The sequence below is a fragment of the Microcoleus sp. C2D2 genome (genome assembly GCF_036702495.1).
In the GTDB taxonomy this organism is placed as follows: Bacteria; Cyanobacteriota; Cyanobacteriia; order Cyanobacteriales; family Microcoleaceae; genus Microcoleus.
In genome coordinates, this window is record NZ_JAUBTO010000003.1 from 1 (window position 1) to 50,160 (window position 50,160).

Consider the following 50,160-nt stretch of genomic DNA (forward strand, 5'->3'; position numbering starts at 1 on the left):
ACAAAAAACTACATGGAAAATTAGTCGCATTTAACTGTAGCATATTTTGGGTTCAAGTTAAGATGCGTTTACCCTGCTACGGCGAACAGAACTTTGTCAGCTTGCTCGATCCACGCCTTCGCTGCTAAGGTCAGATGACCAACTAATTGAATTCCCGTCCCGACAACAGTTAAAGATCCCGTTTTCAAATGTAACTTCCTCCAAGCGATCGCAAAATGTGTTTCAGTTATGGTAGTAACGCAAATTGCTAGTTATATAATTAAAGCTGCTAAGAGGTAAGTTGTTACGCTCTTTTAGCTGTTATTGCAGCTCGGATAAAAGCAAAGCAAGCAAAACAACGTAGCATGATACAAATGACAACTTAGCGTTGCTCGCTCGGTCTTCCTGAAAAATCTGATCGACTGCTACTTCAAACGATCGCCAAAATACTGCCTCAATAACTCGCAACTTACCGTCGCCAGATTGGCTTGTAAATTTACCAACCCCATACTTTCCAACTTAAATACCTCCACTAAATCCAACTCCACAGGTGTGTTGCTTTTTACAACTCCCACGAATGCTCCCAGCAGCTCTGGCTCCTGTTATAGGTTCCAAAGTTGTTGTTTTAGGCGATCGCCATAAATTCCGGCCCTGATGGGAGAGTTGTGCAACACTTGCTCTAGAGTGAGATCCCCACGCCCGATATGATAAAGAGCTACCCGTACTAAATCGGTATTCCTGTTTACAAAACCCGTCAGTTGCACTGAAAATGTATAAAAATTTTTGCACAATTACTTAAAAGAGATGAGGTAAGGCGATCTAAAAATCCATCAGCCTTCATCTGCTGATATCAGCGGTGAAAAATTCCCAACTAGGAGAAGTTCACTCTAAAGTTGCGAAACTCCGATCGGCCTAACTGACCTATTCCTCTCAAAAACAGCCCTCGGTTTCAAAGCAATTCTCAGCAACAGCCACAGCGATCGCCATTCTCCGGGAGTTTCCTGCCGCTTCCACTGGCCCGGGCGACAGTACAGCATTTCGATCAAACAGCGGTGCTGGCTAATATTCAGGCGATCGAACGCAATTCGCACAGTGGGAAATTCCGCAAAACTGCACCCGGCTGCATCCCGAAAACTCGACTCCAACTGAGATTTATCGCTGACCAACTTAATCTTAGCCACAGGAATAAAACATTTCTCTTCCATAATTTCCAGAGTCGCGGAATCGCAATCAATCAAACCTTTGGCTAAACGACCCTCAGTGCCCAACTCAAGAACAGACGGCGCTAGAGAGACCCTCGCTTTGACTGCGGCCCTGGGAGGGAGCGCTTTTATTTTACCCTGCGATAAACTTGTCTGAACGGCATATTTTTGCAAAATCTCGGCTGCGGTAAAACTCTCTTTACTGCCTTTATTTTTCACCGGAAAACTTGGCCACTGTGTCAGAGCAACTTCAGCGCCACTTTCCGAAATTACAGTGGTTATACCCCAAAAACTTTGACCTCCAATATTCAGTTGTACAACCCTGCGTAAATTGAACCATTCGTAAATGTCCGGCTTAGGAATATCCACCAAAATCAGTAATGCAATCCCCAGCATCAGCAGGTTGTAAGCGCTCCAAATCCATCCCAAACTTATGCCTTTTAACAAATTTGCACTTTCTGATATCGCCTGTAAGCTGCCAACATTTTTAACTAAATGAATGTTTACAGTCTGCCACAAACTGAATGCTGTAGCTGCGAACAAGACAATCAAAGGCCATCCCAACTTCCAGTTAAAACGAAAGCGATCGCTCGCAATTCCTTTCGGCGTCACCTGAAACCTTTTCGCAAAGGGCTTCAGCATGGCACTCACCACCGTCACCGCTAAAGGTATACACTGAACAAATGAATAAACATCGGAAAGCAAGGCAGATCGCGATCTGCGGTTCAGCCAAGAAAACACCGTAACTTGCACCAAATAGTAAGGCAGGAAAAAGTATAGCAATTCCCGCGCACTTGCCCGCAAAGGAAGTATGCCGAGAAACGAATAAGCTAAAGGCATCAACAGAAACAAAACCCTGGTTAAACTGGTAAACCAGTGCAGCAATCCTTCGAGGTGACACAGCCTTTGTACTAATCTGAGCCCGCGAATCGTTAAAGGATTGGAATCAATAAAAAATGCCTGAAGCGTGCCTCGCGCCCAGCGCAACCTTTGAGTTAGATGAGCCTCTATATTTTCAGCCGCCAAACCAGCACTCAATTTTTCATCTAAATAAACTAAGCGATACCCGGTTGCTGACAGCCGAATTCCGGTAAAATAATCTTCGCAGATTGAATCTGTGACGAAGCCTCCCGCTGTTTCTAAAGCACTGCGCCTAACTACAAAAGATGTACCGCAACAAATCACGCTGTCGGCGCTGTCTTTGATGATTTCAATTTGCCGGTAAAATACTTCTTCTTCCGGCGCGAGTACATTTTCTAAACCTAAATTGCGGGCGATGGGGTCGTGGTTGTAAAAGCTTTGCGGTGTTTGAACGAGGGCGATTTCGGGATTTTGAAAAAATCCAACTGTTCTAGTTAAAAAGTTTTTAGTAGGAATAAAATCTGCATCGAAAACTACAATTAGTTCTCCATTAGTTAGGGCTGTGGCGTGATTGATGTTTCCAGCTTTGGCGTGAATATTATCGGGTCTGGTTATGTACTCGCATCCCAGTTCTTTTGCCAGCAATTTGATTTCAGGGCGCTTGGTATCGTCGAGCAAATATACTTTTTTGTTTGCATAATCTAAAGCTTGACAGCCGATGACTGTGCGCCGTAAAATAAAAGCGGCTTCGTTGTAAGTTGGGATAAAAATATCGACGGGCGGGGCAAAGTTTCCAGATTCAACTGCAACTGCCATGCGATCGGCTTCTCGACGCCGGTCTTTCACTCTCAGCATTAAATACAGTTGAATGCTGGTGGTGAACACCATTAACATTTCTAGAAAAAACAGCCCCAAACTAAAGATACCGTTGAGGGGGTCGCTTAAATTGAGAGTAGCGATCGCTCGCCACAAAACGTAGCGAATGGTTAAAGCCAGAACTATTGCAACTACCACAGCGCGCGATCGTTTCTGCGGTTGAGGCGAAATTTTAATGGCAGCTAAAGCAACTGAGACAAGCACGAGAGTCGGCACTAACAAATACATCTTTCTCGTAGCAGGCACTTGCAGCCACACAGGCGGGTTTTGCTGCCAAGAGTTGATTGTGGCAAAAATACCGCTGACTGTACCTTCACCTGCAAACCAGGCCCCGGCGATCGCACCTGCGAAAGCAACCGCCCCCAACACCACTAGCGTTGCCACCGGTACCCGCGAACTCCGCCAAAAGCGGCGTTTCAGCTCTTGAAGGTCAAATCTTGAAGTTGTCATAAAATGTGAAATTCCCGATCGTACCTGCAACAGTCACGGTTTCCTGCTGTCGGCTTTTTAATCCAGTTGAAAATTCCGACACACTCCACTTAACTATATTTACCTTTTTTAACATTTTGACAATTGTATGATAGTTCATCTTGCTTGCTGCTGCCAAACCGCTGAGCCTGTCCAATCCCGGCAAGGTATAGCAGATGTTGAAGGAAGAAGGAAGAATGCTTGAGTTATTGAGGAGAGAGGGAAGAAGCAATAGATTTATTTGATCGATCTTTGATTGATACGGAAACCACAGATCCAACTCCGATGCAACGCAGAGGCATTTCAAGATAGGAGAGCGAATGTATGCAATCTTCTCTAATATCCCAACTCATATTTGTGCAATTAAGAACGTCGTCACCGTCGGGCGCGGTTGGTATCGTTCAACAACAAATTATTGTGTCAAAAATCAAATAGGATTGCTAGATAAAACTATAGCAATCCATACAGATTAATAATTAGACGAATTTCACATCTAGCTAAAGGTAGATATATTTTATTTTAATTAAAAACTTTTACCGCGATCGCAGCACAAAAAGCGAGTCATCAAACAACTAATCAGAGATTTCTAATTGCGAGATTGCATAGCGGGCGACAGCCAAACTAACTCTCGCCTGTTCTATTTCCGACAATTGGGCCCAAGGTCTTCTAGCCGCCATGACCAATTGGGTTCCTTCCGAATCAACCTCTCGCATTGCATAAGCCAAAGGACGCGCCAACACCTGCAAATCTTCCTCAGCCCACTGAGGCAAAATATCTAACACGCACTCTACCATTTGGTCAGCTAAAGATTGATACTTAACAGTTGCGTTTTGAACGCTTTGAGCGATGCGGGCCAGAAAATCTTGAGGAACGCGAGCAAATTTCTCACGCAAAGACTTTTGCAGAGCAGTCGTCAGCCAAACTTGTTCTAATTGCGCGAATAGAACTTGCGACTTTTGGGCAATATCGCTGTCGCTGAAGGCATCAAAAAGTGCAAATTCCTCCTCTAGCGCAGTCAAATAAGATTCTGATTCAAGCTGTGCGGGATTCCAGGGATAAGCAACATCAGTCTGAACAATTGTGGCGAGAAGTTCCATCTGGGCCTGAGTTTGCGAGTCGCTAAAATATTGAGAATCAGGAGATTGGGTAGCCATGATGTAATACCTAAGTGGGAAAAAGAAAATACAGAACCGGGACGAAAGCAAAACGCCAGTTGCGAGTTGTGAATAACTCTTTTAATTTCAGACTTTCGACTCAACGCCCAGAACTTTGCTGTCTCGATCGCCGATTGCCTTCATTAGCTACACCCGCACCTTAATTCGTTCCGCAATCAGTCCCACTGTAGCCCGAAGTTTTTGGAACCTCAATAGTGAACTCAAAAATCTGACCTTGAGAACTGCCAAATTTTAGCTGAGTGCCCGATTGCAGCAGCAATTCTTGGTGGTGAACTCTCTGCCATCCCGACTGCCCCAAAACTAGAGTCCCATAACGAGAAAAATCGCGCAGGAAGTAGCTAGGTTCGCCCTCGGTATCTCCGATACTGTTGCGGCAGAAAATCTCGGCGTGTTTTTGAGAAACCCACTGTTCTCGAATCACTACGTCGTTTTGTTCCCAGCGTCCGACTCGAACTATACCAGCGCGAATCGGCCAAACCTGATTGGTCGATTCGGTGGATTTGACATTGGGTCGATCGCGCCCCCGCAAGTAAGCACAAGACGGCAAGCGTCCCAGCCAAGTAGAAGAATTTAAAGGCAATTCAGTTGTGAGGTCATCTACCAGTTCAGTCAGTTGACCGTCAAACTCAGGGTGCATATACAGCACCGGCAGCGTCCAAGCCGGTTGATTGAACCCGTAGAGCGTTAGTAGCTGCTGTCTGGCGACAGCGACGGCCCGATCGACCGACATCCGGCCGGCCAAAGCTTGAGCAAAACTTTGGATAAAACTCAGGGCCTCGCGATCTGCGATTGAGTCCCGCATCCCCAATACCGCGGGCACCCCGTGATGGATCAGTACCTCAGCCAAACTGCTGCGGGCGATCGCCTGTTGCTGACCGTTAGTTGAGTGCAACCTCTCCACCGCCGGCTGAGCTCCCCAGCAGGCATTAAACACCGCCAGAGTTACGCGGCACCGAACTAAAACCTGAGCCAGTTCAGTGCCATTAATCGCGGTGTCCGGCCCCAAAAACAGCAAGCCGCCGTCGGGGCCCGGTATCCCGTGGCCGGCGTAGAACAGAATGTTGTAAGATTGCGTTTCCAGTCGAGAAATTAGTTCCGCCGCAGTAGGTTCGATCAGAGTATCGACGCGAGTCGGAACGCTGATGTCAGAATATTTGCCGCTGTCGTCGGTTGGAAAAGCGCTTTCGAGAACGCGAGCTAGGGAGAGTGCTTCTTCTCCCAACTGCAAATGACCGTTATTGCTGCTGGAAAATTGAGAATTAGCACCGCGGCCGGGTTCTGCTTGTCCCAAAACTAGCAAAATGTTGAGCGACTCTGCAGGATGCAGAGGTGGCAAAGGTTCAACATTGCTGGTAGTGCGGCTGAACAGCAGTTGCTGCGGCGACAGAGAAATTGTCGGTTGACCGGCGTGAGGCTGCATAATTTCCCAAGGTAAAGCAATTAAATACGGTTCGCGCAAGTCTAGGCGCACTCGCAGGGGTAGATTTTGCCCGATCGCGATACCTTTACTTTCCTGGAGACTGCCCTGAATCGGCCCTTCAAACAGCCACTGCCAAAGATTCATCCCCATATGCTGCATCAGGCGACTGCTGTAGCTCGCCGGTGGCGGCGGATTCTGCTTCCCGCTGTCTCCCCACCCCCCTTGACGGAGGTGGAGCGGCACAGAGGGCGTCGGTGGAGGGAGGTCGAGCGAGTGAGGGCTTCGTTGTTCTGTTTCTGGCAGTATATTCTGGCTGTTTTCCGGCGAGACGAAACTGCCATCTGGATTTAGGGGCAATTCGTGAATTGTCCCGGAGGGCGAAAACATTTCCTGCCAAGCTTTCCATGATTGGGATAGGGTATGTGGCCACATACAGTCGTGGTGAACGTACCCGCTAGGATAGGGAGCTTGTAGAACCCAAGTGGCAAAATGGTTTGCCCCAGCGGTTCTCAGGCGAGCGATCGCTATACTGAGGCAAGGACTTTGAGGGCGCGCCATTCACAACTACCGACTCTGGATATAGGGTTGGATTGAGTTTATCTATTCGTAGTTTATCGGGTTTGGGGTGCGATCGAGTGCGAGAGATTGCTTTGTGAGTTTTTACTTTTACCTGTCGCCCAAAAACTTATCTAAATTCGGTACATCTACCCAAGTTCCCGTAGCATTCGACTCCTGGGTCAAATCCATCAACAACTGCGAGTAAACCCCTTCTCTGAGCGACGGTATCAACGATTTACCGCCATCTATCGCTTCTACCCACCTATCTACTACTCGAATAAACGGTGCAATCCTCCCGTCTGGATAAACTTGAGGAAACTCCAATCTTTGAGGAATTTTGATTTCAGCTAAAGGTTCTCCACCTTGGGAACCCCACAAGCGAAATCCGTGGACGTAATCTTGCTGGTTGTCACTTCCCAACACCAACGTACCCTTACTCCCGTATATTTCCACCCAGTGTCCCCGCCCTTGATAAGTAACAGAACTCAAACAAACTTGACAAGGCGTTCCCCCGGCTAATTCCAACATCAACGTGCAAGAATCATCGGCATCAACTAATTTTAAATTTCCCGAATCATTCGGATCTGGGCGCGCCGAAATTCCTGTTATCAATTGCCCAGAAAGCCTCTGCGGCGGGCCGAACAGCCAGCTAATATAATCAAAAACGTGAGAACCTGTCGCGCCCAAAACTCCGCCGCCTCGATCTTTTTGCGCGTACCAATTCCAAGGGCGAGTAGCATCAGCACGGCTCGACACCAGCCAATCAACCTTAATTAAACGCTTTTCTCCCACATATCCTGCTGCCAATAATTCTGCTAGCATTTGCCATGCGGGGATGAAGCGAAACTCAAAGTCCATTGTGGCAATTGCTCTGCCACCACCCTTTTTAAAATCGGTTTGAGATTCGTTGTTTGCCAAGCGGTAAAGTTCCCTGGCTTCATTTGCTGTCAGGGCTGTGGGTTTTTCTAATAATAAATGCTTGCCTGCTTCCAAGACGGTTTTTGCCATTTCAAAATGCAAAAATGGCGGCGTGGAAATGCTGGCGCCCGCTACTTCTGGGATGGCTACTATATCGGCGATCGAGTCGCAAGCGTAGGGAATATTGTGGCTAGAGGCGATCGCCTTTGCTTTGTCTAAATTCCGGTGGTAAACAGCCACAACCTCTGTCCGGTGATGTGCCTGGAATCCGGGAAGGTGTACTTTTTGACCGAAACCTGTACCGACTACTGCCACGCCAATTTTTGACATAATAATTTAATAATTGGGAATTGGGAATTGGGAATTGGGAATTGGGAATTGGGAATTGGGCATCGGGAATTGGGAATTGGGCATCGGGCATTGGGGATTGGTAGCAACTAACAAATAACTAATGACTTCAACATCGGTCTGACGCTCGATAATTAATCCGTGTATCCGTGTCCTAATCTGTGTCGTGCTTTCCTTCTTCCTTCTTCCCTCTTCCGACGGACATCGGACTGACATCCGTTACATCCGTTACATCCGTCGAGCGAATCCGTTGCCGAACTTCCTTCTTCCTTCTTCCTTCTTCCTTCTCCACCCATTCAATTACTTGTTTGCCCAAACAAACCCCGTCAAATAAGTCAATTTCTCTGATCCCTGTAGGGCTGGTGACGTTAACTTCCGTGAGATAACCGCCAATGATATCAATGCCAACAAAGTACAGTCCGTCCCGTTGCAGCACTGGTTCTAACTGAGTGCAAATTTGCAGTTCGCGATCGGTAATTTCTGTTTTTGCGACTCGGCCGCCGACGGCCATGTTGCCGCGAAATTCATTGCCAGTGGGAATACGGTTGATAGCACCGATGGGCTTGCCGTTCAACAGCACTATCCGCTTGTCTCCCTCTTTTGCTTCCGGCAGATAAGTCTGAACCATCACTGGAATTTGCCCTTGTTGAGTGCTAATTTCGACCAGGGAGTTGAGATTGCGATCGCCCGCTTCCAAAAACAAAATTCCCTCGCCAGCTTTACCGCCCAACGGTTTAAGAACTGCCGCTCCTTTTTTCTCAACAAATTGCCGAATTACCTGCTTGTTTTGAGAAACAATTGTCTCGGGGATGGCTCCCTCAAATTGCAAAGCATACATCTTTTCATTCGCCGCCCGCAATCCTTTGGGACTGTTAACTACCAAAGTTTTAGCCGGATCGATCCCGTCTAGAAGGTAAGTAGCGTAGAGGTAAGGAACGTTGACTGGGGGGTCTGTTCGCATAAATACCGCGTCCATTGCTTCCAGAGGCTGCAAAGTAGACTGTTCCACGTCGTACCAAGCCTCAGCAGCCTCCCAGAGTCCCTCTACCACTTTTACTGGGGTAAGCGCTACCCGACTGAGCATTGCCCAGGTTTTCCCGCCGATGACGCTTAATTCGTTGGCTTGAGTCGCCCAGACTTCGTGACCCAACTCTTGAGCTGCCTCCATCAGCGCTACGCTGGTATCGTGTCCTGGAATTAGTCGCGCGAGGGGATCGATGATGAATGCAAATTTCATTGTCAGTTAAAATTAAGAATTGGTCGCCGAAAAATTTGGGCTAACTGAAAATTTAACAGGGAATGCCTCATTTTGCTGCTAGCAGCGGATCTAGCAGGCCTTGAGTATCGAGTTGGTGGATGTCGTCGCAGCCGCCTATGTGTTGGTCGTTAATAAATATCTGGGGCAGGGTGCGACCTCCGTGGGCTCGATCGGTCATTTTATCTCGTGCTGCTTCATCTCCGTCGATCGCGTACTCTGTAAAATCCACCCCTTTTCGCTTCAGCAATGCTTTGGCACGAATGCAAAACGGGCAGGTTCTCCAAGTGTAAATTTCTACTTTAGGGGTCATCGGGCGCTCAAACAATAACAATATTTTTTTATTTTAATCTTAACCAATCTTATTTTTATTTTTATATAGTTGCAGCAAGCAAGCTGTAAAGTTATTATTTATACAATTTTCTTTATTTTTATTCCATAAGTAAAAATGCACCCACGCTTCAAGAAACGCAGCGATTTTCAAAACAAGCAGCAAATTGGGCCTGCCTACCGTTGCTGACGAACCTGCTTGTTTCGTTTTCTGCCGGAACAGATGATTCCTGCACCTGTCACCAGGAGTGCTACCACAGTACCCGGTTCTGGGATAGCTGTTGGTGGCCTCACGGGGGTGGGGGTGCTGTATATGTTTTGCCAGTCCTCTGGCGGCGCGACTTCGGGCGGTGGTACCGGGTCTGCTATTGGTGCTGGTGATTCAACTACCGGCACTACGGGTACTGGGTCTGCTATTGGTGCTGGTGCTGGTGATTCAACTACCGGCACTACGGGTACTGGGTCTGCTATTGGTGCTGGTGATGGTGATTCAACTACCGGCACTACGGGTACTGGGTCTGCTATTGGTGCTGGTGATGGTGATTCAACTATCGGCACTACGGGTACTGGGTCTGCTATTGGTGCTGGTGATGGTGATTCAACTATCGGCACTACCGGTACTGGGTTTTTTATGACTCGTGGTGGTTGGGTTGTTGATGATGATTGGCTGCTGCTCGAGCAGGCACGGGAAAAATTTCCTGACCCGCACGTGGATTGTGCTGAAGCCGGAGGGGCAGCAGCTAGATAGTAAAACGCTGTTGCCATTGTGGCAGAGAGTCCAATTGCTAGTTTTGCCAGTGGCGTAAACATAACTATTTAGTTAAACAGTGGTAAGATCTGAAAATAGAAATAGTCCTAGAGAGTAGCGCTGCACGACGGGCAAGGATTTTAGAGTTCTTACAATAAATGGATGTTGTCTCTCGCGGGCGCCTGTAAAAGATTGTGTAGTGCTCTCGGCGATCGCCCAAACACTTTCATAACATTATTCTTCTCTTTCGCCTTGACGTCGCGTACCGTGGTTTGCACCAGGTAGTGGTTTGCACCGAGTGAAGCCACATCTTTTTGCAATCTCTGAACCAACAGCTGTTACAGCCATTAACACAGAGTGTTTTTACCTTGACCGCCGCCTCCTGAAATTAATTCTTTAACCGGGCGAAAACTCGATCTACTGTATTTTACTTTGCAATGCACGATTTGACTACTATTTTATAGTCTCATAGTTCGACGATATCTGTCCTCAGTATATTTACGTGTATTCCCGAATGTCAACTACTTAAAAAAATACTTAAGTATTTACCGAGGGTAGAGTGCGTATTGAATGAGCTGAGCTAGTCTGTCGCGGAGAGTTTCCATCCCGAGACCTTTGGCCGCCGAAATAAATACGGCTTGAGGAAACTCTTCTCGGGCGAGGGCGAGAGTCTCTCCATCTACAGCATCGATTTTGTTAAAAGCGACAAGGGCTGGCCCGGGAGTTACGGGCATATCTGTCAAAATATTCATGACCGATCGAATTTGGCTCTGCCACGCAGGATGGGAGAGATCGACAAGGTGCAGCAAAGCATCGGCGTCAGTGACTTCTTCGAGGGTAGCTCGAAAAGCGTCGATCAAGGCGGGGGGCAGTTCGCGAATAAAGCCCACTGTATCTGTGAGGACGATCGACACCGGGGAGCCCGTGACGGAGCTAGGAATGGTCAACCGTCGGGTTGTGGGGTCGAGGGTGGCAAATAACTGGTCGGCGGCATAGACCTCGGAATTCGTGAGCAGGTTGAGCAGAGTCGATTTACCGGCGTTGGTGTAGCCGACGATCGCCACTGAGGGTACATCGTGATGGTGCCGGTTCTGCCGCAGCCGGAAGCGGTGGGCCAGGAGTTGATTTACTTCTTGCTGCAATCGAGAAATGCGTTTGGCGATCGTGCGCCGTTCGGTTTCTAGTTTGGTTTCCCCGGGACCTCTGGTACCGATGCCGCCACCCTGTCTCGACATTGCCTGACCGCGACCTCTGAGCCGGGGCAGGGCGTACTCTAGCTGAGCGAGTTCGACTTGCAATTTACCCTCGCTCGATCGAGCTCTTTGGGCAAAGATGTCGAGAATTACCTCTGTTCGATCGACTACGCGGATACCTATCTGAGTTTCCAAGTTCCGTATTTGTGCGGGAGCCAGGTCGCGATCGAATACCACGAGGTTAGCGCTAACCGTCTGAGCTGCGAGGGAAATTTCCTGAACTTTGCCTTCCCCGACGACTGTCTGCGGATGGGGGCGCGATCGTTTTTGGCGCACTGTTTGCAGTACCTGACCCCCGGCGCTTTCAACCAGCCGCGTGATTTCTGCGAGCCCGTCCTCAAACTCCAACTGAGTCATGTGCTGAGTCATTACACCTACCAACAGCACTTTGTCTTGGTCTGCATCGACCTGCTTAGCGACAAACTCTGCTTCAAACTCTGCTTCGAGTCCTTCCACCAAATCCAGAAAGTCTTGGTCGGCGAGTTCGTCCAAATTCAGCGGTTCTGATATTTTCCAGGGAAAGTGTGGAGTTTGAATTAGTGACTTTTGAATTGAAGGCTCTTCTATTTCATCAGTTGCATCTGGTTCTAACTGAGCGCTCAAAACAGAGAACTCAAAATTTGGCCGATCTCCCTGGGGTATCAAGTGAGCGAGATAAGTTTCTTGGATGTAACCAGTCGCACCGCCGCCGCGACGCTGAAATCCTCCGCCGCTCAGTGTCAGCCAAACGAGGGCGTCGAGGCGCTGAATTGCCATTGCTGTGAGGGCTGCTTCGCTAGGGGTTTCTGGCTTCAGGTGGGTGGCGATGCAGCGGATGCCGCTGAGGCGACCTCCCCCGTAGCGGGGCAATTCTAAGGGCGCAATCTGCGTTTGGCGCGGTGTACCCACGCCGACGCGAATTACTTGTCCGCGGCGGTTGATGTAGGTGCAGATTGGTTTGTCTATTTCCGTGCTGATGGCGGCAACGCGCTGGGCGAATTCTGCAGTGGTGATGCGATCGCCCGGTAGTCGCTGGTGGTAAAGCTTTTCGAGTTGCTTGAGCTGGCTGGACTTTAAACCTTGAAGATTGCCGTAGATGGTTTCGATAACTGTTTCTCCCGATCGATCTGTTTATCTCCTATTTTAATTAACTCAATGGCGATCGTGTTCGGGTTTTAAGTTGAAATTTACTAAATTTTGTTGCCTCTAGCAGAGCGCGGATTCAGTCTTGTCGAGTCACCAGCGCCGTTGTTTGTCGCGAGGCTGCGATCGAGCCTTTCACAGCGGCCCTCTCAAGTTGCACTTGTATTTAGTATTTACAGATACAGGCGAGCGCTGAAAAAATCTCCCTCAACAAAACTTAACACTTTATTTTTGGTTTCATAATCCTCCTTTAGACTTGTGTTTATTTTGAGCCTACAGGCAGATAGCAAAGCAGAAATTACGCCGCTACCATGAGAAGCGAAACATTGTTAAGGAATGTAAAAACATGGAAACTCGTCCTACTAACTTGCCCCCTACTACTAATGCTTACAACGGCAAAGATCGGAATGCCTTTCTGTTCGGCTTCAACCCGCAAGCAGAACTTTGGAACGGTCGCTTAGCGATGATCGGTTTCTTAGCTTATTTGCTTTGGGACGCTGCTGGATATAGTGTTCTGCGCGACATCCTTCACTTTCTGCCTAACTACATTGCTCAGTAATGACCAGCAGTCTTTCCTGTCTGGCAGCGTGAGTAAATGCCGCCTCTGGCCGACAGGCTAAAAGTTACAAATGGCAGGGAGTCTGGTTGTGTCAATTTGTACCTTTCCTTTCTTTTGAATGGCATTAAAAGAATTATTGCTGTGATTTCACGATTTCGGGTGGGGGCGCTCCGCTGGCGCGGTGAATATTGAGAGCAAAACAGATATTTATTGCGTAAAGCCGATCGCCCCTGCTGTATTTTGGGCAAGAAATCTCATCGAGCATTTCTGATACTTTATGAAAAATAGGAGCATCCACGATGATTAACTCAAATTTACTGGCAGTAGTAGAATCGACTCTGACTGACACAGCCTCAGGAAATTGGCAAAAGCCTCTGGTGATGTTTGTTTGTAATATCTTAGCGTTGCTAGTTATCAGTCGCAGAATTTGGTATCCCCACGTCGGGCCGAAAATGCCTTTGCCCTTCCCCTCTCTGTTCAACAATGTTAGCGTACCGGCATTTCTGGCTTGCATGAGCGCTGGTCATTTGCTGGGAGTATTGGCGATTTTGACCCTCCACATCGACAAGTATTTTTAGGAGCAATTGCGTCGCTTCTGTGGCGACTTATTCCTACAATAGGTAGGTTAGAGCTTAGATATTGCACCATTTTCAATTAGTCTTTTATGAACAGGCAAGATGCCTGTTCCACAAGAAAATTTATCTTTTGTGGAACGGGCATCTTGCCTGTTCTTGAGAATGGTGCAAAAGGTAGGTTAAAAGGCAGACAAAAAATGGCAGGGGTAAGTGAAAAGCACTCACCCCTAATTTTAAATATCTCGAGAAGTGGATGAATAACTGCATCTAAACGAGCAATCGAGAAGCTGGTAAAACAAGCAATCTCACTCACAGATTGTCCTTGCTGAATGAGGCTTTCTAGTCCTCGGAGATAAGCATCCCCTACTTGCTCATAGGTTGTTTGAGAAAACACGAACGCTGCATTGACGTTAATACGATCGCAAATTACTTGTGCAATCACCGGCAGCATGATTTGATTGGCTGGGATTCTGAGCATAAAATTACGCCCGCCGACCGAACGCCTAAGGATTTGAGCTTCAGCGATCGCACTTTGGGCCTGCAATAGCGACTGAGGATGGAGATCGACTTGAACCTAACCATATCGACCGCGAGTCTGAGAATAGGTTTGTTTCAGCAAGTCGGCTGCTAATTGTAGGTCTCGTCTGATTAAATAATCGTATTTAGGTCGAGCGGCTCGCTCGATCTTTTGGTGGGCTAGTGTACAGAAGTCGATCGCGTATTCCTTCGCTTCAATTGCAGCTTGCAAGCTTTGAAAGTTTGACAGCACCCCTCATAGTCCAGGGTCATCAAAGTCCTGCAACTTACTGTTGGTAATCTGAGATCTTGCACCATTGTCAATAATCCTTTTTTGAACAGGCAAGATGCCTGTGAAGCGAGAAAATCTACTCTTTGTGGAACAGGCATCTTGCCTGTTCAGCGAGAATAGTGCAAGATGTGAGTAATCCAACTTCGCTCAAAATTATCCAGCCCAACCGATTGTCCCAGTCGCCGCAGCGCCACAAATTCCTATCATTTTAGGGTTAGGGAATGGGATATAGCCATTTGCGAAATAATAGTGTTAAGCGCGGCATGACTAAATAGGTGAGCAGGATAACAGTCAGACCTGTGACCATCAGAGATGTGAGCAAGGCAGGAAGCCCTGATAGTAGCGGTACCACCAAACGATTGAGAATAGAAATGGTAAAAAACACTCCCAACCATGTAACTAACGCCATTTTGTAGCGAGGGGGTGGAGCCTTCATCGATTTATTGGGCAGCGTAAACCAGGTTTCCAATCCGGTCAGGGTTTGAATATCTTCGGGCCTTTCAATCAATGGCTGCAATCGCTCAATCCACTCTCGCCGAACATCAGATTCTAGCCATGTCTTGAGATTGTCGTAGCAATCGAACTTGAGAATGACCACGTACTCAGGATGGGCGTGATGCTGGGGTCGAATAGTGCTGACACCCAGATGTCCCTTGAATTTTCGTGCATCTGCAGCGATGCCATGAAACCATGCTTCGTAACCTTGGTCGCGCCCCGGTTTCACTACATGAGAGATCACAGCGGTGACTAGATAGTTTTCTTCACTGCTATTGCTCGCCAACGGTTCTTCCAACATAGAATTTAGAGAATTAAGTGAGAGAAAAGTTTTATTCAGAACAACCGCCCTAGAGACACCAAATTGCTGGCCAATTTTCGGCAGCACGTCTTGAAACAGAAGGGAGATTAACGAATGCGATCGAGAAGGTTGGGCATGAAATGAAATGACTAGCGAGCTCCAGCACCTTGTAAGGCAGCTTGGGCATGGGCGAGATCCTGCGTTCGAGTCTCCTCTCCACCCATGAGATTATCGGCATGGATGACTTCAAGATCAGTGATGCCCATGAAAGCAAAAATGAGTCGCAGATAGGGTTCTTGCAGATCATTAGGCAGAGTAAGGCGTATCTTTTAATTAGCCTGAAATTGTGACCTAGTTCGGCCCAGACAAAGACTTGCAATCATTGACAAGAGCTATCAAAAACACCCTCTACGTGACTTACAACGAAGTAGTTGCCACCGCTACGTTTCACGTAAAATTGATAACCTAGCGATGACAATATTAACTCAGTTACACAGGAGCTAAACAAACTAGGCGCTTTCTCACTACTTACTGGGAGATCCAGGATTTGCCGTTGCTGCATAGCTGGTCATCAGGTTTTTGTAGTCAGGAATAAACTCTGCTAATAGACTACCCAGTCCTTCAATATCGTTGCGCCAGTCACGGTGCAATTCACACGCAACGCTAAACCAATTGACCAACTGAACTCCAGCACGAGACATTCGATCCCAAGCTGCATAGCGACAGGCTTCATTGAAGGTTCCAGAGGCATCGGTGACAACAAAAACCTCATAACCTGCCTCCAATGCCGAAAGCGCACAAAAAGTAACACATACATCAGTGACAATTCCGGCCACGATCAATTGCTTCTTGCCTGTTGCTTCTACTGCTTTAACAAAGTCCTCGTTGTCCCAAGCGTTGATTTGTCCGGGACGCGGAATAAAGGGAGCATCTGGAAACTTCTCCTTCAGTTCAGGGATGATGACTCCATTGGGGCCTTGCTCAAAGCTAGTTGTCAAAATTGTAGGCAGGTTGAAAAATTTGGCTGCACTTGCTAGCGCCAGCACATTATTTTTGAAGTCGGCGGCACCAATATCACGCACAAGTGAGAACAGTCCAGTTTGATGATCGACGAGCAAAACCGCAGCATTATTCTTGTCTAGACGGTTGTATTTGAATGTAGACATGAGGTATTTTTCCTATTTGGGTTATGGGTGAATGAGGAATTGCAGAATGGAGTCAAGAATCAGAAAGCCTTGAGTTGTACAACTTAAATGTGCTTTTTTATTAAAAGCGAAACGTCTATTTCCTCTAAATGGCTTATGGCGTAACCTGTTGCGGCACGAACTCTGTTTGCAAAATCTTACCAAATTTCACCACTCAAGATCCGCAAGTTAAGCGCTGAGTTAACGCGATCGCCCTAATCTCGACACACGTTACACCAACGCCCCTAACGCTTTCAATGTCGATTTTTGAGCATTCGTCAATCCCGTTGCCCCTTGAATATGCATACATTCATACAGCCGATCGCCCATCAACGTCCGGTTACAGCCACCAGTTGCTACATCTCCCACTTTAATGGTGCGAATAATAAATTAGGTCTTTTGGGCAATTATATAAACATGATTTTGAGGATACTGGTCGTATTCGAGATGGCGGCAGGTGCAATGATGCTCAACCAGAATTTGCAGGAAAGTATCTACACCCAAAGTGCTGTAATCAAAGTCTTGACCTTGAAATGCTCCCGAAACCTCGCTGCTTGTATGTCCGCCGCCACAAGTGAATAGAAGCACTCCATTGGGTTCAAGCGCATCGCATAGCTTTTGTATCACAGGCGCTTGCTTGTTGATTGGCAGATGAAACGTACTGTCCCACGCTGCAATCAGGCTGTAAAGTTTAGGCGGCAGCCAATCACAAATGTCTTCCCGGTAAAACGTAATTTCTGGATGTAGCTGCTGGGCTAAATCGATCATTTCGCTAGAAATATCAAGTCCTTCAGGCTGAAATCCATGCTTGGATAAACTGTTAATAAAACGTCCGCTGCTTCCACACCCCACATCAAGTGCTGCGTGCTGCTTAGAAGTAAATTTTATCGCCCGTTCTAATTGGGCAATCCCGTAGGTTGAATCTTGATGCTCAGTTTGCCACCATTGGGCAATTCGGTCGTAGCGGGCCGATGTATCATTTGGCTCCATAGAGTCACCTCATAAAACCTTTGAAAATCGAGATATGATGCAGGCGGCCGCACCCTACAACTACAACGAGTGACAGTTAGCCTTAGCCCAGGGAATAAAATTTTTCGTTTCAATTTCGGGCTGTCAGTGGGAAAGTGGGGATTTCGGTTGCAGATTCTGCCAGAGGGGGGCGCAGACAAAGATAAACTAGCGGCCCTAACAGCGGAACTAGAGAGACTGCCCAAAAAATGCGATCGTCCGAGAGTCCGCGGCGTGCCATGTCGTCTCCCAAAAGTGAGGGAAATATTACAGCCATCAAGCAACAATCCCAAGTTATTAAATGCACAAAAGGAATTGACTGCCACTGCCTGACATAATCTCCCCAATCTCCATTTAACCAAGCCCAAGCTAACAGCCAGATAGTAGTTAGTAAAAGTACAATGCCTGTCCAGCGGGAGTCTGATATTTTGAGCAACATATCTTTGCGGCCGGAAAATTGTGCCTGGGGCTGGCGGAGGAGTAAGTAGGGAATTAAGCCGATTATACCGGCGCCGTTGGAAGCGATCAAAGCAGGCCCAGCGGATATATTTTGGGTTCTCTCATCAATGAATACGAGGCAAGCGTAAACCATCGGCCACACTCCCATGAGAGCGAATAGGGTGACAAGGTACGGGTTAATTTCTTGTAACTGCAACTTGAGCATTTTTTCAATAACTGTTAGCGTGCCGGGCCGATCGAGAGGAGCTAGCAGCAAGGTGTAGGCAATAAATATTGCCCACAACAACCCCAGAAACATTTTTGTTTTCATCATATATAACGAGTAGTGGAACCCGACTAAACTAAATTATGGTAAAGTAGCGGCCGAGTTAGCGCCGTCTATCTTAGGTGATAAGCAGTTCGATTGGAACAGCGGCTGCAAACCCGGTTTTAGTTCGGGGATGAAAGGCTCTACAGCAGCCGATCATTACTTTAGGCAGACGCAGGGGCCGCGTCAGGAGAGATACATTTTAAAGAATCGGTTGTTTTCATTACATAACCCCTTAGCAAAGGAGTTTCAGCGGTGAACTTAATATCTGTAGAGGAACTCAAAGCGCTGGTACAACAATCTCCTGGATTGTGCGTCTCTATTTATATGCCAGTGGCTCAAGGAGCAGAACTTCAACAAAATCCGATTCGGTTCAAAAATTTAATCAGAGAGGCTGAAGACAAAATAGTAGAGTACGGATTTGACAAAAAAGAAGCTGCCCAATTGCTAGAGCCAGTCCGAGCAGAAGTTGAGCAGGAAAACTTTTGGGAAAATCAAAGCAACCTGCTGGCGATTTTTGTCGGTTCGGGATTTTTCCGCTACTATACCTGTCCGGTGAATTTTGACGAGTTAGTGGTTGTAAGCGACAATTTTCACGTCAAACCGCTGATGCCTCTGCTGACAGGAGATAATTTATTTTATGTTTTAGCTCTCAGTCAAAAGGAAGTTAGGCTGATTGAGTGTACTGCTTACGGTGCTCGGGAAGTTGAAGTTGAAAACTTGCCGAAAAGCCTGGATGAGGCTCTGCAATATGACCCGACAGCTAAAGATGGTCAGTTTCGGATTGCTACTTCAAAAGGAGGCACTAATAATTCTTTTCAGCATCCGGGAAGTTTTCACGGCCAAGGAAGTCCGGATCGAGATGAACCCCAGCAGGAAATATTGCAGTATTTCCACATAATCGATGCGGCGCTGCACGAATATTTGCGCAATAAAAAAGCTCCTTTAGTGTTAGCTGGAGTTGAGTATTTGCTCCCGCTTTACCGAGAAGCCAATACCTACCCGCATTTATTTGAAGAAGGAATTACAGGCAATCAGAAACTTCTCAAGCCGGAAGAGTTGCGGGCCGAAGCTTTGCCGCTGGTGGAACCTTTGTTTTTGCAGGCTCAGTCAGACGCGATCGCACAATACCGCGATCTGACAGGAAGCGATAAAATTTCTGCTGATTTGAAAGAAGCTGTTTCGGCTGCTTATTTTGGACGGGTCGATCGACTGTTTGTTGCTCTTGGCGTTCAGCAGTGGGGTACTTTTAATCCCGATACGAACGCGGTGCAAATCCACCCAGAACCAGAATTGGGCGACGAAGATTTGTTGAATGCCGCAGCAATTCAAACTATTCTCAACGGCGGAACTGTTTACGCGGTGCCGCCGGAAAAAGTGCCGGAGGAGGCGCCTTTAGCTGCTATTTTCCGCTATTAATTTATCAGGTTTAAACCAATGGAATCTAGTTCAATCACAAATTCCGACAAACAAAACCAAACTAGCACCGGCGATACCGAACGCTGGGCATCTTTAATTGGCGGCGGGGCGCTGGTGCTTTTTGGTTTGTCGCAGCGTTCTTTGAGAGGTGCTTTGCTGGCGGTTGCGGGCGGCGGTTTAGCGGCCCGCGGGCTGGGCGTTGTGGAAGGTTTGCAGTCGGCGGCAGATCCGAATCAAAGCATTAAAGTTGAAAAGACGGTGACGATCGACAAACCGGCTGATGAATTGTACCGTTTATGGCGCAATTTTGAAAATTTGCCTCGGTTTATGAAGCATCTCAAACACGTGACGGTAATAGATGAAAAACGTTCTCACTGGATTGCCAGCGCGCCGATGGGCAATAGTGTGGAATGGGATGCAGAGATTGTCCGCGAAGAAGAAAATCGCTTAATTGCTTGGGCGTCTGTTGAAGGAGCTGATATTGACAATTCGGGTTTTGTGCGCTTTCAACCGGCACCTGCAGGACGCGGTACTGAGGTAAAAGTTGTCATTGAATACAACCCTCCGGGCGGTGCAATTGGTGCTGGGGCTGCTAAACTATTTGGCGAAGCTCCCGAACAGCAAATTGCCGACGATTTGCGCCGCTTTAAGCAGTTGATGGAAGCTGGGGAAATAGCTACCACGGAAGGTCAACCTTCGGGCCGCAAGTAATAAGTTAGATGGTGTCTCCGGATCTAACTAACATCTTGCACCATTCTCAGAACAGGCAAGATGCCTGTTCCACAAAGAGTGAATTTCTTGTGGGGTGGGCATCCTGCCCGCCCATCAAAAGCTTATTGAAAATGGTGCAAGATGTTAGTTATATCTGACATCTTGGAGCATTCTCAGAACAGGCAAGATGCCTGTTCCACAAAGAGTGAATTTATTGTGGGGTGGGCATCCTGCCCGCCCATTAAAAGCTTATTTAAAAGGGTGCAAGATGTCAGATATAAGCATCTTTGTTGTTTACCTGATTAGCTGATGTCATCTCAAGTGGTTTTCGGAAATGCGGGCGCTGAAGGTGCAAGTCGGGGCGGGTGGTTTGCTGGTCACTTTATGACCCCTGAAGACGACCCGCGATCGACCTCAGTTTTAGAGGTAAAATGGGGCGTTCACCAAGCCGGAGATTGTAGGACTCAGTGGGCGGTAAATGCGCAAGCCACCACGCTTTCTATCCTGGTAAAAGGGCGGTTTCGCCTGCAATTTCCCGAGCAAGAAATCTTGCTATCTCGCGAAGGAGATTATGCTCTCTGGCTGCCGGGAGTGCCTCATTATTGGTCAGCCGAGGAGGATTCTACGATCGTCACTGTACGCTGGCCTTCCCTGTCGGGAGATAGTTCTGGGGTTAAGAATTAACTTTAACTTGGGGAACCAAAACGCGGCCGGTATAACCCGCGCCCTGGTAGCGCTCGATCGCCTCTGATGCGATAACACCTGCTTTCCCACTCTCAACCAGCGCTACGCAAGCACCGCCAAAACCTCCGCCCGTCAGCCTTGCGCCAAAGACTCCGGGGATTGACTGCAAGATTGCCGCCAGCGCGTCTACTGCCGGCACCGAAACTTCGTAGTCGTCGCGCTGACTGGCGTGGGAAGCATTCATTAACTCGCCAAAACGCTCTGCTGGCAAAGATTTTACCGCTTCGAGCACGCGGTTGTTTTCGGTAACGACATGGCGCGCTCGCCTCCGGAGGGGTTCGGGCAATACTTCCACTGCTTGCGGATCGGCGATATCCCTGAGAGCCTTAACTCCCAATATCCGGGCGGATTCCTCGCACTCGGCGCGCCGCTGGTTGTAGCCGCTTCCTGCTGCTAGTTTGTGGCTTTCGCCACTGTCAATTATTAAAATTTCTGTGCTTGGGGGAAAAGGTATCGCGCGGCATTCCAGGCTGCGGGTGTCGATAAATAGCATGGTGTTGGTATCTGCTAAACTCGACGCCATTTGATCCATGATGCCACAGTTCAAGCCCGCATACTGGATTTCGGCTTGCTGTCCGATTTGAGCTAGCCGCACGTCTTCTAGGGGCAGATCCAGCAGCGCGCGCAGTCCTCTGAGGGTTGCTATTTCTAAAGCGGCGCTGCTGGACAAACCGGCTCCGATCGGCACGCTCGAGGTAATGTAGAGATTTATTGGCGGTACTTTGTATCCTTCTTTTTCTAAAAGTCTCAGGCAGCCACAGATATAACTGACGAATTGTTGCGGTATGGTATCCTCGTCTGAATAATTTATGAGTTCGTCATATTCTGCTGAATAAAAATGGTGTAGAGCGTCGCTGCTGAAGCCGATTTCTACTGTTGTGCACTGGGGAATCGCAGTTGGAAGTACAAATCCATCGTTGTAGTCTGTGTGTTCGCCCAGCAGGTTTACTCTTCCGGGCGCGCTGGCTGTGGTTTGCGGTAATGTACCAAATACTCGTTGGAATTGCATTTTTGGGGAATTGGTAATTGGGAAGAAATTAATTTATTTTTTATCGTTTATCCTTTTATAGTGCCCAAGTTTTTTGGTTAATTCAACCCCTGTTAACAAAAATAAACATGACCGAAAGCATCCAGGATACAAGCCCCCGGATTCATCCGTGGGGTCAATGCTTCAATTCTTTAATCTAAAATCTAAAATCTAAAATCGATTGACCGTAGGTTAGGAAAAAATAGAGAGCTGTGATAAAATGACAGCCTAAGATTTCTCCAATAATTCAAAAAATGCGATCGACCAGACCCCGGAAACAGTTTGCTCAACATTGGCTCAAAAGCGAGAAAGCCTTAGATAAGATTGTGAAAGCGGCTTCTTTGGATGGCGATCGCGTCCTGGAAATTGGGCCGGGTACGGGGATTTTGACTCGGCGTTTGCTGCCTGCGGCTGAGTCTGTTGTTGCTGTGGAGATCGATCGAGATTTGTGTCTCAAGCTAGCCAAACAACTCGGCAAAACCGACAATTTTTTACTGCTGCAAGGCGACTTCCTGGAAATGGACTTAGAGGCTGAACTAACAGCCTTTCCCAAATTCCAAAATCCCAATAAAGTTGTTGCCAATATTCCTTATAATATTACCGGTCCGATCCTGCAAAAACTGCTGGGAACGATATCTGTTCCTGCTGCTAAACCCTTCGATTCGATCGTGCTCTTAGTGCAGAAAGAAGTGGCCCAAAGGCTTTACGCTAAACCGGGTTCGACAGCTTTTGGCGCTTTGTCGGTGCGGGTGCAGTATTTAGCAGAATGCGAGTTAATTTGCGATGTGCCCTCTAAAGACTTTTTTCCGCCGCCAAAAGTCGATTCCGCCGTGGTGCGGCTGCTTCCGAGACAGATAGAAACTGCGGCGGTTAATCCGCGCTATTTGGAGAATTTAGTTAAGTTGGGATTTGGTAGCAAGCGCAAGATGCTGCGAAATAATTTGAAAGGGGCTGTGGATTTAGATAAACTCGTTCAATTGCTAGAAGAGTTACAAATAAATCCTCAATCTCGCGCTGAAGATTTAAGCGTGGAGCAATGGGTAAATTTGAGTAATAATATTATGTGCGAGGTTTGAAGTTAACGGTTCTGTTAGAGTTTTTCTCAGTAACATAGAGCATCGGGCATCGGGCATCGGGCATCGGGCATCGGGGATTGGGCATCGGGCATCGGGCATCGGGCATACCTCACCACGCTTGAGAACCGCTATAGATACTCGAATTATTAAAGAAATCTGGTATCTGGATCTGCTGTTTTTTTATGAATAAAGACCTTTCGGCATGACTACAAATTGTTGAATTTAGGTTAGTTGTGGATTTTTAAAGGTTTATTGCACGCTAATCGGAATTTTAATAATAAATTCCGCACCTTTCCCCGGTGCAGAAATACACTGCAATTCGCCTTGATGTCTTACTGTGATAATTTGATAGCCGATCGCTAAACCCAATCCCGTGCCTTTACCTACTGGTTTAGTGGTAAAAAATGGATTAAATAACTGCTTCATCGCCGATTCTGTTATTTCTGGCCCGTTGTTGCTAATTCGGATTTCTACCACTTCACTGTCTAAAAGTTTAGTGGAAATTTTGATGATGCGGGGATTAGCTTCATTGGCTGCAATCGACTGGCTGCGGCTGTCGTCTTTTAAAGCATCAATAGCATTAGCGATGATATTCATAAATACTTGATTTAGCTGTCCGGGATAGCACTCTATTTGGGGTAAATTGCCATATTCTTTGATAACTTGAATGCTCCACAAACCAGGCTTAGCATTCAATCGGCTTTGCAAAATCATTAGTGTGCTGTCAATTCCTTCATGAATGTCGGCTAATTTCATTTCTGCTTCGTCATGGCGAGAAAAATTTCGCAGCGACTTGACAATACCAAAAATTCGCTCGGCGCCGTTTTTCATAGAAGTTAATATTTTTGGCATATCAAAAATGATAAAATCTAAATCTACAGAATTGATTTTTTCTTGAACTATGGGTAGGGGATTCGGATACTGCTCTTGATAGAGATTCACCAGTTCTAGCAAACTATTGGCATACTGGCGGATGTGAGTAATATTGCCGTAAATAAAGTTAATCGGATTGTTGATTTCATGAGCAACCCCAGCGACCAATTGCCCTAAAAACGACATTTTTTCGCTGTGAATTAGGTTGGATTGAGCCTGCTTCAATTCAGACAATGCTTGTTCTAGCTGTTGAGTTTGAGACATTAACTCTGCGGTGCGTTCCTCAACTCGAATTTCTAATTCTTCTTTAGCTTTTTGTAGTGCAGCTTCTGCTAATTGGCGCTCGACAATTTCCGCTGCTAGGAGTCGGTTGGCAAATTCTAAATGTTGAGTTTGAGACTTTAACTCTGCAGTGCGTTCCTCAACTCGAATTTCTAATTCTTCTTTAGCTTTTTGTATGGCAAGTTGTGCTAATTGGCGCTCGGCAATTTCTGCTTCTAGGAGTCGGTTGGCGGATTCTAACTGTGCGGGACTGGGAAGTGCTAAGGCTTGAGGCATTAAGTCTACCAAAAGTATGGCTGTAGCAAATGAAATAAGGGCAGTAATTGCTTTCATTGTTCCTGAAAGCCAATAGGTAGGATGCCAAAGTGTCCAGAGTTCAAATATGTGAGTGATGCCACAGGCGACGATAAAGGCTCCAAACAGGGCAAAGATCCAATCAAAGGGCAAATCTTCACGTTTGGAAATAAAATAAACCAATGTAATCGGGATGGAAAAATACGCGAGTGCAATTATAGAATCTGAGGCAACGTGAAGCCAGACTAACTGGGTCTGCCAGAGATAGCAGTGACCGTGAGGAATAAATGACCCGGAACTAAAAAAAGTTTTCCACATTTCCTGCATAATATTTCCTTTGAGTTGTGAGAAAATGGACTCGGACTGGTGTCAATTAATTTCAACCAGGGGTTTCTTTCACCCGCGGCTTAATCACCTATGCGTTCATATTCTCTACTAGCTTCAGCAAAAATCAATCTGTATCTGGAAATCATAGGCGATCGCCCCGACGGATATCACGAACTGGCGATGGTACTTCAAAGCATAGATTTAGCCGATCGAATTGACTTGCGCGCGATCGGTACGGACACGATCCGCGTGCGCTGCGATCACCCGCAAGTCCCTCCTGATAAGAATAACCTCGCTTACCGGGCGGCGGATTTGTTGGCGAAGCAATTCCCCGATGCTTTGGCGAAATACGGCGGAGTCGAGATTGCCATTCACAAGCAGATTCCGGTGGCGGCGGGACTCGCCGGCGGTTCTGCAAATGCGGCTGCGGTTTTAGTCGGGATGGATTTGCTGTGGCAATTGGGACTTACTCAGTCGGAGTTGCAAGAGTTGGGAGGAACTTTGGGTTCGGATGTGCCTTTTTGCATTGCTGGAGGTACGGCTTTGGCAACCGGCCGCGGGGATAAACTGTCGCCGCTGCCGGATTTGGGGGGCTTGTCTGTGGTGCTGGCGAAGTACCGCAATCTCAGTATTTCTACGGCATGGGCGTATCAAACTTATCGCCAGCAGTTCAGTAGTTCCTATTGTGCAGCCCAGGATTTGGATTGCCGCCGGGAACGGCTACATTCGGGGCCGATGGTGGGGGCAATCGCCCAAAAAGATCGATCGAAAATTGGTCAATTGCTGCACAACGATTTAGAAAAAGTTGCTTTACCTGTGTACCCACAGGTGTTGCAGTTGCGGCAGGCTTTTGAGTCGGCGGGGGTTTTGGGAACGATGATGTCGGGCTCCGGGCCGACGGTGTTTGCGCTGGCGGAGTCTCCTGAGCAGGCTCAGCAGATTTTGGAACGGGTTAAAAGTGCGATCGCTTCTCCCGATTTAGATTTTTGGGTAGCAAAGTTTAGCAATACTGGGATTCGGATTTTTTCGGAGGGAAATGATACGAAACCGCCGATTTCGAGGGTGTAAGTCGCAGATGGTGCGATCGCGATCGCCCGTTAAACCTGTTTAACAGGTAATGGTCAAGATGAATCTAACTTTGCGCAGAGTCTATTGAGATCGAAGAACTGATAAAATGCCATGAAACACGGATTTTAATTTTGGTGAATTAACCAGAAATCTAAAATCTAAAATCTAAAATCTAAAATCGCAATGGCTGATTTAACTAATCCTAATTCTAGTTCTCAACCTCCAAGTTCTGCTGAGGATGCTTTGCCGCCAAAGTCGCCGACGGTATTGCGGTGCCTGACTGGTTCGCTGATGGCGGGCAGCTTTGCGGTACCTTTGTACGCCCTAACTATGTCGATAGCTCAAAGTTTTGCAAGTAAGCCAGTTCATTCGGACAATATTACTGCGATTAAAATTTCGGTAGCCGTGCGAACTTTGGTAGTAGGAATGGCTGCTTTGGGGACTGGTGTTTTTGCTTTGGCGGCAGTGGGTTTGATGCTGCTGGCCGTGCAAATTTTGATTCAAAATTTGGGAAAAAAAACCACAGATCGAAGTCTATAGGTTGAAACAATCGGGCTACACAAACTCTCGTCCGCAAGGCAAAGACTCAATAGTAAGATCGAAGCAATGGAATTATTTACGATCGGGCACTCCAATCTGAGTATTGAAGCGTTTGTTTTGCTGCTGCAACAACACGGAATTACGGCGGTTGCGGACGTGCGATCGCATCCTTTCAGCCGCTATTTACCTCATTTTAATAAATCGGAAATTACAGTTTCTCTGTCAAGGGCCGGTATTCAATATGTTTTTTTAGGCAAAGAGTTGGGCGCCAGACCCGAAGATTTAAGCTGTTACGATACTAGCGGTAAAGCTTTATACGATCGCATAGCAGCAACTCCTCTATTTTCCCAAGGAATTCAGCGCTTGCTCAAAAACGCAGCCAATTATAAAATAAGTTTAATGTGCGCGGAAAAAGACCCGATTACTTGTCATCGGAATATTTTAGTCTGCCACAAAGTCCGAGAGTTTAATTTAGAAATTAATCACATTCTGTCAGATGGCAATTTAGAATCGCACCAGCATTTAGAAGAAAGACTTTTGAGTAAGTTTAACAAAGGCAAAAAAAATAATGAGCCAATTCAGCTAAGCTTGTTTGAATTAGAGCCTCAAGTTAAACAGGAAATAGTTGATTTAGAAACAGCTTATTATCGTCACGGATTGGAAATCGCTTATGTCAGCAAATAAAGCAATTAATTAATTTATAAAATTTGTTGTTACTAGGGGATTTTGCTTAGTTAAAATATTTACCTTCCTGCACGCAAAACCTAACTTGGTAGGGTGCGCAATGGGCCCATTACTGCTAGAAGTAGCGCGTCAAACGATTTTTCGCATAAGTTCTGAGCAACTCTTGACATCGCATACATTTATAAATTACGGTACAGCCCTCCGCGCCCACCCTATTTTTATAAATTTTGTTCGAGTTTTAACGTTGTTCATGCTATAATTCTGCGGGACTGTAGCAGAAAGGGGCGCTTTTTGATGAAAGCAGAATTTTATTTTGACTGTCACAAATATATTTGCAGTTTAGTTCAAGTTGATTTTGTCAAAGAATTAAAAATTAAAAATCATCAAGGTTTTGTCTTGGCAGTTAAGCAAGGAGAAAAGATTGGACTTTTGGGGAAAAGCCGCCATAATGCTAAACAAGTTGATGTATCTAAGTCGCATTTTTATAATGTGATTAAAGCGGCAATGAGCGCTTTAGAATTAGAAACTAAAAATGAGGTGATATTAGAGAGAAATCGAACTATTGCTGATGCCGAAGAACTCATTCAGCAGCAAAACCGAGAAATTCGCATTCTCAACGAACAGATGAGAGTGCTTGCGGCTCGGGTTGAGGAATTGTCAAGGGAAAAGCAGCAGTTATCCATGCAGCTAGTAGAGAAGGAAATCATAGAAACTGAAATTTGTCAAGAAATTGATGATGTTCCTGCTTCGGAGGAAGATTTAGTGGCGGCGGAAATTGAGAATGGGATTGGAGAAGCTGAAATTAGTCAAGAAATCGCACAGCCGGTTCAAAATCCTGGGTTGGACGTGCAGTTAATAGAAAATCTACGGGATTTTAAGGGTAGTGAGGAAGAGGAAGAAGTGACCGGAAGCGATGTTAAAAGTGTCGATTTAGAAATTAGAGAAGAAGTAGAATTTCAAGGAGGCGAAGCTGAAATTAAGCGACTGCCTAAAAGAGGATCGCAGAAAAGGATGAGAAAGAAATAAGGAGATATTTTCTCTAGTTTGACGCGCTACTTATAGCGGCAAGGTGCGCGTTTTGCACCTTACATGTAAAAGTAAAAATATTCGCTATGGTTAGATCAAAATACACAGACACTATAATTCAAAGGATAGTTATGGAACGAGAGATTACCGATAGCGACGGCATTACCTGGACTTGTGTTCAAGCCTATTCTGGGCTTTCCCACAATGCAGAAAACCAGGAGGCGGTTCAGGTTAAAGGACAGGAGGATACATACTGGGTTGTTTGTACAGTGGCGGCGCCCAGTCGGTGCGGCTCAAACTTCAGGGCGAATGGGAAAAATCCTACTCTGATGAGATGTTGCTGAATGAAATTCAAGCACAGCAGGGGGTATGACCATACCCAAACTAAGTGGTCTCGATAGTACCGCAAACCGCGATCGAGTATGTTGCAACTAGCAATGGTCAGACACCTGCATAAGCTGTGTTGCATCTAGATTGCCTATGGTATTAGAGAGGGAGAGGGGGTGAAGGGGAGAGGGGGAGAGGATTTGACGATTTTTGATCGGGACTCGAAATATACAATTTAAATGCACAACAGCTTACTCCGCAAAACTCTCTGTATGTAGGCGATCGCCCCGAAGATGAACAAGCTACCCAACGAGTAGGTTTACCCTTTCAATGGGCATGAAATTCGATCGAGCAACATCAAGAGGCGATCGCTCCCAACCTTACAGAAGTAAAGTAACTCAAAGAATAGTCATGAAAGGAGAAATTACAGATAGCAACGGCGTTACCTGGACTTGTGTTCAAGCCTATTCTGGGCTTGACAACAATGCAGAAAACTAGGATGCAGCGCAGGTTAATAAGCTACAGCAATGAGGCAATAGCATAACTACAACTCAATAAAAGTGTTTACCACAACCTTGTAAACTGTTGAGGAGAACATTTAAGGAAAAACTATGCCTCAACCCGAAACGAACCAACCGAATCAAGCCATGCCACCCCAGCTTGCAGTGCTGCAAATGGCATCGGGTTACTGGGTTTCCCAATCAATCTATGTGGCGGCAAAGCTTGGTATCGCTGACTTGTTAAAAGATAGCCCAAAGAGTTGTGATGAACTAGCCACTGCTACAGGAACAAACGCCCCCTCACTTTATCGAGTCTTGCGAGCGCTGGCAAGTCTGGGGGTTTTTGCTGAGACTCAACCGAATCTCTTCACCCTAACACCTCTTGCGGCTTGTCTTCAGAGCGACGTTCCTGACTCAATGCGTGCGTATGTAATCATGCAAGGCGAGGAACACTATCAAGCGTGGGGAGACTTGTTGCATGGTGTACAGACTGGAGGTAGCCCTTTTGAGCATATATACGGCATGAATATCTTTGACTACTTGGCTCAAAACCCAGAGTCGGCAAAAATTTTTGATGAGTCAATGACTAATTTGTCAGTGATTCATAGTGCTGCGATCACTGCCAGCTATGACTTTTCATCCATCCAAACGTTAGTTGATGTTGCAGGGGGACAGGGGCTTCTGATTGCCTCGATTCTTAAGTCTAACCCCACACTCCAGGGCGTTCTCTTCGATCGACCCCATGTAATCGAAAGGGCAAAGCGTTTCTTGGAAGCCGAAGGAGTCTTAGAACGCTGCCAACTGGCTGCGGGTAACTTCTTCGAGTCGGTACCCGAAGGGGGTGATGCTTACATTCTCAAATACATTATTCACGATTGGGATGATGAAAGGGCGATTGCGATTCTCAAGCAGTGTCACAAGGTAATGCCTGCAAACGGCAAAATATTAGTAGCCGAACAGGTTATTCCACCGGGTAATGAACCGTTTATGGGCAAGTTACTTGACCTGCAGATGCTAGCAGTAAATTCCGGCGGACGCGAACGTACAGAAGCGGAGTATAGAGCGCTTTTTGAAAAGGCAGGCTTCAAGCTCACAAGAATTGTTCCGACACAGGATGAGATGAGCATAATCGAAGGAACTCGAGTGTAAACAGAAGCCTCCCAACTTTATAATCTCGGTCTTTTGGAAACGCCGGGTACTCATGCTATTTCATTGGAGTAGGGGTGTCATTAGCCGTCGAACAAAAATGTACGGTAAGCGCTAATTCCTGCGCTCACTATAAAACTTTGACTCTCGGCAACTTTGCTTATAACTAAAGCTTGATGCTAGATGTAGAAACAGGTGTCCGGTTCGATCGCGCGCTGCAATTCCTCCTTTTCCCGCAACAGCGCGCCGAGTTGCATTGCCTCAAGTTCTAACTCGTCTGCTATGGCGTTCAGGAAGTACGCTAGGATGATTATAGGAACTTCCTGTTCTTGGTACGGCATTCTGATTTCTAATACTCCATTGTTATAAGCAATTCTCCAAGCGCGAGCCTCTCCGACATCGTCAGCAAGGCCTGAAAAGTTTGCCAGCTAACGCCTTTTCCAACAACCTTTGACTCGCGGATAATTTGCTCTTTGGCGGGAGTATAAAAAGTTACTGTTGGCCCGCTAATCTTGCGATTTATCTGTATTATTTGTGCGACCCAACGCGAAAAATAAAGACTACTCTCATAGCCTTTTTAATCTTCGATTCTCAGCCATTAGGTAATCGGATATCCAAAATCTATCGACAGACATGAGAATAGCTACCGGCATAAAAATATCAACATTCTCTCCCATTTCTTCTGTTGGTAGCAAGCCAAATAATTCGTTAAATTCAGTGACATCGGCTAAGATATTATCAAAGTCGTCTAAAAGTTCGTCCGGGTAAATGCAGTGGATTCCTCCTTCATCTTGATAATATTCTTCTTCGTCAGGCAAGAATTGTGAAGGTTTGAGTTGGGCCATCAAATAGTTTAGCTTGTGAAACTCTGTTTCCACAACGATCGCGGCGATATCTTCCCCGGCTTGCTGCAAGAGAATCCGATCGCCCTTGAACATCACTCGTTTAATTGTGGCGATCGCATTTTGGCAAAATTCCTCAACAGTTAACCGGAAAAACCCCTCGCAGCCGATCGCCCGTTTTCCCCCCGCAGCCTCGCCCACAACAGAATTTTGACAATTATCCAGGGCCAGCGGTAAAATTACAGGTACGCTCGAACTATTGTCAGCAGCATTAAATCCTTCAGCCATTAGTTCCCAACATTCACATAATTGTGGACAATATTGCACAATAGATAAAATTGTAAATATATAGCACCTGCGTTTTTTTTGACCGCTTATGAATAGCAGATTCCTCGATCGACTCCACCACCCCTCACGCCCCGTCATCGTCTTCGACGGCGCCATGGGAACCAACCTGCAAGTCCAAAACCTCACCGCAGAAGACTTTGGCGGCAAAGAATACGAAGGCTGCAACGAATATCTCGTTCACACCAAGCCGGAAGCCGTCGCCAACGTGCACCGGGGATTCCTGGAAGCAGGGGCCGATGTCATCGAAACAGACACCTTTGGCGGGGCTTCCATCGTTCTCGCCGAGTACGATTTGGCAGACAAAGCATATTATCTCAACAAAACTGCCGCCGAACTTGCCAAGGGTATCGCCGCCGAATTTTCCACGCCAGAAAAACCTCGATTTGTCGCAGGATCGATCGGGCCAGGCACCAAATTGCCAACATTAGGACACATTGATTTTGACACACTCACCACCGCTTTTGCCGAACAAGCAGAAGGACTTTATGACGGCGGCGTTGACTTATTTATTGTCGAAACTTGTCAAGATGTGCTGCAAATTAAATCAGCATTAAATGCCATTGAAGAAGTATTTAAGAAAAAAGGTGCGCGAATTCCGTTAATGGTATCAGTCACAATGGAAGCCACCGGCACAATGTTAGTCGGTTCCGACATCAGCGCAGCCCTAGCCATTTTGCAGCCCTACCCGATCGACATTTTAGGCCTGAACTGCGCCACCGGACCCGATCGCATGGCCGAACACGTCAAATACCTTTCGGAACATTCGCCCTTCGTCGTTTCCTGCGTTCCCAACGCTGGTTTACCCGAAAACATCGGCGGGCACGCGCACTACAAACTCACGCCAATAGAATTAAAGATGGCCTTGATGCGCTTTGTCGAAGACTTAGGCGTGCAAGTCATCGGTGGCTGCTGCGGCACCCGCTACGATCACATCCGCGAACTATCAGAAATTGGCAAAACTCTTAAACCCAAAATCCGCGAAATTACTTGGGAACCTTCGGCCGCTTCAATTTACACCGCCCAACCCTACGAACAAGAGAATTCCTTCTTAATTGTGGGCGAAAGACTCAACGCCAGCGGTTCCAAAAAATGCCGCGATTTGCTAAACGCCGAAGACTGGGACGGTTTAGTCGCAATGGCCAGGGAACAAGTGCGAGAAGGCGCGCACATTCTCGATGTCAACGTTGATTATGTCGGCCGCGACGGCGTGCGCGATATGAAAGAATTAGTCTCCCGCGTTGTGACTAATGCAACTCTCCCTTTAATGCTGGATTCCACCGAATGGGAAAAGATGGAAGCAGGCTTAAAAGTGGCGGGCGGCAAATGTTTGCTGAATTCCACTAACTACGAAGACGGAGAACCGCGTTTTTATCAAGTTTTAGAGTTGGCGAAAAAATACGGCGCGGGCATAGTTATTGGTACAATTGACGAAGACGGAATGGCCAGAACAGCCGACAAAAAATTTGCGATCGCCCAGCGCGCATATAACGCCGCCGTCGCCTACGGAATTCCCGCCGAGGAAATCTTTTTTGACACCCTAGCTTTGCCAATTTCTACCGGGATAGAAGAAGACAGAAAAAACGGCAAAGCTACCATCGAATCCATCCGCCGCATCCGCCAAGAATTGCCAGGATGTCACGTAATTTTAGGAGTTTCTAACATTTCCTTCGGCTTGAATCCGGCGGCGCGGCAAGTTTTGAATTCCATGTTTTTGCACGAAGCGATGCAAGCGGGGATGGACTCGGCAATTGTCAGCGCTAATAAGATTTTGCCCCTGGCCAAAATCGACCCCCAACACCAAGAAATCTGCCGTAAACTCATTTACGACGAACGGGAGTTTGACGGCGATATTTGCGTTTACGACCCCTTGGGCGACCTGACAACGGTGTTTGCGGGCAAAACTACCAAGCGCGATCGTACAGAAGACGCAAACCTCCCGGTCGAAGAACGCCTCAAGCAGCACATCATCGACGGCGAACGCATTGGGCTCGACATCCAACTCGCCAAAGCATTAGAAACCTATCCGCCCCTCCACATTATCAATACCTTCTTGCTAGACGGCATGAAAGTAGTCGGAGAATTGTTCGGTTCGGGACAAATGCAACTGCCATTTGTATTGCAGTCAGCAGAAACAATGAAAGCGGCAGTTGCCTATTTAGAACCGCACATGGAAAAGTCCGAATCCGGGGACAACGCCAAAGGAACATTCATCATCGCTACTGTCAAAGGCGACGTTCACGACATCGGCAAAAACTTGGTTGATATTATCCTATCAAACAACGGCTACCGAGTGATTAACTTGGGTATTAAACAGTCAGTTGACAATATCATCGAAGCTTACGAAAAGCATAAAGCAGACTGTATAGCCATGAGTGGCTTGCTGGTAAAATCCACCGCATTCATGAAAGAAAATCTGGCAGTATTCAACCAGAAAGGAATCACGGTTCCGGTAATTTTGGGCGGCGCGGCTTTGACTCCCAAGTTTGTACATGAAGACTGCCAAAATACCTACAAAGGTAAAGTCGTTTACGGCAAAGATGCGTTTTCCGACTTGCACTTTATGGACAAACTCATGCCAGCAAAATCGGCGGGTAAATGGGAAGATTTGCAAGGATTTTTAGATGAAATAGGGCATGATAATGGCGCGGTTAAAGAAGCTAAAGCTGCGCCAGAAACTTCTGTAGAAGATGCGAAGAAAGCAGAGACTCCTGTGGTGATAGATACCAGGCGATCCGAAGCAGTGGCAGCAGATATCGATCGCCCGAATCCTCCTTTCTGGGGAACGAAACTGTTGCAGCCGGAAGACATCCCCTTTGAGGAAATTTTCTGGCACTTAGATTTGCAAGCCTTAATTGCCGGTCAGTGGCAGTTCCGCAAGCCAAAAGACCAATCGCGGGAAGAATACGATGCTTTCTTAGCGGAAAAAGTTTATCCCATCTTGGAAGAATGGAAACACAAAATTATCACCGAAAAGTTACTGCATCCGCAAGCAATTTACGGGTATTTTCCCTGTCAAGCTGAAGGCAATTCTTTGTATTTGTACGACCCAGAAATCATGGCTGGCGGGCAAACCATAATCAATGGCGGGCAAACAATAATCAATGGCGGGCAAGATGCCCGCCCCACAAAAGAAAGTGGCACAGGCATCTTGCCTGTGACTGCAACAAAAGAAAGTGGCACAGGCATCTTGCCTGTGACTGCAACACCCGCTGCAACATTGACATTTCCCCGCCAAAAATCGGGGCGTCGTCTGTGCATTGCCGACTTTTTCGCGCCCAAAGAATCGGGTAAAATCGATGTATTTCCGATGCAAGTAGCAACAGTGGGAGAAATTGCTACAGAGTACGCGCAAAAGCTATTTGCTAACAATCAATATAGCGACTATCTCTACTTTCACGGGTTAGCGGTACAGACAGCGGAAGCCGTAGCAGAATGGACTCACGCGCGAATTCGGCGCGAATTGGGATTTGCTAGCGAAGAACCGGACAACATTCGCGATATGCTAGCGCAAAGATATCGCGGTTCGCGGTACAGTTTCGGCTATCCCGCTTGTCCGAATATGGCGGATCAGTACAAGCAACTGGAATTGTTAAAGTGCGATCGCATCAACCTCTACATGGATGAAAGCGAACAACTTTATCCCGAACAATCAACAACCGCAATTATCACCTATCATCCAGCAGCCAAATACTTCACCGCTTAATTTCTAGGGTGCGCCCCGCACTTTTTTCTGTCGTTTTTCTCGTTGTTATACTCGTTACCAGGCTCTGCCTGGTAACGCAGATCCGGAGGCTGTGCCTCCAATTAAAAACCTGGAGGCACAGCCTCAAGAAATGCGTTCCCCGGTTCTACCGGGGAACGAGAAACTAACAAAAAAGCACCTTAAAAATAGTGCCTTAATGAATATGAACTTTCCTTGTCAGACCAAACTTTTACGAGTGATGCCGGGGAGTGCGCGCGCCCGCAGATGCTCCTACCATCGAAGCAACTAAACCCAATAGCGAGCCGAACAAAAACGACCAACCAGCTTTCGCAGCATTACCAGCAATATTGCGAGTATCCTGAGCAGATACGTTAGGCGCTTGGTTCGGCAAATTCACCCCGCCCTGCTGCGCTTGATTAATGGCTTCTCCCGCATTCGCAGCTATGACGCCAAAAGTACCGGCCACGCCATTTGCTAACAGCCAAGAGCCAATTGTTAAGGTAGTTGCCCACAAAATTGCTCCATTTAAAAGCGCTGTGTTGCGATTCATCGGGCCGCAAGCGCGAGCAGTTACCCAACCGCCCACGCCCAAGCTAATTAACAAACTGATAATTGACCAAATTCCGACGTTGGTACCCACCTCCCCTGAAATACTGCGCGGAGCTCCTGAATTAGCAATGTTGCTCAACCCGATCGCAGCACCCAATGCACTTAATACTAATTGCGTGGCGATCGCAATTACTAAACCTGAAAAAATCGGACCCCAGCGTACTCTATCGTGATATTCAACGACTTGATTCACTACCGTCGGGTCGCTAACAACGTCATTTACAGGTCTATTTACGTATGACATAGGTTTTCTTCTCCTGAGAGAGTAGCTGTAATTTTTAACAATCTTTCACTTAAGCATTTATTTTGGCTGAGATTGATAGAAACTATCTCTGCCTCCGGAAATAACCAGTATCTATGTCTGAAGAAAGAAACGAAAAAGTCATCAGCCCGCGCGCCAGCCGCTATTAGCTAATGACTGAGGACTGATGAATGATGAGTGATAACTCTTTTATCCAGTTAGAAAAGTTCGCGGACGTATATAGGAAAGACAGCTTAACGCAATCTTACAGCCGTTCCAACGGCAGTAATCAGCAGCAAAGCTCCGCTCGAGTCTACATTAATCGTGCCGGTGTCAACTTCCACCCCGATTACGGCATTGGCGCCCAGGCGCTGAGCCCGTTTTTCGAGTTCCGCGAGGGCATCTCGCTGTCCTTTGAGAAACACTTCCTCGTAACTGCCGGTGCGCCCGCCGATGATGTCGCGAATTCCCGCGAAGAAATCTCGCAGGGCATTGGTGCCGTAGACCACCTCAGCAGTTACAATTCCCAAGTAAGATTGAATTTCTGCTCCTTGGATGATATCAGTTGTTGTTACAATCATCAGTTGGCCTCAACTACGAACATTTTGAGTTAATCGACTTCTTTCGATTTACTACATCTGGCGGTTCCCAGATTCCCGGCAAACCCTAAGCTGTCAGCGAAAGCAAGTTGACAGCAACTCGCTCTTTCATTCCACACACGCTTTGAAACAAATGGCCGTATACAAACAAAGTCTCTTCGTATTCAGTACGCTTTTGGTAGCGGGACTCGCTGTCGCAGCGCCGCAGATAGCACTCTCAGCAGAAACGTCTGTTCAAGTCAACCCTCAAAATAATTCAAATTTAGATGCTCTGCTGCGACAAGGGCGCGAGTTTGTAGATTTAGGAGACTACAATAAGGCGATCGCCATTTATCAGGAAGCGGCACGTTTAGATACGGAAAACCCGCGCATTTTTTCCGGTATTGGCTATTTAGAAGCGCGTCAGGGCAACTATCAAGCCTCAGTGGAATTTTACAAACAAGCCATCGGTCTGGAACCGAACAATGCTGACTTCCAATACGCCTTAGGATATGCTATGGCGAATTTGCAAAACTATCCCGCAGCAGCCACAGCTTACCGCCGCGCCTCTGAGCTCGATCGCAAAAATGTCAATGCCCGGATCGGTCTCGGAGTGGTACTTTTTCAGCAAAAAGATTACAGCGGTGCTTTTAAAGCATACCAAGAGGCGATCGCCCTCGATCCGAAAAGTTGGCAAGCTTACTCTTCAATGGGTTTGGTATTGATCCAGCAGGGTAATTTTGCCAGTGCTGTTACTGTACTCCAGCAGGCTGCCGAACTCGCTCCCAAACAAGCCAGCGTCCAGTTAAAATTAGGTACTGCTTTGCTGCGGGGCGGCAACACTTCCGAAGGGCTAGCAGCTTTTGAAGAAGCTGCCAAATTGGAACCCCGAAATCCAGAAGTGCAGCTAGAAATTGGCGAACTTCTCCAGGCTCAAAAAGACTTCGACGGAGCGCTGGTAGCTTATCAGCGCGCTATTGCGGTGCGACCGAATTTAGTGGAAGCGCACGCAGGAATCGGGGAAATTCAACTGGAAAAACAAGATTTTGTAGGAGCGATTACCACTTTTCGGCGAGTGATCGAGCTCGATCGAAACCGGGCAGAAGCTTATTACAATATGGGTAAGGCACTCAAAGCGCGCGATCGCAAATCCGAAGCAATTGAAGCTTTTCAACAAGCCCTCGACACTTACCGCCAGCAAGGCAACAATGATGGTGCAGAAAAAGCTGAGGCGGCATTGCAGGAACTGAAATAATTAGTCATTAATCATTAGTCATTAGTCATTAGTTAAATGTCTCTTAATTACTGACTGCTGACAACTGCTAACTGCCAACTGTCAACTGTCAACTGTCAACTGTCAACTCACTAACATGAATTCAAATGATTCTCAACCGCAGCTTTATCAGATGAATCCGCTAGGTCGATTTTCCGATCGCGCCTCCGATTATGTCAAATATCGGCCGAGTTATCCGGCTGCGGCAATTGATGCGATTTTAGATGGACTTGGAGAACCTTCGCAGTTAACAGCAGCGGATATCGGTGCGGGTACGGGGATTTCTTCGCGTTTGCTGGCCCAAAGAGGCGTTCGGGTATTGGCAATTGAACCGAATGCTGAAATGAGACAAGCGGCCGATCCTCACGCTTTGGTAGAGTTTAGAGCAGGAAGTTCGGAAGCTACTAATTTGCCGGACACATCGATCGATTTAGTAACTTGTTTCCAGTCTTTTCACTGGTTCAACCCGGTGTTAACTTTACCAGAATTTCGGCGAATTCTCAAGCCGGGGGGCCGGTTGGCTGTAGTTTGGAACCTGCGCGACCGCTCCGAAGCAGTAACGCTAGGTTACACTCAAATTACCAAGACAGGTTCTCAACACGATCCCGCAGAAAAACCCGATCGATCGATCGACCCTTTGCTAGCTAGTTCGCATTTTACCGATGTCAGACACTGCGATTTGGCTAACAGGCAAGATCTAGATATAGCAGGGTTAATCGGGCGAGCAAAAAGTGCCTCTTACCTTCCGCAATCCGGTCCGGCTTGGGAGAAAATCATCTCGGATTTGACCCAACTTTATGAAACTCACTGCGACGATCGAGGCTTGGTTTCTTTAGTTTATAAAACAAGAGTCTATCTGGCGGTTGTTGCCAATAATTAAGATTGTTTGAAGTTCTGTTTGTAGTGAGGACTTTAGTCCGCAGCTTCTCCAGGACTAAAGTCCTCACTACAAACCCACTTATGGCGATCGATCTCTTAAGACAGGATTTAAGTCCTGTTATAGACAAAAATTAGAGAAGCAATAAGGGCGATCGCCCATTTGAATTGTATCGAAGCTCCATCTTTTGTAAGATGCTAAAACTGCTGCTGGAAAATCAATCTATTTCTCTTGGTAGAGACTGGCAAGTTGTTAACATTTGTAAAATAAGCAAAATATCCTATCCCCAGAGCTTCATCTATGCAAACGTATGACGTAATTATCATAGGAGCAGGTCACAACGGACTGGTCTGTGCCTCTTATCTCCTGAAAGCGGGATATACCGTCCTGTTGTTAGAAAAACGTTCGGTTCCCGGCGGCGCGGCAACTACTGAAGCTGCGATTCCCGAATTGCCGGACTTTAAATTCAATATGTGCGCGATCGACCACGAATTTATCCATTTAGGGCCTGTTGTAGAAGAGTTAGAACTGGAAAAACACGGTTTAGAATATCTTTTCTGCGATCCAGTTGCCTTTTGTCCGCATCCCGACGGCAAATATTTCTTAGCGCACAAATCTGTCGAAAAAACTTGTGCTGAAATTGCCCGCTACAACGAGCGCGATGCTAAAAAATATGCCGAATATACAGATTTTTGGCAGCGGGCTTTAGGTGCAATGGTTCCGATGTTTAATGCGCCACCAAAATCCATCATAGATATTCTGGGCAACTACGATATTTCAAAGATCAAAGATTTATTGTCAGTCATCGGTTCCCCGGACAAAACGCTTGACTTTGTTCGCACGATGCTCACCAGCGCTGAAGACATTCTCAACGAGTGGTTTGACGAGGAATTTATCAAAGCACCCCTAGCAAGATTCGCTTCAGAACTCGGCGCGCCTCCTTCGCAAAAAACCCTGGCTGTAGGCGCAATTATGCTGGCAATGAGGCACAATCCCGGCATGGCAAGACCGCGCGGAGGGACGGGTGCATTAGTGCAAGCGCTGCTTAGTGTAGTGAAAAGTTACTCGGGTGTGGTACTTACCGACCAGCACGTAGAGAAAATATTAGTTGATGACGGTCGCGCAGTAGGAGTTCGAGTTGCCAACGGCACGGAATACCGCGCTACAAAAGGTGTCATTTCTAATATTGATGCTAAGCGCTTGTTTCTGCACTTAATGGACTCCAGCGATGTTGACAGTGCCGACCCGGATTTGCGGGAAAGATTGGAGCGCAAAATTGTTAACAACAACGAGACTATTCTCAAAATAGACTTAGCTCTGAGTGAAGCGCCTAGATTCGATCGCTGGAATCATCGGGAGGAATTTTTAATCGGGTCGGTTTTAATTGCAGACTCGGTGAGACACGTTGAAATTTCTCACAGCGACCCTTCAATCGGCAGAATCCCCGACTCTGACCCATCGATGTATGTAGTGTTTCCGACTGTACTAGACCCGTCAATGGCTCCCCCCGGACATCATACGGCTTGGATTGAATTTTTTGCTCCTTATATGATCGAAAATGCTGAAGGAACCGGCCAGCACGGTACGGGTTGGACGGATGAGCTGAAAAACAAAGTTGCCGATCGCTGCATCGATAAATTAGCAGAATATGCACCGAATATCAAGAAGTCAATTATCGGCCGCCACGTGGAAAGTCCGGCGGAATTGGGAGAGCGTTTGGGCGCTTTGAAGGGAAATTATTATCACGTTGATATGACGCTAGATCAGATGATATTTTTCCGTCCTTTGCCCGAGTTGGCGAATTACAAAACGCCGATCGACGGTTTGTTCCTCACGGGGGCGGGAACCCATCCGGGCGGCTCGATTTCGGGTATGCCGGGACGCAATACGGCTCGCGTTTTCATGCACTCGCAGCAGCCACTCGCGCAGACTTTCGCAGATGCGGCTAATACTCTGAAAGCGAAGGGTAAGTCGGTATTTCGGAGTAATGAGAAGTAAGATTTTTAGCAACCGCAGATGAACGCAAACAAACGCAGATGAATCACATCTGCGTTTGTTTGTATTGATTTATCAGTCTGTGAGTGCGAGAATTTTTTCTGGTTGATTCCCTGTGAAGGGAAAACGATTTGCGATCGCCCTCAATACCATTTCTAAATCCGGTGCATCTTTCGCCAATGTTGGCTGCTCCTCCCGTTCGGTCAAATCTGTTAAAATATTCAAAATGTGCTGAGCAAAATCTTCATCAGCCTTATCCAACAAATTCACTAGCTTCGCGAGATCTTCTTTCGCACCTAACCAGTACCTTGCACCCAGCAATTCAGCTTTTACTGATAAAGGAAGCTCTAATTTTAGATACTCTTCAAGTTTTGGCAATAGCTGCGGCGTACCTAAAAGCGCGATCGAATTAGCAGCATACCCTCTAACAGCTTCATCCTCATCAACATCAAGCAGTGAAAGCTCCAGAGTTTCTATAGCTGATGGTTCTTCTAAATATCCAAGAGTTTCTGCTGCGGATGCGCGAACCAGTGCTGAAGGATCATGTCTGAGAATATATTCTATCGGTACAACCGCAGGACTATAACCAAGTTCTCCCAGAGCCTCCACGGCTTCAGACCTAACCAGTTCTTCTGGATCGTTTAGCAAAGGCATTAATGCAAGGCCAACTGTCTCTACTTCCTCTGAACCCAGATAACCTAATGCCTCGGCTGCATGGGCTCTAATTAATTCATCGGCGGATTTTAGCAATCTTAATATCTTCGGTACAGCCTCATAAACTTCTGCATCTACAAGCTGTATCAATGCTTCTGTTTGCAGGGCATAATCATCAGAATCGCAATAATCTAGCAGTGTTTCAGTTGTCAGCTTATCCATAATTTTTGCACCTCCCTAAATTTTAGTGCTTCCAGCCTAGGTTATTTTCACACTTAGTCAGTTAAATTGAATGGCATTACGCAAGTATCAACATGACTAAGTGTGAGGAATTCGACATCCCCCAAAACTCTCTGAATTTCGTGGTACTACACTAATTGCAGACTAATTTTGGGAGATGTTTCTTTGAGTAGCTTACCTTTTGGTCTTCTTCTTTTTGCCGCTATATCGGCTATGTTTGCCACCAAAGGCTTTCTGGGTTCTTTTAATTTTTTCCATCTTTTCTTTATCTTTATCGCGTCTAGCTTGCTGTTTCAATATTTTGAGTGCTTCATACTTATCTGATGCTTTTTTTTCTGCGATTAGTTGGTTAACTTCTTCTACAATACCCGTATCAGCTACATTACCTTCTGCTGTCATAGTGTTTGATTTTTGGTTTATTATAAGGGATGGTTTATTATAAGGGAGTATTAAAAATATTAGGCACTGTTCATATTCTTATAGTCTAACTCAGACATCCCAACCTTGTCAATACTTGGGTGGGGCTTTATTGAACTTGTCTGCAATTAGTTTGATTTATTGGTTTTCCCCGCCCCTCTGGGGTTATGGACATTGGTGCAAGATATGAGTTATCACAAATTCATCCTTTGTGCAGATGCAAGTTATGCGCGAAAATATACAAACTCAGATTAGCGTTACCCTTTTTTGAGCCATGGCAAACCGAGTTTTGATTGTCGGGGGTCGAGGACGAATTGGCAGCAGCGTTGCCGAAGACCTTGTTACCCATACCGACGCAGAAATTACCGTTACCGGGCGCAACTCTGAAGCCTCTATTGGGCCTGGATTGCCACCGGATAGGGTGCAGTATCAAGCTTTAGATTTAGCAGACAGTGCAGCGCTGCACCAAGCGGTTTCATCCTCTAACCTCGTCGTTCACTGTGCCGGGCCTTTTCACTACCGAGACGCTAGTGTACTGAAAACTTGCATAGAAGCAGGTGTTAATTATACTGATGTCAGCGACAGCCGCAGTTTTACTCGCAGAGCTTTAGAATTGCGCGAAACCGCTGAAAATGCTGGGATTACTGCTATTATTAATACGGGCATTTTCCCGGGCGTGTCTAACAGCATGGTGCGCCGAGATGTGGAACAATTAGATGAAGCAGAACACATCCATTTGAGTTATGTAGTCGGAGGTTCGGGCGGTGCTGGTGTTACCGTCATGAGAACTACTTTTTTAGGCTTGCAAACTCCTTTTGAGGTTTGGGCCGATCGCAAGTGGCAGCAAGTAAAACCCTACAGCAAGCGCGAAACCATTGAATTTCCCGCACCCTACGGCAAAACAGGGGTTTACTGGTTCGATATGCCGGAAGCCATCACTTTGCCGGAAACTTTCCCCGTCAAATCAGTTGTGACTAAATTCGGTACGTCTCCCGACCTTTACAATCACCTTACCTGGTTTGTGGCCAAGTATTGGCCGGCTAGCTGGCTCAAAAATAACTCCGTGATTGAATTTCTCTCCTACGTCAGTTACGGGATGACCAGTGTTACTAATAGTTTTAGTGGGGTTGGTGTAGCTGTGCGATCGCAAGTGACCGGTCTCAAAAACGGTCAACCCGCTAAAGTTTGCTCGACAGCGATACACCCCAATGCTGCCGCCGCTACTGGCATCGGTACTGGCAGCATAGCTCAATTAATGTTAGAAGGCAAACTGGCAAAACCCGGCGTTTGGTCGGTAGAACAAGCTCTTTCTACTGAGCTATTTGAAGGCTCTCTGCAGAACCGCAACCTCAATATAGAGCAGGTTCTTTTGTAGTTATTTAGGGTGTTTGTAGCAATTTAAAATGTTGGGTGAATGAGCTTTTTTAAAGGAACCGCGCCCGCGCTTGTGAGGCGAAGTAAGAGAAGAGTCAGGGGGTTCGCAATTGATGGGAAAACCCCTAGATAGGATTCCTCGCATCAATTGCAAGCACCCCTCACACGAGAGGAGTTCCCCTTGTCTAACTAATCTATCTTTTGGTAGAAGTAAAGTGAACGAGCCGGCGTTTAATATACTTTACAAGACGGTAAATATCCCTTTTTGCTGTATGTGGGCGCAGCACTTACAACAAAAGTTGCCCCGATCGCTAAATTTTGAAATGTGCGATCGCAGTGAAGGGGCGACAAATACCATAATTTTTGCGAAAAAATACGAGGAGAAGTTGATATGAAGCGGGTTTTAAAAGCTCTCGGAAAAACATTGAGCCAAAGCATTTTGCTGGTCTGTACGCTGGCTTTCATTGTTATGGCAGGTCTAGCGGTAGTACCCAGTCAGCCTGCTTACGCAGGTCAAGATAGGACTGAGGCGCCGCCAGAAGCTCAAATTACTGACCCCGCAAAAAGTTTCGAGGATCTGAATCCCCAAGCAGCTTACGAAGATCTAGTCAAAACCGGTCAAAATCCTGCAACGGTCGAGAAATCTTACGACGAAAGCATGCAGGAGTACAAGGCAGAAAACCCGAAAAAAAGCATAGTTGAAAAAGCTGAAGAGGCGATCCTAAAGGTCACGGGCAAGGACTAAATCTACAAATTTATCAGAGATATGGGTTTAAAACCCCATCCTTTTAGAACGGCTTTAATTTCTTAAATCCCTTCCTAAAAGTCAGGGAATTCCTAGTATTTGTGGTATACTAGAAGAGTCAAGGTTAAACTCCTTCGCCATCGTGAAACAGGGACTTAGACACACTTTTAGGCGTTAATCGGGGGACAAAGAGCGGCGAAAACTCGCTATACAGCTAGAGGCTTAATAAAGTCTCACAAACAGAAAAATAAACAATTTACTTTTGTTAGGTAGGGTAGGGCATACCCAAACTCGCTTGTCAAGATCCTAGTACGCTTTTGGAGATAGACCCTCTGGGGTGACTGCGAATCAGACTTGTTAATTGGTAGGATTTCTACGGTTAAAAGGTTTGAGTATTGCCGTAAGGACGCAACACTTAAAGGTCAGTCGCTGAATTAAGAATCCCCATCCTTTAGGTTGGGGAGTGTCAAATCTAACTCAAGTTGCTGGTAAATCCTGAGCTTCCGTGAGTATACAATTGAGCCGAGCTCAGGACTTGCTTGAACCTAATTATGTAGGGTGCGCCGCCCGGCGCACCTTACCGCGTTAGAGTAGGGTGTAAAACCACTTTTTGCGTTCAGAATGGTTTGGTCTTTCCCCTCGTTTTTAAGCGAGCAGATTCATCCTTAAGGAAGATGAATAAAGAGGAATTAAAAAGGTAAATTTAATAATAGTTACAGTTAGATAAAAGGAAAAAAATATCATGAGCGATGACAAAAAAACGGTACATGAACCTGATGCTAACCTCGACCCGCTTTCGGGAGAAACAGGGGCTCATCCAGTAGGAACGGGTATTGGTGCGGCGAGTGCGGGTGCTGCGGGTGCTGCGATCGGCGGTGCAGTTGGCGGACCTGTGGGAGCAGTTGTAGGCGCTGTTGTCGGTGCGTTTAGTGGCGGTTTGGCCGGCAAAGGTGTGGCCGAGGCGATCGACCCTACGGTAGAAGATGCTTACTGGCAAAGCAACTACAGTTCCCGTCCTTACGCCGACACGAGCGTGACTTACGAAGACTATCAGCCTGCATACCGCACTGGTTATGAGGGATACACCCGCTATGGCGCTACTGGCAAGAACTACAACGAGATCGAAGACGCTTTGCAGCGCGACTACGAAACAAATCGCGGTAAGTCTAATCTGGGTTGGGAAAAAGCTAAGCACGCCACGCGCGACGCTTGGGATCGGGTGGAACGCGCTGTACCGGGCGACATTGACAAAGACGGCCGCTAAGGGCAACAGCAAGTATTTTTCAGTCTGAGACGCCCACCAAATCAAGCGTTCCGGGTTTTTTACCCGGGTCCGGGAATGCAGGGAAGTCTTTTGATAAAAAAACCCGGTTGCTGCGTCTGGGACTGTTGTTGATAGGTTGCACAGTTTTCAACGCGAGATTAGCGAAGTTTTTGGGGATTTTGAACCCCTCTCTACATCGGAGAGGGGTATTTTTAGGTTATAGCAACCGCCAAGACGGTTAGGACATTCTTAATCGCTGAAACCATTGGTATTACTGCTTCTTCCTTCTTCCTGACATCCGTTACATCCGTTACATCCCGTACATTGCTCGTTGCCGAACTTCCTTCTTCCTTCTTCCTTTGGTATTACTGCTTCTTCCTTCTTCCTTCTTCCTTCTTCCTTCTGCTATAAGTTGAAATCGCATTTTTCAGGAAGATTTTTATTTCACAGGAGTGTTCGCTGTCAGAGCACGAAGCCAGATGTATAGGCAAAGCTTTGCGGGACGTTGGCACTCCTAAAAAACGGTTTTTACACGACCGAGGGATGCTCGGGTTTAAAATAAGCATTTTTTTTTGACTATTGGCCTTAAAATTAAACTAATTCAGGACTGAGGGAGCGATCGCATATTTTTGTCATTGTTGGCGATGCGCTTTCTTCAATCTCCGCCGGATCGTAAAGCGTCGGTGGCTTCAAGTCCGATAATTGTTAATCTAAATCCTCTCATTCAAAATTGGTATTACTTGTGGATGAAATGTTGGAAAGAGCTTGGACACTCAAGCAAAATTTAATTGACTTTGTGCTGGATGCTGAGGGAGAGTTGGCGGTAGCTTTGGAAGCTTATGCTGCAGCTCGATCGACCGGCGAACGCTACGACATTGCTCAGCAAAATCAAGTGATAGACAGTTTTACAGTCGAAGGTAAAGTCCGAAACAAAACGCCGATCGACCTATTTGTCGAAAGTAAACCGGATTTAACCCATAACGATCGCAGCTTGCTGGAAAGTTGGCGGCACAGAAGCTTCACAGGCTTATTTGAAATCACTCAACTTTTCCCCGACAGGTTTGAACTGATGAACTGGCTGACGGCCAAGCACTACATTGTCAAGCCCAACAGTCCTAATTTGCTTGCAGAAATGTCTCGCTTTAAGTTAGGAGAAATCTTGCGGGCTCGGATTTCTCCCCTCACCGATGACTGGTGGATACTTTCGAGCTCTCCCATCCTGATGGGGAAATTGGGTAAGCCGAAGTTGGCAGTGGCGATCGGCAATTTCAAGCAAAATCACAAACAGAACCTGTACAGCGATGCGCCGGAATTGTTAGAGCAAGCTTGGCAGTCGGTAGAACACTACCACGAAGATTTTACCGAATTTTTTGGCACTGACGAATTGACGCTATCGGGATATCACCTGAATAAAAAGTTGGCGGAATTTCAGGAATTCATCACTAAAAAACGCCTAGCTGATATCGGCATTGATGAAAGTAAATCTCTGGCGGATCTCGTTGAAGATGCCGGAGTCGATCCAGAAGAAGTCAAAGCAGCGGCCATCGCGGCAGCAGGTGCCGATGTTAAAGCAGTTGAGGTAATTCTCGACAGCAATGCTAGTTCAAAAATGGTAATGCCGAAAGTCGAATTGCCCGATCGCTTCAAGAAAGCCGAACAGGTAACAGCACTTTCTCATCCTCGCTGGGGACAAACCTTTTTGTCTACTTACGCTCAATTTACGCAAATGCTAGCAGCAGAAGACTTTTCAACTGTTCCCGGTTACGAGAAGCTGGTGCGTAACTATCTAGAAGATCCTGCAATTAATGCCGGGATTTGGCAACGGTTAGCTAAAGTTAATCCCGCAAAATTAGAACAAATTTTGCAAACAGTATTGCAGGAGACTAATTTTCAGCTCGATCGCGATTTAGATGCCCTGCTGCAAGAGTGTAAAAAACCCTTAGAACCCGAACTCCCGGAAATTGCGAGCGTTCCCGTGCACCTGCACAACTTATTTCAGGAAGCTTTAGGGGAAGTTAATAAGTCAAAGTCCAAACCGCAGGAGAAAAAGAAAAGCTCTAAAGGCTTTAAATCCTAACTAGCTAAGTTCGTGGCATACTGCTATGCCCTAATGCGCCGGCTTCGCCAACGGATACTCGATGAGATAGCCGCAGCCAAGGGAAAGCAGGAAGAGAAAGGCAATTTCAAGTATGAGTGCGATCGACCCTAGCCATTTTGGGCGCGTTAGTCTGCATCCCTCGGATAATAAACCATTAAACAAGCTCACAGCTAGCTGTGAGCTTATTGCCCGGTAATATAACTCATATCGTTTCCGGTTGCATCGGAATGATAAAGTCAAGGTCAATAATCCCACATTCCCCGACTCCCGACTCCCGACTCCCGACTCCCGATCATTCCGGTGTAACCGGAATTGATATCAATTGACACTCTCCGACCTGAAGGTACGGAGATTCTTAAGAAGCTTTGACACTCAAAAAGGCGCTGTCTTGACACCTCTAGACGTTCAAAACAACTACCTTTTGGTGTTGCAATTACGCTTACTTTTTGCCTTATGCTTTCGTTCGCACTTTTCAACACGCTTGCCAGTCGGGTACGCTCCCCATCCTGCGCTGCTTGGCTGTGCCATAGTCTTTCTCAGACAAAAATGCTGAGGGTGTCTTACTGCCCGGAATCTCACCGTTCTAGGAATGGTTTAACACGTAGTTGATACGCCTACTTGTTCCGCATTGTTAGATTATAACAGAGATTACTCGCAGCCTTCAAACGGCTGCAACTGCGTTTCATACCCTGCGGGAAAGACCGGGGTTCTCACGCGACGCGCTATAGCTTTGCAGTCAGGACTTTAGTCCTTCTTCTCCCCGATAAAAAGAACTGAAGTCCTCACTACAAACACCTTTTTTTTAATCTTCAACTTGTCGGACAGCCATGCGTTGCAGCGGCAGGCTGAGTATGCTAGAAGCAGTCAATAAGTAAGAAAGAACAGTAGTCAGCTTCAAACTGAGGAATAACCAGCTATCCTCTGGTAGGTGAAGTTTCAGCCCGAAAACAGAGATGCAGTAGACTATCCAGTAAGTAAAGCTCATCTTGATTAGGATTTCTTCGCTCAAAGTACGCGCGGCGAAGCTATCCCGTAGGGAATCGTCCGTTGGCTGCGAGTTGCGATTATCACCCAGCAGGACTAGACCCGCAATAGAAGCCACAAAAGAAACCATAACGAGATAGTCATGCCAGTTAAGCTCAACCATTTCTAAACTCCGCTGTTATCCGAATTTTTGGAATCAGACATCAGTCTAAAGGATAAGTTTTCCCGCTCAAAGCAATAGTTACAAATTGAAACAGCCGCAGTTACAAATCGCAATGAAAATTCACCGCAACCGCCAGCCACAAGCTCGTTTAGTCAGCCGCAAAGGACAATTCTCCTTAAATATTGTCAAGTTGGGAGTACCTCGCCTGCATTTTGCCGACCTCTACCACAGGCTGCTAATTCTTTCTTGGCTGCAATTTTTCCTGCTCATTTGTTTCTTCTATACAGTTACGAATTCTTTATTTGCCTTAGCTTACTTGGCGGGAGGAGATTGCATTACTAACGCACGGCCGGGTTCTTTCCAAGATGCCTTTTATTTCAGCGTGCAAACAATGGCGACAATTGGCTACGGCGCCATGTATCCGCGCACGGATTACGCTAATACTATAGTCGCGATCCAAGCGCTTTTTGCTTTGTGGGGAGTCGCGATGATTACGGGACTGGCTTTTGCTAGATTTTCCCGACCAACAGCTAGAGTTATCTTCAGCCGCGTAGCTGCGATCGCTCCTTTCAACGGCGTTCCGACTCTAATGTACCGCGCGGCAAATCAGCGTTTCAACCAAATTTTAGAAGCGCAGCAGCGAGCTACTTTGATCCGCGACGAGGTAACATCGGAAGGAGTATTTATGCGGCGTTTTTACGATTTGCAATTGGTGCGGAGTCACTCTCCGATTTTTGCCTTAACTTGGACGGTTATGCACGCAATTGACGAGAGCAGTCCTTTGTACCAACTTACTGCCAAAGACTTGATGGAGCAGCAAGCGGAAATAGTAGTTACGTTAACAGGAATTGACGAAACTGTTTCGCAAACTATTCACGCGCGACATTCTTTTGTGGCGTCGGAAATTATGTGGAATATGCGGTTTGTAGATATTATTTTGAAACTGCCGACGGGAGGGCGGGTGGTTGACTATACTCGGTTTCACGATGTGAAGCCTGTTGAATGAATGTTTTGATTTAGCCACCAGTGCTAGAATACCTGTATGGCAAAAAAAAATCATGACCTCAATAATTACAAAGATGACACTGAAAGAATTGCAACCGCAACTCTTGGCTTTAACTCCCGAAGAGAAGGCTCAAGCTATAGAATTACTAGCCCAAAGTTTAAGAAAATTTTGGTCTGGAATTCAAAAGACTCCCGGCGTGTGCGGCGGCGATGCTTGCATCAGACAAACGCGAATTCCTGTTTGGGTGCTGGTGAATGCTCGCCGTTTAGGTATTTCTGAAGCTGACCTCCTAGAAGACTATCCGACTCTGCGTGCCGCTGATTTGGCGAATGCTTGGGGTTATGCTGAGGCATATCCTGATGAGATTGAAATAGCAATTAGAGAACAGGAAGTGGCATAAACAGTGGCAGATATTTATACCGCGATCGCACAAAGCATTAAAACTGAGATATTTTACCATTTTAAATCAGGCTTTTATGAACGGGCAAGATGCCCG

At 46.7% G+C, this 50,160-nt stretch carries 47 protein-coding genes and 1 pseudogene; 24 read left to right on the forward strand and 24 right to left on the reverse strand.

From position 1 onward, the window contains the following. Window positions 1-404 precede the first annotated feature (404 nt). The 8 genes and pseudogenes from QUB61_RS01615 to grxC all read right to left on the reverse strand — a co-directional run bounded on the left by QUB61_RS01615 (window position 405) and on the right by grxC (window position 9,373). Window positions 405-743, reverse strand: a pseudogene (locus tag QUB61_RS01615) (AAA-like domain-containing protein). A 123-nt stretch (window positions 744-866) separates the two neighbouring features. Continuing rightward, complete coding sequence (locus QUB61_RS01620; protein ID WP_333133178.1) at window positions 867-3,368, reverse strand: glycosyltransferase family 2 protein; 2,502 nt, start codon at window positions 3,366-3,368, stop codon at window positions 867-869. Further along, window positions 3,349-3,618: a hypothetical protein gene (locus QUB61_RS01625; RefSeq protein ID WP_333133180.1), complete on the reverse strand. Its 270-nt coding sequence runs from the start codon at window positions 3,616-3,618 to the stop codon at window positions 3,349-3,351. The genes QUB61_RS01620 and QUB61_RS01625 overlap by 20 nt, the downstream gene beginning before the upstream one ends. Before the next feature lie 340 nt (window positions 3,619-3,958). After that, the gene (locus tag QUB61_RS01630) at window positions 3,959-4,540 is read right to left on the reverse strand and encodes a hypothetical protein (RefSeq protein WP_333133181.1); all 582 of its coding nucleotides are present in this window, start codon (window positions 4,538-4,540) and stop codon (window positions 3,959-3,961) included. Window positions 4,541-4,700: 160 nt separating this feature from the next. Then, entirely contained in the window at window positions 4,701-6,539 is a 1,839-nt protein-coding gene (locus tag QUB61_RS01635) for a CHAT domain-containing protein (RefSeq protein ID WP_333133183.1), read from the reverse strand. 108 nt (window positions 6,540-6,647) lie between these two features. Next, window positions 6,648-7,787, reverse strand: coding sequence for a Gfo/Idh/MocA family oxidoreductase (locus QUB61_RS01640; RefSeq protein WP_333133184.1), 1,140 nt, complete (start codon window positions 7,785-7,787; stop codon window positions 6,648-6,650). A 172-nt stretch (window positions 7,788-7,959) separates the two neighbouring features. Then, window positions 7,960-9,042 carry a glutathione synthase gene (gshB, locus tag QUB61_RS01645; protein ID WP_333133186.1) on the reverse strand — a complete coding sequence of 361 codons (1,083 nt, stop codon included), beginning with the start codon at window positions 9,040-9,042 and terminating at the stop codon, window positions 7,960-7,962. A 67-nt stretch (window positions 9,043-9,109) separates the two neighbouring features. Beyond that, entirely contained in the window at window positions 9,110-9,373 is a 264-nt protein-coding gene (gene grxC, locus QUB61_RS01650; RefSeq protein ID WP_333133188.1) for a glutaredoxin 3, read from the reverse strand. 240 nt (window positions 9,374-9,613) lie between these two features. On the opposite strand from grxC, the gene QUB61_RS01655 reads away from it, so the two are divergent. After that, a complete protein-coding gene (locus QUB61_RS01655; RefSeq protein ID WP_333189789.1) occupies window positions 9,614-10,138 on the forward strand; it encodes a hypothetical protein in 525 nt (174 codons plus the stop codon). A 545-nt stretch (window positions 10,139-10,683) separates the two neighbouring features. Here QUB61_RS01655 and hflX read toward each other — a convergent pair. After that, window positions 10,684-12,279 (reverse strand): GTPase HflX, encoded by a 1,596-nt coding sequence (gene hflX / locus QUB61_RS01660; RefSeq protein ID WP_333133191.1) that lies wholly within the window; start codon window positions 12,277-12,279, stop codon window positions 10,684-10,686. A 580-nt stretch (window positions 12,280-12,859) separates the two neighbouring features. On the opposite strand from hflX, the gene QUB61_RS01665 reads away from it, so the two are divergent. After that, window positions 12,860-13,072 carry a chlorophyll a/b-binding protein gene (locus QUB61_RS01665; protein WP_333133192.1) on the forward strand — a complete coding sequence of 71 codons (213 nt, stop codon included), beginning with the start codon at window positions 12,860-12,862 and terminating at the stop codon, window positions 13,070-13,072. Window positions 13,073-13,371: 299 nt separating this feature from the next. Next, window positions 13,372-13,650 (forward strand): Photosystem I reaction center subunit PsaK, encoded by a 279-nt coding sequence (locus QUB61_RS01670; protein WP_333133193.1) that lies wholly within the window; start codon window positions 13,372-13,374, stop codon window positions 13,648-13,650. Window positions 13,651-13,726: 76 nt separating this feature from the next. On the opposite strand, the gene QUB61_RS01675 is transcribed toward QUB61_RS01670, so the two are convergent. The 6 genes from QUB61_RS01675 to QUB61_RS01700 form a co-directional block, all read right to left on the reverse strand. Next, a complete protein-coding gene (locus QUB61_RS01675) occupies window positions 13,727-14,191 on the reverse strand; it encodes a hypothetical protein (protein ID WP_333133194.1) in 465 nt (154 codons plus the stop codon). 30 nt (window positions 14,192-14,221) lie between these two features. Further along, window positions 14,222-14,416 carry a hypothetical protein gene (locus tag QUB61_RS01680; protein ID WP_333133196.1) on the reverse strand — a complete coding sequence of 65 codons (195 nt, stop codon included), beginning with the start codon at window positions 14,414-14,416 and terminating at the stop codon, window positions 14,222-14,224. 253 nt (window positions 14,417-14,669) lie between these two features. Further along, complete coding sequence (locus QUB61_RS01685) at window positions 14,670-15,251, reverse strand: antibiotic biosynthesis monooxygenase (RefSeq protein WP_333133197.1); 582 nt, start codon at window positions 15,249-15,251, stop codon at window positions 14,670-14,672. Between the two features lie 524 nt (window positions 15,252-15,775). Further along, on the reverse strand, window positions 15,776-16,417 hold the full coding sequence (gene ycaC / locus QUB61_RS01690; RefSeq protein ID WP_333133198.1) for an isochorismate family cysteine hydrolase YcaC: 642 nt from the start codon (window positions 16,415-16,417) through the stop codon (window positions 15,776-15,778). Window positions 16,418-16,825: 408 nt separating this feature from the next. After that, window positions 16,826-17,425 (reverse strand): class I SAM-dependent methyltransferase, encoded by a 600-nt coding sequence (locus QUB61_RS01695; protein ID WP_333133199.1) that lies wholly within the window; start codon window positions 17,423-17,425, stop codon window positions 16,826-16,828. Window positions 17,426-17,534: 109 nt separating this feature from the next. Further along, the gene (locus QUB61_RS01700) at window positions 17,535-18,200 is read right to left on the reverse strand and encodes a DUF2834 domain-containing protein (RefSeq protein WP_333189791.1); all 666 of its coding nucleotides are present in this window, start codon (window positions 18,198-18,200) and stop codon (window positions 17,535-17,537) included. Window positions 18,201-18,464: 264 nt separating this feature from the next. Here QUB61_RS01700 and QUB61_RS01705 point away from each other — a divergent pair, with 264 nt between their 5' ends. The 3 genes from QUB61_RS01705 to QUB61_RS01715 all read left to right on the forward strand — a co-directional run bounded on the left by QUB61_RS01705 (window position 18,465) and on the right by QUB61_RS01715 (window position 21,023). Then, window positions 18,465-19,628 (forward strand): baeRF3 domain-containing protein, encoded by a 1,164-nt coding sequence (locus QUB61_RS01705; RefSeq protein ID WP_333133202.1) that lies wholly within the window; start codon window positions 18,465-18,467, stop codon window positions 19,626-19,628. An 18-nt stretch (window positions 19,629-19,646) separates the two neighbouring features. After that, window positions 19,647-20,339 carry an SRPBCC family protein gene (locus tag QUB61_RS01710; protein ID WP_333133204.1) on the forward strand — a complete coding sequence of 231 codons (693 nt, stop codon included), beginning with the start codon at window positions 19,647-19,649 and terminating at the stop codon, window positions 20,337-20,339. Between the two features lie 309 nt (window positions 20,340-20,648). Further along, window positions 20,649-21,023 carry a signal peptidase I gene (locus tag QUB61_RS01715; protein ID WP_333133205.1) on the forward strand — a complete coding sequence of 125 codons (375 nt, stop codon included), beginning with the start codon at window positions 20,649-20,651 and terminating at the stop codon, window positions 21,021-21,023. On the opposite strand, the gene galK is transcribed toward QUB61_RS01715, so the two are convergent. After that, entirely contained in the window at window positions 21,013-22,092 is a 1,080-nt protein-coding gene (galK, locus tag QUB61_RS01720; RefSeq protein ID WP_333133206.1) for a galactokinase, read from the reverse strand. The genes QUB61_RS01715 and galK overlap by 11 nt on opposite strands. Before the next feature lie 272 nt (window positions 22,093-22,364). On the opposite strand from galK, the gene rsmA reads away from it, so the two are divergent. After that, window positions 22,365-23,186, forward strand: a complete 822-nt coding sequence (gene rsmA / locus QUB61_RS01725; protein WP_333133208.1) for a 16S rRNA (adenine(1518)-N(6)/adenine(1519)-N(6))-dimethyltransferase RsmA — start codon at window positions 22,365-22,367, stop codon at window positions 23,184-23,186. 249 nt (window positions 23,187-23,435) lie between these two features. Here rsmA and QUB61_RS01730 read toward each other — a convergent pair whose 3' ends face one another. Further along, window positions 23,436-24,962: an ATP-binding protein gene (locus tag QUB61_RS01730; RefSeq protein WP_333133210.1), complete on the reverse strand. Its 1,527-nt coding sequence runs from the start codon at window positions 24,960-24,962 to the stop codon at window positions 23,436-23,438. A 90-nt stretch (window positions 24,963-25,052) separates the two neighbouring features. Here QUB61_RS01730 and ispE point away from each other — a divergent pair, with 90 nt between their 5' ends. From ispE to QUB61_RS01765, 7 genes are all read left to right on the forward strand, one after another. Continuing rightward, on the forward strand, window positions 25,053-26,030 hold the full coding sequence (ispE, locus tag QUB61_RS01735) for a 4-(cytidine 5'-diphospho)-2-C-methyl-D-erythritol kinase (protein ID WP_333133212.1): 978 nt from the start codon (window positions 25,053-25,055) through the stop codon (window positions 26,028-26,030). A gap of 183 nt (window positions 26,031-26,213) precedes the next feature. Further along, complete coding sequence (locus QUB61_RS01740; protein WP_333133214.1) at window positions 26,214-26,570, forward strand: DUF3082 domain-containing protein; 357 nt, start codon at window positions 26,214-26,216, stop codon at window positions 26,568-26,570. Between the two features lie 66 nt (window positions 26,571-26,636). Further along, window positions 26,637-27,254: a DUF488 domain-containing protein gene (locus QUB61_RS01745; RefSeq protein WP_333133215.1), complete on the forward strand. Its 618-nt coding sequence runs from the start codon at window positions 26,637-26,639 to the stop codon at window positions 27,252-27,254. A 294-nt stretch (window positions 27,255-27,548) separates the two neighbouring features. Next, window positions 27,549-28,280: a hypothetical protein gene (locus QUB61_RS01750; RefSeq protein ID WP_333133216.1), complete on the forward strand. Its 732-nt coding sequence runs from the start codon at window positions 27,549-27,551 to the stop codon at window positions 28,278-28,280. A gap of 131 nt (window positions 28,281-28,411) precedes the next feature. Beyond that, window positions 28,412-28,624 carry a hypothetical protein gene (locus QUB61_RS01755; protein ID WP_333133218.1) on the forward strand — a complete coding sequence of 71 codons (213 nt, stop codon included), beginning with the start codon at window positions 28,412-28,414 and terminating at the stop codon, window positions 28,622-28,624. A gap of 319 nt (window positions 28,625-28,943) precedes the next feature. Then, window positions 28,944-29,105, forward strand: a complete 162-nt coding sequence (locus QUB61_RS01760; protein ID WP_333134056.1) for a hypothetical protein — start codon at window positions 28,944-28,946, stop codon at window positions 29,103-29,105. A gap of 113 nt (window positions 29,106-29,218) precedes the next feature. Continuing rightward, the gene (locus QUB61_RS01765) at window positions 29,219-30,256 is read left to right on the forward strand and encodes a methyltransferase (protein ID WP_333134054.1); all 1,038 of its coding nucleotides are present in this window, start codon (window positions 29,219-29,221) and stop codon (window positions 30,254-30,256) included. Window positions 30,257-30,432: 176 nt separating this feature from the next. Here the strand turns inward: QUB61_RS01765 and QUB61_RS01770 are convergent, their stop codons facing one another. Both QUB61_RS01770 and QUB61_RS01775 read right to left on the reverse strand, forming a co-directional pair. After that, on the reverse strand, window positions 30,433-30,594 hold the full coding sequence (locus QUB61_RS01770; RefSeq protein ID WP_333134052.1) for a hypothetical protein: 162 nt from the start codon (window positions 30,592-30,594) through the stop codon (window positions 30,433-30,435). Between the two features lie 225 nt (window positions 30,595-30,819). Continuing rightward, complete coding sequence (locus QUB61_RS01775) at window positions 30,820-31,383, reverse strand: type II toxin-antitoxin system Phd/YefM family antitoxin (RefSeq protein ID WP_333134050.1); 564 nt, start codon at window positions 31,381-31,383, stop codon at window positions 30,820-30,822. Between the two features lie 88 nt (window positions 31,384-31,471). On the opposite strand from QUB61_RS01775, the gene metH reads away from it, so the two are divergent. Continuing rightward, window positions 31,472-35,146, forward strand: coding sequence for a methionine synthase (metH, locus tag QUB61_RS01780; protein ID WP_333189793.1), 3,675 nt, complete (start codon window positions 31,472-31,474; stop codon window positions 35,144-35,146). A gap of 229 nt (window positions 35,147-35,375) precedes the next feature. Here the strand turns inward: metH and QUB61_RS01785 are convergent, their stop codons facing one another. Then, on the reverse strand, window positions 35,376-35,999 hold the full coding sequence (locus QUB61_RS01785) for a hypothetical protein (protein ID WP_333134044.1): 624 nt from the start codon (window positions 35,997-35,999) through the stop codon (window positions 35,376-35,378). Window positions 36,000-36,250: 251 nt separating this feature from the next. Beyond that, the gene (locus QUB61_RS01790; RefSeq protein ID WP_172184303.1) at window positions 36,251-36,577 is read right to left on the reverse strand and encodes a YbjQ family protein; all 327 of its coding nucleotides are present in this window, start codon (window positions 36,575-36,577) and stop codon (window positions 36,251-36,253) included. Between the two features lie 151 nt (window positions 36,578-36,728). Between QUB61_RS01790 and QUB61_RS01795 the strand changes: the two genes are divergently transcribed. From QUB61_RS01795 to crtO, 3 genes are all read left to right on the forward strand, one after another. Beyond that, the gene (locus QUB61_RS01795) at window positions 36,729-37,829 is read left to right on the forward strand and encodes a tetratricopeptide repeat protein (RefSeq protein ID WP_333134042.1); all 1,101 of its coding nucleotides are present in this window, start codon (window positions 36,729-36,731) and stop codon (window positions 37,827-37,829) included. A 115-nt stretch (window positions 37,830-37,944) separates the two neighbouring features. Next, window positions 37,945-38,727, forward strand: coding sequence for a class I SAM-dependent methyltransferase (locus QUB61_RS01800; RefSeq protein ID WP_333134040.1), 783 nt, complete (start codon window positions 37,945-37,947; stop codon window positions 38,725-38,727). 297 nt (window positions 38,728-39,024) lie between these two features. Continuing rightward, window positions 39,025-40,722, forward strand: a complete 1,698-nt coding sequence (gene crtO / locus QUB61_RS01805; protein ID WP_333134038.1) for a beta-carotene ketolase CrtO — start codon at window positions 39,025-39,027, stop codon at window positions 40,720-40,722. A 72-nt stretch (window positions 40,723-40,794) separates the two neighbouring features. Here crtO and QUB61_RS01810 read toward each other — a convergent pair whose 3' ends face one another. After that, complete coding sequence (locus tag QUB61_RS01810; RefSeq protein WP_333134036.1) at window positions 40,795-41,595, reverse strand: HEAT repeat domain-containing protein; 801 nt, start codon at window positions 41,593-41,595, stop codon at window positions 40,795-40,797. A gap of 192 nt (window positions 41,596-41,787) precedes the next feature. Beyond that, complete coding sequence (locus QUB61_RS01815; protein WP_333134034.1) at window positions 41,788-42,012, reverse strand: polymorphic toxin type 34 domain-containing protein; 225 nt, start codon at window positions 42,010-42,012, stop codon at window positions 41,788-41,790. A 292-nt stretch (window positions 42,013-42,304) separates the two neighbouring features. Between QUB61_RS01815 and QUB61_RS01820 the strand changes: the two genes are divergently transcribed. The 4 genes from QUB61_RS01820 to QUB61_RS01835 all read left to right on the forward strand — a co-directional run bounded on the left by QUB61_RS01820 (window position 42,305) and on the right by QUB61_RS01835 (window position 47,490). Continuing rightward, window positions 42,305-43,405, forward strand: coding sequence for a saccharopine dehydrogenase NADP-binding domain-containing protein (locus QUB61_RS01820; protein WP_333134032.1), 1,101 nt, complete (start codon window positions 42,305-42,307; stop codon window positions 43,403-43,405). A 390-nt stretch (window positions 43,406-43,795) separates the two neighbouring features. Beyond that, window positions 43,796-44,149, forward strand: coding sequence for a hypothetical protein (locus QUB61_RS01825; RefSeq protein ID WP_333134030.1), 354 nt, complete (start codon window positions 43,796-43,798; stop codon window positions 44,147-44,149). Window positions 44,150-44,891: 742 nt separating this feature from the next. Continuing rightward, window positions 44,892-45,413, forward strand: coding sequence for a hypothetical protein (locus QUB61_RS01830; RefSeq protein ID WP_333134028.1), 522 nt, complete (start codon window positions 44,892-44,894; stop codon window positions 45,411-45,413). 730 nt (window positions 45,414-46,143) lie between these two features. After that, complete coding sequence (locus QUB61_RS01835) at window positions 46,144-47,490, forward strand: hypothetical protein (protein ID WP_333134027.1); 1,347 nt, start codon at window positions 46,144-46,146, stop codon at window positions 47,488-47,490. Window positions 47,491-48,313: 823 nt separating this feature from the next. On the opposite strand, the gene QUB61_RS01840 is transcribed toward QUB61_RS01835, so the two are convergent. After that, a complete protein-coding gene (locus tag QUB61_RS01840; RefSeq protein WP_333122614.1) occupies window positions 48,314-48,658 on the reverse strand; it encodes a hypothetical protein in 345 nt (114 codons plus the stop codon). A 112-nt stretch (window positions 48,659-48,770) separates the two neighbouring features. On the opposite strand from QUB61_RS01840, the gene QUB61_RS01845 reads away from it, so the two are divergent. Then, complete coding sequence (locus tag QUB61_RS01845) at window positions 48,771-49,664, forward strand: ion channel (protein ID WP_333122617.1); 894 nt, start codon at window positions 48,771-48,773, stop codon at window positions 49,662-49,664. Window positions 49,665-49,737: 73 nt separating this feature from the next. Next, window positions 49,738-50,064 carry a DUF433 domain-containing protein gene (locus QUB61_RS01850; RefSeq protein WP_333123001.1) on the forward strand — a complete coding sequence of 109 codons (327 nt, stop codon included), beginning with the start codon at window positions 49,738-49,740 and terminating at the stop codon, window positions 50,062-50,064. Window positions 50,065-50,160: the final 96 nt, after the last annotated feature.

Excerpts from the sequence above, each read along its gene's own strand:
- QUB61_RS01620 (WP_333133178.1), bottom strand. The coding sequence starts at position 3,368 with ATGACAACTTCAAGATTTGACCTTCAAGAGCTGAAACGCCGCTTTTGG.
- QUB61_RS01630 (WP_333133181.1), bottom strand. The coding sequence starts at position 4,540 with ATGGCTACCCAATCTCCTGATTCTCAATATTTTAGCGACTCGCAAACT.
- QUB61_RS01635 (WP_333133183.1), bottom strand. The coding sequence starts at position 6,539 with ATGGCGCGCCCTCAAAGTCCTTGCCTCAGTATAGCGATCGCTCGCCTG.
- QUB61_RS01640 (WP_333133184.1), bottom strand. The coding sequence starts at position 7,787 with ATGTCAAAAATTGGCGTGGCAGTAGTCGGTACAGGTTTCGGTCAAAAA.
- gshB (WP_333133186.1), bottom strand. The coding sequence starts at position 9,042 with ATGAAATTTGCATTCATCATCGATCCCCTCGCGCGACTAATTCCAGGA.
- grxC (WP_333133188.1), bottom strand. The coding sequence starts at position 9,373 with ATGACCCCTAAAGTAGAAATTTACACTTGGAGAACCTGCCCGTTTTGC.
- QUB61_RS01655 (WP_333189789.1), top strand. The coding sequence starts at position 9,614 with ATGATTCCTGCACCTGTCACCAGGAGTGCTACCACAGTACCCGGTTCT.
- QUB61_RS01665 (WP_333133192.1), top strand. The coding sequence starts at position 12,860 with ATGGAAACTCGTCCTACTAACTTGCCCCCTACTACTAATGCTTACAAC.
- QUB61_RS01670 (WP_333133193.1), top strand. The coding sequence starts at position 13,372 with ATGATTAACTCAAATTTACTGGCAGTAGTAGAATCGACTCTGACTGAC.
- QUB61_RS01685 (WP_333133197.1), bottom strand. The coding sequence starts at position 15,251 with ATGTTGGAAGAACCGTTGGCGAGCAATAGCAGTGAAGAAAACTATCTA.
- ycaC (WP_333133198.1), bottom strand. The coding sequence starts at position 16,417 with ATGTCTACATTCAAATACAACCGTCTAGACAAGAATAATGCTGCGGTT.
- QUB61_RS01695 (WP_333133199.1), bottom strand. The coding sequence starts at position 17,425 with ATGGAGCCAAATGATACATCGGCCCGCTACGACCGAATTGCCCAATGG.
- QUB61_RS01700 (WP_333189791.1), bottom strand. The coding sequence starts at position 18,200 with ATGTTTCTGGGGTTGTTGTGGGCAATATTTATTGCCTACACCTTGCTG.
- QUB61_RS01710 (WP_333133204.1), top strand. The coding sequence starts at position 19,647 with ATGGAATCTAGTTCAATCACAAATTCCGACAAACAAAACCAAACTAGC.
- QUB61_RS01715 (WP_333133205.1), top strand. The coding sequence starts at position 20,649 with ATGTCATCTCAAGTGGTTTTCGGAAATGCGGGCGCTGAAGGTGCAAGT.
- galK (WP_333133206.1), bottom strand. The coding sequence starts at position 22,092 with ATGCAATTCCAACGAGTATTTGGTACATTACCGCAAACCACAGCCAGC.
- rsmA (WP_333133208.1), top strand. The coding sequence starts at position 22,365 with ATGCGATCGACCAGACCCCGGAAACAGTTTGCTCAACATTGGCTCAAA.
- QUB61_RS01730 (WP_333133210.1), bottom strand. The coding sequence starts at position 24,962 with ATGCAGGAAATGTGGAAAACTTTTTTTAGTTCCGGGTCATTTATTCCT.
- ispE (WP_333133212.1), top strand. The coding sequence starts at position 25,053 with ATGCGTTCATATTCTCTACTAGCTTCAGCAAAAATCAATCTGTATCTG.
- QUB61_RS01740 (WP_333133214.1), top strand. The coding sequence starts at position 26,214 with ATGGCTGATTTAACTAATCCTAATTCTAGTTCTCAACCTCCAAGTTCT.
- QUB61_RS01745 (WP_333133215.1), top strand. The coding sequence starts at position 26,637 with ATGGAATTATTTACGATCGGGCACTCCAATCTGAGTATTGAAGCGTTT.
- QUB61_RS01750 (WP_333133216.1), top strand. The coding sequence starts at position 27,549 with ATGAAAGCAGAATTTTATTTTGACTGTCACAAATATATTTGCAGTTTA.
- QUB61_RS01755 (WP_333133218.1), top strand. The coding sequence starts at position 28,412 with ATGGAACGAGAGATTACCGATAGCGACGGCATTACCTGGACTTGTGTT.
- QUB61_RS01760 (WP_333134056.1), top strand. The coding sequence starts at position 28,944 with ATGAAATTCGATCGAGCAACATCAAGAGGCGATCGCTCCCAACCTTAC.
- QUB61_RS01765 (WP_333134054.1), top strand. The coding sequence starts at position 29,219 with ATGCCTCAACCCGAAACGAACCAACCGAATCAAGCCATGCCACCCCAG.
- QUB61_RS01770 (WP_333134052.1), bottom strand. The coding sequence starts at position 30,594 with ATGCCGTACCAAGAACAGGAAGTTCCTATAATCATCCTAGCGTACTTC.
- QUB61_RS01775 (WP_333134050.1), bottom strand. The coding sequence starts at position 31,383 with ATGGCTGAAGGATTTAATGCTGCTGACAATAGTTCGAGCGTACCTGTA.
- metH (WP_333189793.1), top strand. The coding sequence starts at position 31,472 with ATGAATAGCAGATTCCTCGATCGACTCCACCACCCCTCACGCCCCGTC.
- QUB61_RS01785 (WP_333134044.1), bottom strand. The coding sequence starts at position 35,999 with ATGTCATACGTAAATAGACCTGTAAATGACGTTGTTAGCGACCCGACG.
- QUB61_RS01790 (WP_172184303.1), bottom strand. The coding sequence starts at position 36,577 with ATGATTGTAACAACAACTGATATCATCCAAGGAGCAGAAATTCAATCT.
- QUB61_RS01795 (WP_333134042.1), top strand. The coding sequence starts at position 36,729 with ATGGCCGTATACAAACAAAGTCTCTTCGTATTCAGTACGCTTTTGGTA.
- QUB61_RS01800 (WP_333134040.1), top strand. The coding sequence starts at position 37,945 with ATGAATTCAAATGATTCTCAACCGCAGCTTTATCAGATGAATCCGCTA.
- crtO (WP_333134038.1), top strand. The coding sequence starts at position 39,025 with ATGCAAACGTATGACGTAATTATCATAGGAGCAGGTCACAACGGACTG.
- QUB61_RS01810 (WP_333134036.1), bottom strand. The coding sequence starts at position 41,595 with ATGGATAAGCTGACAACTGAAACACTGCTAGATTATTGCGATTCTGAT.
- QUB61_RS01815 (WP_333134034.1), bottom strand. The coding sequence starts at position 42,012 with ATGACAGCAGAAGGTAATGTAGCTGATACGGGTATTGTAGAAGAAGTT.
- QUB61_RS01820 (WP_333134032.1), top strand. The coding sequence starts at position 42,305 with ATGGCAAACCGAGTTTTGATTGTCGGGGGTCGAGGACGAATTGGCAGC.
- QUB61_RS01825 (WP_333134030.1), top strand. The coding sequence starts at position 43,796 with ATGAAGCGGGTTTTAAAAGCTCTCGGAAAAACATTGAGCCAAAGCATT.
- QUB61_RS01830 (WP_333134028.1), top strand. The coding sequence starts at position 44,892 with ATGAGCGATGACAAAAAAACGGTACATGAACCTGATGCTAACCTCGAC.
- QUB61_RS01840 (WP_333122614.1), bottom strand. The coding sequence starts at position 48,658 with ATGGTTGAGCTTAACTGGCATGACTATCTCGTTATGGTTTCTTTTGTG.
- QUB61_RS01845 (WP_333122617.1), top strand. The coding sequence starts at position 48,771 with ATGAAAATTCACCGCAACCGCCAGCCACAAGCTCGTTTAGTCAGCCGC.
- QUB61_RS01850 (WP_333123001.1), top strand. The coding sequence starts at position 49,738 with ATGACACTGAAAGAATTGCAACCGCAACTCTTGGCTTTAACTCCCGAA.